This is a genomic window from Streptomyces sp. NPDC104371, assembly GCF_055583785.1.
Genome location: NZ_JBVJNF010000017.1, coordinates 1 through 53,191, shown reverse-complemented (window position 1 = coordinate 53,191; position 53,191 = coordinate 1). Strand labels below are relative to the sequence as shown.

General features: G+C 68.7%; 52 protein-coding genes and 8 pseudogenes. 33 read left to right on the top strand and 27 right to left on the bottom strand.

The window, feature by feature from the left end; translation table 11 throughout:
* The first annotated feature begins 713 nt into the window (after window positions 1–713).
* The 3 genes from ACZ60T_RS32750 to ACZ60T_RS32740 all read left to right on the top strand — a co-directional run bounded on the left by ACZ60T_RS32750 (window position 714) and on the right by ACZ60T_RS32740 (window position 1,890).
* Window positions 714–1,016, top strand: coding sequence for a hypothetical protein (locus ACZ60T_RS32750; protein WP_469669257.1), 303 nt, complete (start codon window positions 714–716; stop codon window positions 1,014–1,016).
* A gap of 91 nt (window positions 1,017–1,107) precedes the next feature.
* Window positions 1,108–1,524: an SsgA family sporulation/cell division regulator gene (locus tag ACZ60T_RS32745; RefSeq protein WP_469669256.1), complete on the top strand. Its 417-nt coding sequence runs from the start codon at window positions 1,108–1,110 to the stop codon at window positions 1,522–1,524.
* 222 nt (window positions 1,525–1,746) lie between these two features.
* Window positions 1,747–1,890, top strand: coding sequence for a hypothetical protein (locus tag ACZ60T_RS32740; RefSeq protein ID WP_469669255.1), 144 nt, complete (start codon window positions 1,747–1,749; stop codon window positions 1,888–1,890).
* 288 nt (window positions 1,891–2,178) lie between these two features.
* Here the strand turns inward: ACZ60T_RS32740 and ACZ60T_RS32735 are convergent, their stop codons facing one another.
* A complete protein-coding gene (locus tag ACZ60T_RS32735) occupies window positions 2,179–2,766 on the bottom strand; it encodes a TetR/AcrR family transcriptional regulator (RefSeq protein WP_469669254.1) in 588 nt (195 codons plus the stop codon).
* A gap of 188 nt (window positions 2,767–2,954) precedes the next feature.
* Here ACZ60T_RS32735 and ACZ60T_RS32730 point away from each other — a divergent pair, with 188 nt between their 5' ends.
* The 6 genes from ACZ60T_RS32730 to ACZ60T_RS32705 all read left to right on the top strand — a co-directional run bounded on the left by ACZ60T_RS32730 (window position 2,955) and on the right by ACZ60T_RS32705 (window position 9,480).
* Window positions 2,955–3,842, top strand: a complete 888-nt coding sequence (locus tag ACZ60T_RS32730) for an NAD(P)-dependent oxidoreductase (protein WP_469669253.1) — start codon at window positions 2,955–2,957, stop codon at window positions 3,840–3,842.
* 205 nt (window positions 3,843–4,047) lie between these two features.
* Window positions 4,048–4,488 carry a pilus assembly protein TadG-related protein gene (locus tag ACZ60T_RS32725; RefSeq protein WP_469669265.1) on the top strand — a complete coding sequence of 147 codons (441 nt, stop codon included), beginning with the start codon at window positions 4,048–4,050 and terminating at the stop codon, window positions 4,486–4,488.
* Complete coding sequence (locus ACZ60T_RS32720; RefSeq protein WP_469669252.1) at window positions 4,488–6,035, top strand: LysM peptidoglycan-binding domain-containing protein; 1,548 nt, start codon at window positions 4,488–4,490, stop codon at window positions 6,033–6,035. Before ACZ60T_RS32725 ends, ACZ60T_RS32720 begins: the two co-directional genes overlap by 1 nt.
* 68 nt (window positions 6,036–6,103) lie before the next feature.
* Window positions 6,104–7,888, top strand: a complete 1,785-nt coding sequence (locus ACZ60T_RS32715; protein ID WP_469669251.1) for a hypothetical protein — start codon at window positions 6,104–6,106, stop codon at window positions 7,886–7,888.
* A gap of 13 nt (window positions 7,889–7,901) precedes the next feature.
* Window positions 7,902–8,414: an MMPL family transporter gene (locus ACZ60T_RS32710; protein WP_469669264.1), complete on the top strand. Its 513-nt coding sequence runs from the start codon at window positions 7,902–7,904 to the stop codon at window positions 8,412–8,414.
* 115 nt (window positions 8,415–8,529) lie between these two features.
* Complete coding sequence (locus tag ACZ60T_RS32705) at window positions 8,530–9,480, top strand: SDR family NAD(P)-dependent oxidoreductase (protein ID WP_469669250.1); 951 nt, start codon at window positions 8,530–8,532, stop codon at window positions 9,478–9,480.
* 23 nt (window positions 9,481–9,503) lie between these two features.
* Here ACZ60T_RS32705 and ACZ60T_RS32700 read toward each other — a convergent pair whose 3' ends face one another.
* Window positions 9,504–9,947, bottom strand: a complete 444-nt coding sequence (locus ACZ60T_RS32700) for a TIGR03618 family F420-dependent PPOX class oxidoreductase (protein ID WP_469669249.1) — start codon at window positions 9,945–9,947, stop codon at window positions 9,504–9,506.
* Window positions 9,948–10,020: 73 nt separating this feature from the next.
* Window positions 10,021–10,157, bottom strand: a pseudogene (locus ACZ60T_RS32695) (endonuclease/exonuclease/phosphatase family protein); the annotation flags it as partial.
* An 8-nt stretch (window positions 10,158–10,165) separates the two neighbouring features.
* Between ACZ60T_RS32695 and ACZ60T_RS32690 the strand changes: the two are divergent.
* A pseudogene (locus ACZ60T_RS32690) lies at window positions 10,166–10,510 on the top strand (dienelactone hydrolase family protein); the annotation flags it as partial.
* A gap of 183 nt (window positions 10,511–10,693) precedes the next feature.
* On the opposite strand, the gene ACZ60T_RS32685 reads toward ACZ60T_RS32690, so the two are convergent.
* Window positions 10,694–11,287 carry a TetR/AcrR family transcriptional regulator gene (locus ACZ60T_RS32685; RefSeq protein WP_365633928.1) on the bottom strand — a complete coding sequence of 198 codons (594 nt, stop codon included), beginning with the start codon at window positions 11,285–11,287 and terminating at the stop codon, window positions 10,694–10,696.
* 78 nt (window positions 11,288–11,365) lie between these two features.
* Between ACZ60T_RS32685 and ACZ60T_RS32680 the strand changes: the two genes are divergently transcribed.
* From ACZ60T_RS32680 to ACZ60T_RS32660, 5 genes are all read left to right on the top strand, one after another.
* Window positions 11,366–12,367 carry a hypothetical protein gene (locus ACZ60T_RS32680; protein WP_469669248.1) on the top strand — a complete coding sequence of 334 codons (1,002 nt, stop codon included), beginning with the start codon at window positions 11,366–11,368 and terminating at the stop codon, window positions 12,365–12,367.
* A 390-nt stretch (window positions 12,368–12,757) separates the two neighbouring features.
* Window positions 12,758–13,513, top strand: a complete 756-nt coding sequence (locus tag ACZ60T_RS32675; RefSeq protein ID WP_469669263.1) for a (5-formylfuran-3-yl)methyl phosphate synthase — start codon at window positions 12,758–12,760, stop codon at window positions 13,511–13,513.
* A gap of 8 nt (window positions 13,514–13,521) precedes the next feature.
* Window positions 13,522–14,934, top strand: a complete 1,413-nt coding sequence (locus ACZ60T_RS32670; protein ID WP_469669247.1) for an aldehyde dehydrogenase family protein — start codon at window positions 13,522–13,524, stop codon at window positions 14,932–14,934.
* Window positions 14,935–14,936: 2 nt separating this feature from the next.
* Window positions 14,937–16,043: an NAD(P)-dependent alcohol dehydrogenase gene (locus tag ACZ60T_RS32665; RefSeq protein WP_469669262.1), complete on the top strand. Its 1,107-nt coding sequence runs from the start codon at window positions 14,937–14,939 to the stop codon at window positions 16,041–16,043.
* A gap of 112 nt (window positions 16,044–16,155) precedes the next feature.
* Entirely contained in the window at window positions 16,156–17,100 is a 945-nt protein-coding gene (locus tag ACZ60T_RS32660) for a class I SAM-dependent methyltransferase (protein ID WP_469669246.1), read from the top strand.
* A 75-nt stretch (window positions 17,101–17,175) separates the two neighbouring features.
* Here the strand turns inward: ACZ60T_RS32660 and ACZ60T_RS32655 are convergent, their stop codons facing one another.
* The 3 genes and pseudogenes from ACZ60T_RS32655 to ACZ60T_RS32645 form a co-directional block, all read right to left on the bottom strand.
* Complete coding sequence (locus ACZ60T_RS32655) at window positions 17,176–17,712, bottom strand: EF-hand domain-containing protein (protein ID WP_469669245.1); 537 nt, start codon at window positions 17,710–17,712, stop codon at window positions 17,176–17,178.
* A gap of 698 nt (window positions 17,713–18,410) precedes the next feature.
* A pseudogene (locus ACZ60T_RS32650) lies at window positions 18,411–18,680 on the bottom strand (VOC family protein); the annotation flags it as partial.
* A 130-nt stretch (window positions 18,681–18,810) separates the two neighbouring features.
* Window positions 18,811–19,689 carry a helix-turn-helix transcriptional regulator gene (locus tag ACZ60T_RS32645; RefSeq protein ID WP_469669244.1) on the bottom strand — a complete coding sequence of 293 codons (879 nt, stop codon included), beginning with the start codon at window positions 19,687–19,689 and terminating at the stop codon, window positions 18,811–18,813.
* A 105-nt stretch (window positions 19,690–19,794) separates the two neighbouring features.
* Here ACZ60T_RS32645 and ACZ60T_RS32640 point away from each other — a divergent pair, with 105 nt between their 5' ends.
* Together ACZ60T_RS32640 and ACZ60T_RS32635 are read left to right on the top strand one after the other, a co-directional pair.
* A complete protein-coding gene (locus tag ACZ60T_RS32640; protein ID WP_469669243.1) occupies window positions 19,795–20,493 on the top strand; it encodes an SDR family NAD(P)-dependent oxidoreductase in 699 nt (232 codons plus the stop codon).
* A 490-nt stretch (window positions 20,494–20,983) separates the two neighbouring features.
* A complete protein-coding gene (locus tag ACZ60T_RS32635; protein ID WP_469669242.1) occupies window positions 20,984–21,871 on the top strand; it encodes a helix-turn-helix domain-containing protein in 888 nt (295 codons plus the stop codon).
* Between the two features lie 175 nt (window positions 21,872–22,046).
* Here the strand turns inward: ACZ60T_RS32635 and ACZ60T_RS32630 are convergent, their stop codons facing one another.
* From ACZ60T_RS32630 to ACZ60T_RS32615, 4 genes and pseudogenes are all read right to left on the bottom strand, one after another.
* Complete coding sequence (locus tag ACZ60T_RS32630) at window positions 22,047–22,952, bottom strand: hypothetical protein (RefSeq protein WP_469669241.1); 906 nt, start codon at window positions 22,950–22,952, stop codon at window positions 22,047–22,049.
* Between the two features lie 305 nt (window positions 22,953–23,257).
* Window positions 23,258–23,617: a beta/gamma crystallin domain-containing protein gene (locus tag ACZ60T_RS32625; protein WP_469669240.1), complete on the bottom strand. Its 360-nt coding sequence runs from the start codon at window positions 23,615–23,617 to the stop codon at window positions 23,258–23,260.
* Between the two features lie 326 nt (window positions 23,618–23,943).
* The gene (locus ACZ60T_RS32620; RefSeq protein WP_469669239.1) at window positions 23,944–24,258 is read right to left on the bottom strand and encodes a hypothetical protein; all 315 of its coding nucleotides are present in this window, start codon (window positions 24,256–24,258) and stop codon (window positions 23,944–23,946) included.
* A 629-nt stretch (window positions 24,259–24,887) separates the two neighbouring features.
* Window positions 24,888–25,304 (bottom strand): annotated as a pseudogene (locus tag ACZ60T_RS32615) (DUF4158 domain-containing protein); the annotation flags it as partial.
* Window positions 25,305–25,637: 333 nt separating this feature from the next.
* On the opposite strand from ACZ60T_RS32615, the gene ACZ60T_RS32610 reads away from it, so the two are divergent.
* From ACZ60T_RS32610 to ACZ60T_RS32590, 5 genes are all read left to right on the top strand, one after another.
* Window positions 25,638–25,889 carry a hypothetical protein gene (locus tag ACZ60T_RS32610; protein WP_469669238.1) on the top strand — a complete coding sequence of 84 codons (252 nt, stop codon included), beginning with the start codon at window positions 25,638–25,640 and terminating at the stop codon, window positions 25,887–25,889.
* On the top strand, window positions 25,877–26,746 hold the full coding sequence (locus tag ACZ60T_RS32605) for a tyrosine-type recombinase/integrase (protein WP_469669237.1): 870 nt from the start codon (window positions 25,877–25,879) through the stop codon (window positions 26,744–26,746). Before ACZ60T_RS32610 ends, ACZ60T_RS32605 begins: the two co-directional genes overlap by 13 nt.
* Window positions 26,743–27,078, top strand: coding sequence for a helix-turn-helix domain-containing protein (locus ACZ60T_RS32600; RefSeq protein WP_362301629.1), 336 nt, complete (start codon window positions 26,743–26,745; stop codon window positions 27,076–27,078). Before ACZ60T_RS32605 ends, ACZ60T_RS32600 begins: the two co-directional genes overlap by 4 nt.
* A gap of 230 nt (window positions 27,079–27,308) precedes the next feature.
* Window positions 27,309–27,695, top strand: a complete 387-nt coding sequence (locus ACZ60T_RS32595) for a hypothetical protein (RefSeq protein WP_469669236.1) — start codon at window positions 27,309–27,311, stop codon at window positions 27,693–27,695.
* Window positions 27,696–27,767: 72 nt separating this feature from the next.
* Window positions 27,768–28,604 (top strand): hypothetical protein, encoded by an 837-nt coding sequence (locus tag ACZ60T_RS32590; RefSeq protein WP_469669235.1) that lies wholly within the window; start codon window positions 27,768–27,770, stop codon window positions 28,602–28,604.
* Window positions 28,605–28,629: 25 nt separating this feature from the next.
* Here the strand turns inward: ACZ60T_RS32590 and ACZ60T_RS32585 are convergent, their stop codons facing one another.
* Window positions 28,630–28,986 carry a hypothetical protein gene (locus ACZ60T_RS32585; protein ID WP_469669234.1) on the bottom strand — a complete coding sequence of 119 codons (357 nt, stop codon included), beginning with the start codon at window positions 28,984–28,986 and terminating at the stop codon, window positions 28,630–28,632.
* 188 nt (window positions 28,987–29,174) lie between these two features.
* Window positions 29,175–29,693, bottom strand: a complete 519-nt coding sequence (locus ACZ60T_RS32580; protein ID WP_365633960.1) for a CGNR zinc finger domain-containing protein — start codon at window positions 29,691–29,693, stop codon at window positions 29,175–29,177.
* Between the two features lie 37 nt (window positions 29,694–29,730).
* Between ACZ60T_RS32580 and ACZ60T_RS32575 the strand changes: the two genes are divergently transcribed.
* Both ACZ60T_RS32575 and ACZ60T_RS32570 read left to right on the top strand, forming a co-directional pair.
* Entirely contained in the window at window positions 29,731–30,411 is a 681-nt protein-coding gene (locus tag ACZ60T_RS32575; RefSeq protein WP_469669233.1) for a hypothetical protein, read from the top strand.
* Between the two features lie 202 nt (window positions 30,412–30,613).
* Window positions 30,614–31,270: a GNAT family N-acetyltransferase gene (locus ACZ60T_RS32570; RefSeq protein ID WP_469669232.1), complete on the top strand. Its 657-nt coding sequence runs from the start codon at window positions 30,614–30,616 to the stop codon at window positions 31,268–31,270.
* A 67-nt stretch (window positions 31,271–31,337) separates the two neighbouring features.
* On the opposite strand, the pseudogene ACZ60T_RS32565 reads toward ACZ60T_RS32570, so the two are convergent.
* Window positions 31,338–31,886 (bottom strand): annotated as a pseudogene (locus ACZ60T_RS32565) (IS5 family transposase); the annotation flags it as partial.
* Window positions 31,887–31,931: 45 nt separating this feature from the next.
* On the opposite strand from ACZ60T_RS32565, the gene ACZ60T_RS32560 reads away from it, so the two are divergent.
* A complete protein-coding gene (locus tag ACZ60T_RS32560) occupies window positions 31,932–32,828 on the top strand; it encodes an amidohydrolase family protein (protein WP_469669231.1) in 897 nt (298 codons plus the stop codon).
* Here the strand turns inward: ACZ60T_RS32560 and ACZ60T_RS32555 are convergent.
* Window positions 32,797–33,153: a GmrSD restriction endonuclease domain-containing protein gene (locus tag ACZ60T_RS32555; RefSeq protein ID WP_469669230.1), complete on the bottom strand. Its 357-nt coding sequence runs from the start codon at window positions 33,151–33,153 to the stop codon at window positions 32,797–32,799. The genes ACZ60T_RS32560 and ACZ60T_RS32555 overlap by 32 nt on opposite strands.
* Before the next feature lie 227 nt (window positions 33,154–33,380).
* On the opposite strand from ACZ60T_RS32555, the gene ACZ60T_RS32550 reads away from it, so the two are divergent.
* The 4 genes and pseudogenes from ACZ60T_RS32550 to ACZ60T_RS32535 form a co-directional block, all read left to right on the top strand.
* On the top strand, window positions 33,381–33,965 hold the full coding sequence (locus ACZ60T_RS32550; protein WP_469669229.1) for a hypothetical protein: 585 nt from the start codon (window positions 33,381–33,383) through the stop codon (window positions 33,963–33,965).
* A 73-nt stretch (window positions 33,966–34,038) separates the two neighbouring features.
* Window positions 34,039–34,605: pseudogene (locus ACZ60T_RS32545) on the top strand (transposase).
* A gap of 65 nt (window positions 34,606–34,670) precedes the next feature.
* Window positions 34,671–35,405 (top strand): phytanoyl-CoA dioxygenase family protein, encoded by a 735-nt coding sequence (locus ACZ60T_RS32540; protein WP_469669261.1) that lies wholly within the window; start codon window positions 34,671–34,673, stop codon window positions 35,403–35,405.
* A 153-nt stretch (window positions 35,406–35,558) separates the two neighbouring features.
* Window positions 35,559–35,828: pseudogene (locus tag ACZ60T_RS32535) on the top strand (transposase family protein); the annotation flags it as partial.
* 62 nt (window positions 35,829–35,890) lie between these two features.
* Here ACZ60T_RS32535 and ACZ60T_RS32530 read toward each other — a convergent pair.
* Window positions 35,891–37,084, bottom strand: coding sequence for a serpin family protein (locus tag ACZ60T_RS32530; RefSeq protein ID WP_469669228.1), 1,194 nt, complete (start codon window positions 37,082–37,084; stop codon window positions 35,891–35,893).
* 153 nt (window positions 37,085–37,237) lie between these two features.
* Here ACZ60T_RS32530 and ACZ60T_RS32525 point away from each other — a divergent pair, with 153 nt between their 5' ends.
* Entirely contained in the window at window positions 37,238–37,717 is a 480-nt protein-coding gene (locus tag ACZ60T_RS32525) for an HIT family protein (protein ID WP_469669227.1), read from the top strand.
* Between the two features lie 124 nt (window positions 37,718–37,841).
* Here the strand turns inward: ACZ60T_RS32525 and ACZ60T_RS32520 are convergent, their stop codons facing one another.
* Window positions 37,842–38,234, bottom strand: a complete 393-nt coding sequence (locus tag ACZ60T_RS32520) for a winged helix-turn-helix transcriptional regulator (protein WP_469669226.1) — start codon at window positions 38,232–38,234, stop codon at window positions 37,842–37,844.
* A gap of 153 nt (window positions 38,235–38,387) precedes the next feature.
* Here ACZ60T_RS32520 and ACZ60T_RS32515 point away from each other — a divergent pair, with 153 nt between their 5' ends.
* On the top strand, window positions 38,388–39,782 hold the full coding sequence (locus ACZ60T_RS32515) for an MFS transporter (RefSeq protein ID WP_469669260.1): 1,395 nt from the start codon (window positions 38,388–38,390) through the stop codon (window positions 39,780–39,782).
* A 512-nt stretch (window positions 39,783–40,294) separates the two neighbouring features.
* Here the strand turns inward: ACZ60T_RS32515 and ACZ60T_RS32510 are convergent.
* The 10 genes from ACZ60T_RS32510 to ACZ60T_RS32465 form a co-directional block, all read right to left on the bottom strand.
* Entirely contained in the window at window positions 40,295–40,453 is a 159-nt protein-coding gene (locus tag ACZ60T_RS32510) for a hypothetical protein (protein ID WP_469669225.1), read from the bottom strand.
* Between the two features lie 20 nt (window positions 40,454–40,473).
* On the bottom strand, window positions 40,474–42,057 hold the full coding sequence (locus tag ACZ60T_RS32505) for a beta-N-acetylhexosaminidase (RefSeq protein ID WP_469669224.1): 1,584 nt from the start codon (window positions 42,055–42,057) through the stop codon (window positions 40,474–40,476).
* Between the two features lie 14 nt (window positions 42,058–42,071).
* Window positions 42,072–43,715, bottom strand: a complete 1,644-nt coding sequence (locus tag ACZ60T_RS32500; RefSeq protein WP_469669223.1) for a DUF4127 family protein — start codon at window positions 43,713–43,715, stop codon at window positions 42,072–42,074.
* Window positions 43,715–44,413, bottom strand: a complete 699-nt coding sequence (locus ACZ60T_RS32495) for an N-acetylmannosamine-6-phosphate 2-epimerase (protein ID WP_469669222.1) — start codon at window positions 44,411–44,413, stop codon at window positions 43,715–43,717. Before ACZ60T_RS32495 ends, ACZ60T_RS32500 begins: the two co-directional genes overlap by 1 nt.
* Window positions 44,410–45,387, bottom strand: coding sequence for an ROK family protein (locus ACZ60T_RS32490; RefSeq protein WP_469669221.1), 978 nt, complete (start codon window positions 45,385–45,387; stop codon window positions 44,410–44,412). Before ACZ60T_RS32490 ends, ACZ60T_RS32495 begins: the two co-directional genes overlap by 4 nt.
* Window positions 45,384–46,223, bottom strand: a complete 840-nt coding sequence (locus ACZ60T_RS32485; protein WP_469669220.1) for a carbohydrate ABC transporter permease — start codon at window positions 46,221–46,223, stop codon at window positions 45,384–45,386. The genes ACZ60T_RS32490 and ACZ60T_RS32485 overlap by 4 nt, the downstream gene beginning before the upstream one ends.
* On the bottom strand, window positions 46,213–47,175 hold the full coding sequence (locus tag ACZ60T_RS32480) for a carbohydrate ABC transporter permease (RefSeq protein ID WP_365634324.1): 963 nt from the start codon (window positions 47,173–47,175) through the stop codon (window positions 46,213–46,215). The genes ACZ60T_RS32485 and ACZ60T_RS32480 overlap by 11 nt, the downstream gene beginning before the upstream one ends.
* A 2-nt stretch (window positions 47,176–47,177) precedes the next feature.
* Complete coding sequence (locus ACZ60T_RS32475) at window positions 47,178–48,461, bottom strand: ABC transporter substrate-binding protein (RefSeq protein WP_469669219.1); 1,284 nt, start codon at window positions 48,459–48,461, stop codon at window positions 47,178–47,180.
* Window positions 48,462–48,782: 321 nt separating this feature from the next.
* Complete coding sequence (locus tag ACZ60T_RS32470) at window positions 48,783–50,378, bottom strand: FAD-dependent oxidoreductase (RefSeq protein WP_469669259.1); 1,596 nt, start codon at window positions 50,376–50,378, stop codon at window positions 48,783–48,785.
* Between the two features lie 5 nt (window positions 50,379–50,383).
* A complete protein-coding gene (locus ACZ60T_RS32465; protein ID WP_469669218.1) occupies window positions 50,384–51,406 on the bottom strand; it encodes a LacI family DNA-binding transcriptional regulator in 1,023 nt (340 codons plus the stop codon).
* A gap of 270 nt (window positions 51,407–51,676) precedes the next feature.
* Between ACZ60T_RS32465 and ACZ60T_RS32460 the strand changes: the two are divergent.
* A pseudogene (locus ACZ60T_RS32460) lies at window positions 51,677–52,321 on the top strand (hypothetical protein); the annotation flags it as partial.
* Between the two features lie 338 nt (window positions 52,322–52,659).
* Window positions 52,660–53,100 carry a transposase gene (locus tag ACZ60T_RS32455; RefSeq protein WP_469669258.1) on the top strand — a complete coding sequence of 147 codons (441 nt, stop codon included), beginning with the start codon at window positions 52,660–52,662 and terminating at the stop codon, window positions 53,098–53,100.
* Window positions 53,101–53,191: the final 91 nt, after the last annotated feature.

The window sequence follows — 53,191 nt, the reverse complement described above, 5'->3', positions numbered from 1 at the left end:
TCCGTGACTGGTGGTGGCAGGACGCAGGGCAGCCCAGTCACCCGTGCACGGCGGCGACAGCGGATTCTTCTGACCCGCGGCACCCGGAATCCCCGCACGGAGGATTCCGGCGTCGGTGACCGCTTCGTACGAGCCGCGCCCGGCTCGCACGATACGGGCCGGGATCAGGCCGGCATCGCGATGGGGCGCGACCGTAGCCCGTGACACCGGCTGCCGCGTCGCCCGACTCCCGGCCTGACGACGCGGCAGATCGCCGACCTCTACCCGGGCGAGGCCACCGTAAGCCCGGGCGGCCCGGGTCGTCGGTGGGTCCGGCCGGCCTCGGACGGCACGAAGAGCAAGCTCGGCGAGTTCCGGTCTGCGGCCTGGGCGGTGGAGACGGCGCAAGCCCAGGCTTCTTCGTAACCCGAGCTCCAAGCGTCGACCGGCAACCCAAAGCAGGCAAAGCGCAATGCAATACATCACACCCATGATGTTCAACATTCAACTTAATGAGGAGTACTGTCGCCTCCGTCCCACAAACTCGGGACATCACCGAGCCATGAAGACCCACATGGCTCCGGCAGAGATCAAGGAGAAAGATCATGAGTCTCACCTCCGGACGTCGAGTCGCCACCGCGGCTGTCACGTTCGCCGCTGCCGCCGGCGCCTTGCTGGCAGCCGGTGGTGCCGCCTCGGCGGCTCCGAACCATGCATCCGAGCACCCTGCAGTTGTGGTGTCTCATCACTCCGGCACCGCCACGCACGGCGACCGAGGAGACCGCCGGGACAGCCGGGACGGCAGCCGCCACCACGGAAGCGACCACCGCCGGGACAGCCGGGACGGCAGCCGCCACCACGGAAGCGACCACCGCTGGGACGGCCGCCGCAGCTGGGAGCGGGATGGCCGGTTCTGGTACTGCGACGACCACGGTGTCCGCTATCGCTACGACGGCCACCGCTTCTACCGGTGGGACCGCGGTGAGTGGCGCGTGACCGACGACATGCATCGTGCCGGCAACGGCCTGTTCCGCTGACCGCACGGGCCGCAAAGGTGTCGGCCCCCGGCAGCGCTGTGCCGTGCTGTCCGGGGCCGACACCGCACCACCCCCACAGACGCATCGAGCCATGACCAGTTGCGTAGACGACCTGCTCCACACGGAGCTCGTGTCGCCCACAGGCGAGCGGGTAGTGGTGCCAACCCACCTGCTCTACAGGGCACAGGACCCGCTCTCGGTGGAATTCCTCTTCGATGACATCGTGCGTGGGCCCGTTCCGTGGATCTTCGCACGCGAACTGCTTGCCACAGGGATGCTGACACCCAGCGGCGACGGTGACGTGCGTGTCTGGCCGACAGGGACGGGCCCGCCGGCCCTCTTGCATCTTGTCCTGTCCTCTCCGCACGGGTCCGCGTACCTGACCGCCGCACTCACAGCGGTCGAGCGCCGGCTGCTTCGCACGTACCGGTTGGTGCCGGCCGACCGGGAGACCGAGGCACTGGACCTGGAAACCAGCATCACCCAGTTCCTGGACGAAGCCTCCTGAACCTGACCAGCAGCCAGACAGGCGGGCAAGGCCAACGCCGGCAGCGGGCCCTGCCGCTCGCCTGCGGCCCGGCAGGGGCCGGTGCCGGCCTTGTTTCGGCAGGTGCCGCCGGAATCCCCGTGTGAAGGCATACCGACGCCGCACGATGGTCATGCCGGGCACGACCGAAGGCGCTGCGTCCGAAATCCCGGTCGTGCGTGCCGCATTGGAGGAGGGGAACGCATGCCTTCAGGAGTGGCTGCCGTCTGCGACACCGATGACTGCCTCGCCGTCTGCCTGGCGCTCGAGACAGGCAACGATGGCGATGACCGCCCCGCTGACGAAGTCTCCCGACTGGCGCGCAAGGCCGCCGAAGGTGATGGATGATCAGCTTCGGCTTCGGCCAGCCGGTGATGACGTACCCAGGATGCGGGGACGGCCGCGGCCCGCTACGGGAACGCGGCACCGACGGCAGCATGGGCCGCGTCGGCTCGGCGTCCAGGCGCGTGTATCGCCTGCACCCGGTAGAGCTCTTACGACCTGGGGAGCCAGGGAGCGGGTGAAGGAGCGGCTGCGCCGGACGCCGCTTCCTTGCTCCCCAGGTCGTAATGGCACGGCAGGCAACGTTTACCTGTCATGGAACGGCGTCCGGTGCGTCCTGTGGCGCGCGTCGGTTCAAACCACGGCTCCATCCAGCAGCGGGGCGAGTTCTTGCGCCACCGCCGTCAGGGCGCGGGCGTCACGCTCGGCCCTGGCGATCAGGACGGCGCCTTCCAGAGCACTGACCATCAAGGTCGCCAGCGCCTCGGCCCGCGGCTTCGGCACGCCCATCTCGGTCAGCGCCTGTGCCACCGGCCACCTCCAGCACGCGAACGCCTCGGCTGCGGCGACCCTGGTGGACTCGACGCCGCCGGCACAGTCCACCGTGGCTGCGGCGACCGGGCAGCCCGCCAGGGAACCAGTGGCCTCCAGCTCGTCGGCCCACTGGCGCACCATCGCGGTGAACAGTGCGCTCGGTGACGGTTCGTCCATCGCGGCGACGAAGCGGGCGACGCGTTTCGCGGCGTAGCGACCGGCCCAGGCCACGGCCTCGTTCACCAACTGCTCCTTGCCGCCGGGAAAGTAGTGCTGAAGCGATCCGCGCGGCGCCTGGGCCTGAGCGGCCACCTCGCGCATACCGGTCGCCGCGACACCGTCGCGCCGCAGAAGCTGGGCAGCGCTGAAGACCATCCGCTCGCGCGGCCCCCGGTCGCCGCCAGCCATCGCCGCTCTCCCGCCTGTCAACGCGTCAGCGCAGGAACATCTCCGTCCCGGCCGGCCCGAGCCGACTCCCTCGAACCCTGCGGCCCCACTATGACAGCGGTCATAGCCATCGGGCTACTATGACCGCTGTCATAATCGGTGACGGAGCGGCAGCCGTCACGGCGGGCTGCCTGACAGGACGGTGCAGGATGGACGAGGGCCTCGTCGGATTCATCGGCCTCGGCATCATGGGACAGCCCATGGCGCTCAACCTGGTACGAAGCGGCACACCGCTCCTCGTCTGGAACCGCACCGCCGCCAGGGCAGAGGCACCGCGCGCAGCGGGAGCCATGGTGGCGTCCGGGCCCACCGAGATCTTCCAGCGGGCCCGGATCGTCATCCTCATGCTGGCCGACGACGCCGCGATCGACGCCGTTCTGGCCCGCGGTACCCCAGACTTCGCCGCGAACACCGCCGGGCGGACGATTGTCCACATGGGCACCACCTCGCCCGGCTACTCGCGAGGCCTCGAAGCCGATATCCGCGCGGCGGGCGGCAGCTACGTCGAAGCTCCCGTCTCCGGCTCCCGCGACCCTGCACGAGAAGGGCGGCTGGTCGCCATGCTGGCCGGAGAGGAGCGGGCCGTCGCCGATGTGCGCCCCCTGCTTCGCCCGCTCTGCCACCAGTCCTTCACCTGCGGCGAGGTTCCCAACGCACTGCTGATGAAACTCTCGGTGAACCTCTTCCTGATCACCCAGGTCACAGGCCTCACCGAGGCGTTCCACTTCGCCGACCGGCACGGGCTCGACCACCAGCGGTTCCTCGACGTGCTTGAAGGAGGACCGCTGGCCAGCAGCGTCTCCCGAACGAAGGCCGCCAAGCTCCTGGCCCGCGATTTCACCGCCCAGGCCGCGATCCTGGATGTGCTCAAGAACAACCGCCTGATCGCCGAGGAGGCCAGGGCGTCCGGCCTGGCCTCACCCCTGCTCGACATCTGCCACACCCTGTACGGCGAGACGGCGGAACTCGGGCACGGCGACTCGGACATGGCAGCCGTACTGCGCGCTATCGAAGCCCGCACCGACAAGGCCCTGTAGCGACGGGCCTCGTACTCACCCACGCCGCACTCGTTCTTGGGTGACCTGGAAGCACTCCTGCACAGCCCGCCTTGAGCCTGTGATCTGTGCGGGTGCGGGTGCGAGTGCGGGCGAGTCGGCGGCGGCAGCCAAGCAGACGGTCCGTCGTGGTCCGTCGTGGTCCGTCGCGAGTCTGTTCGTGCGGCACGGGCGCCGTTCCTGGAAAGTGGGCGGCCTGGCGAATCTCGGTGCAGACGATCGGGGAGGCGTCACGGTGTTTGTTGCCGTGAGCGTTGTCGCGCTGATCGGGATCATCGGCATCGCCGTCGACGGCGACAGCAAGATGCGCGCCACCGAGCGTGCCGACTACATCGCCGGTGAAGCTGCTCGGGCGGGCGGGCAGGCCATCGACCCTGCTCTAGCCGTCGCCGGGAAGGCGATCGTCGTCGACCCACGCACCGCGCAGGTAGCCGCCCAGGCATACCTGCACTCAATCGGCGCTACCGGAAAGGTCGGCGTCTTTGGCGACAGCAAGACGCTCACGGTCACCGTCACCAGCGCGTACGACACGAAGTTCCTGTCCGTGGTCGGGATCGGCTCGTTGTCAGTGGCCGGTCACGGCAAGGCGACACTCCTGCACGGCGTCACCGCACCAGAAGGAAATTGATGCGTCCCCACTCCCTTGTTGCAGGCTCCGCTCCAACCCGGGTCCTGCAGGCCGCAGGCAGTCTGCTGGTCCTGGCCACCACAATCGTCGGGCTTCCGTTGCTGCTGGCATGGGTCACCCCGGTCGTCTGGGCCTCCAGCCACGACGACCTCGCACACCTGCTGGTCAGACAGGACACCGGGTCGGTGTTCTTGCTGCTGCTCGTCGCGGTGGGCTGGACCGCATGGGCGCACTTCACGTTCTGCGTCGTATGCGAGCTAATCGCGCAGGCGCGCGGCCTCGCGTGGCACGCGCCTCGAGGCTTTGGAACATCGCAGCGCGCAGCGGCCACGCTGATCGGCGGCATTCTGGTTCTGCTGCCTGCCAATTCGGCGCTGGCGTCCCCGGCCCTGGCAGCTCCGTCCGCGAGCGCAGCCCTGGTGCCCGGACAGACTTTGGCGCAGCAGACTGTTGGTGCGGATCGGGGGGCGGCTGCTGTGAGGGGGACGGAGTCCCGGACTTACACAGTGCGGGACGTAAGACCGGCAGAGAGCCTGTGGAGCATTGCTGAGAGAGAGCTGGGCGACGGCGAGCGGTGGCGGGAGATCGCTGCCCTCAACGAGGGCCGCATCATGGCTGACGGCCAGGTCTTCAGGGCCAGCAGCTTCCTGCAGCCCGGCTGGGAACTCGCCATGCCCGAGGCGTCGTTGGGTCACGCGGTGGCCGAGGCCACCATCGGTGGGGTTCGTACGCTGCTGGGTGAGAGGGAGGAGGCCGCTGACAGTCTGGGTGAGCATGTGGTCAGCGTGCGCTCGGGTGAGTGCCTGTCGAAGATCGCCGAGGCCGAACTCGGTGACGGCAATGCCTGGCCGACTCTGTTCGAGGCCAGCCGGGGCAGGCCCCAACCTGACGGTCTGCCCGAAGTCACCGACCCGGATGTGATCTATGCAGGACAGCAGATCACGGTCCCCGATGCCGCATCCGGCCAGCACAACCGCCTCGTGCAAAACGGCCAGGCCGACGGCTCGAACAGGCGGCCCCACACGCCGTCAGCCACGGGCAACCCGCGCCAAGACCAGGGCCGGGAGGACATCGCGTCGGCTCCCTCCCCGAACGCATCATCCACACCCGCACCACCGACGCCCACACCCACGCCGACGTCATCCGCGCCCAGCAAACCCGTCAGCCACCCCACCCCGACTGCCAGCACCACCCAGGACCGGCACGACGATGCTCCACCCGCAACACCAGGCCCCAGCACCAACACACCTGCATCGCCCGCAGTCGGCGGCCCCTCCCCCACGGCAACCATCTCCATGGCGCCGGCGCCAACGACGGCGCACAGCCCGCTGCAGCTGCGTACCGCTGCGGGTGCTGGTGCCTTGCTGGCGGCTGCGATTACCGGGGCGCTCGCTGTGCGCCGGCTCCTGCAGCGCCGCCGCCGCAAGCCAGGCCAGACGATCGCCATCGCACCGGACACCTCACCCGCCGAGGCGAAACTCGCGGCAATCGCCGAACCAGCCGGCGCTGCACGCCTGGCGTCGCGCTGCGGACTCTGGCTCATCTAGCCGGTCAGGCCGGTCGGGAGGACGTGCCCCCGCTACGGGCTGCTCGGATCGGGACAAGGTCACTTGAAGTGCTGCCGGAAGACCTCTCCCAGAAACCCCGGGAGCCCTTCACGGCCGGGCAGGACGGCTGGTGGACGCTGCCTGCCGACGCCGAACTCCTGGACGCCGAAGCGGCCCGCAACGTGCCCGCACCCTACCCAGGGCTGGTCACCGTGGGCAGCACCGAATCCGGTGACCTCGTCCTGGCCAACCTCGCCCAACTACCCGCCCTCCTGCTGGACGGCAACCCCGTCCACATCACAGAGGTATGCACCTCACTGGCCCTGGAACTGGGCATGAGCCCGTGGGCAGGTGACGTCGAAGTCGTCACGATCGGGTTCGGCCAGGACCTGCCACAGCTACTGCCGACCTGCCGCATCGCCCACATGCGACAACCCGCACACGCACTCAGGGACCTGGCCGAACGGCTACTGGAAGCACACCAGATGCCCGACACCGCCAACCAGCCCTACGTGTTGCTGTGTGCGGCCACCATGAACCCCGACACCGCCTGGCAGTTCGCCGACACCCTCGACAAAGCAGGGCGCCTCCCCGTCACCCTCATCGCCCCCGCCTCCACCACCGCGGCACACTTCCCCGACGCGGAGATCCTCAACGCCTCACTCAACACACCCCAGCAATTCGACTACGCCGGCACCGAGATCACCATGCAGCGCCTCGAACACACCGCCTACCAGCAGATCACCGAAGCCCTCACCCACTCCGGACAACCCCCACAGAAGGCCAAAGGCCCCTGGCAGAACGTCCCCGACGAACTCGATACCGAGGCACCACCCCAGCCGGAACCCGCAGCAGAAACCACCTCCCCAGGAACCGACGACGCAAGCGACACGTCTACACCAGTGTCTGCCGAAACCGACATGGGAGACGGCGATGTGTTCCCGGCCCTGCTGGCAGCCGCTGCAACCCCAGTCTCGCTGACAGTCCCGGCCCGCAGCGAGACCACCAACGGCAACCGTGCCGAAACACCTGGCCTGGCAACCGGACAACCGCCGAAGAAGGCCCCAGGAGGTACACGGTCAGCGACCGCTGAAGACGACCCGAACGCGCCAAAGATCCGGGTCCTGGGACCAGTAGAAGTGGACCGGGTCGGCGCGACCGGTCACGGCCCGCGCATCGCCCAGCTCGCCGCGCTCATGTACTTCCGCCCCGGCCGCACCGCCGACACACTCTGCGCCGACATGGACCCCGTCAACCCCTGGTCACCAGCCACCCTCAACGCCCGCCTGCAAGGACTACGCCGCGCCCTGGGCAACGACCCGGAAGGCAACCCCTACGTCCCACGCCGCAGTTCAGGCGACGACCCCTACCTCCTGTCCCCCGCCGTACGCTGCGACTGGACCCTGTTCACTGCACTCGCTGAGCGGGCCCTCCCCCTCGGCGCGGCCGGCCTCCCGGACCTGGAGAAAGCACTGTCCCTCGTACGCGGCCGCCCGTTCGGTACCCGGCCACTGCCATGGGCCGAACCCCTCCAACAAAACATGATCACCCGGATCACCGACATCGCCCACACCATCGCCGTCCACCGCACCCCACCCGGCCCACACCACCACCCCGGCGCCGCACGACAAGCCATCACAACCGGACTCGAAGCAGACGACACCGCCGAACTGCTCTACCGGGACTGGATGACCATCGAATCAACAGCCCGCAACCGAACCGGACTCCACACCGCCATCACACGCATCCAACACATCAACCACACCCTCGACCACGACCTCGAGTTGGAGACCCAACAACACATCAACAACCTACTCAACAGGACGACCCCAGAACGCCCCAAAACGCTTTAACACAAACACAGCGCTGACACCCGCGCGGGCCAACAACAGACACCCCCGCTACCGACTTCATAGCTCCGCAGCGGTCAGCGCCAACACCACCGGCAACACCTTCTCCATCCCCGGCACCGAGGCGCAGAAGGCGTTCGACCTGCTGGACGAACGCTTCCCGGACATGCACGCGGACGGCGCTCAGGCGAACATCGTCTTCCGTGCCCCGGCGGGCGAGAAGATCACCGCCTCGGACAACAAGAAGACGGTCGAGGCGGCCGTGGCCGAACTCGGCCGCGACAACCGACAAGTCGCCGCCGCCCTCGACCCGTTCACGGCACATGCCGTCAGCCAGGACGGCACCACCGCCTATGTCGTGGTCTCCTACAACGTGCAGTTCAGCGAGATGTCCCACACCTCGCTGGACACGCTGGACCAGGTCCTCGACGAAGGACGCCACGCGGGGTTGACCGGCGAGGGCCTCGTCAAACATCCCGAGGCCGGATCCCGGGCCCACGACGAGGAAGCCGAGACGGTTCGGATCTAGATCTGAGTCACCTCCCACACAGGCCCCGGGGAGGCCGATCGAAGGGGCGGACCGACGTCCCTGGAAGCCGCGCCGGACCGTGGGGACCGGGACCGGCGCGACACGAAGCCCGGCAGTGGTCGAACCGAACGGCCGACCACTGCCGGGCCGCCTCGTCTTCACGAACCTCTGGGCGGCTCGGCTCGTTGCCGCAACGGCTTCCCGGAGCCGGGCGGTCGTCTTGTCGAAGCACACACCACCGGGCAGTATCACGGCGGTAGGACGGCGCGTACGCTTCGGAAGCGATGTGACCTGTATGGATGGCCAGTTACTGGCGGAAGAGGTTGCTCTGATCACCGGTGCGGCATCCGGGATCGGCGCTTCCACCGCGAAGCTGATGGCACGTCACGGAGCGCGGGTGGCCCTCGTGGACATCGATCTGACCGGTGTCGAAGAGAACGCCGCCGCGATAGCGGAAGACGGCGGGCAGGCGCTCGCCGTCGAAGCCGATGTGCGGTCCGCCCCGTGCGTCGCCGAGATGGCCAAGAGGACTGTCGAGCGGTTCGGCCGCCTCGATTGCTGCGTCAACAACGCTGGCATCGACGGACCGGCCCGCCCTCTCCATGAGTACACCGAAGACGACTGGCATGACGTTCTGGACGTCAACCTCACAGGGGTATGGCTGTGCCTCAAGCATGAGATCTCCCACATGCTCGACCAGGGTGTGACGGGCTCCATTGTGAACACCGCGTCCGCCGCCGGACTCGTCGGTCTCCCCATCGGTGTTTCGGGCTATGTCGCGTCGAAGCACGGAGTCGTCGGTCTCACCCGCGCCGCCGCACTGGAGTATGTCCGCAAGGGAATTCGCGTCAACGCCATCTGTCCGGGCGCTGTCCGCACGCCGATGCTGGACGACGCCATCGGAACGGGAATGACCACCGAGGAAGAACTCTCCTCCAGGCAGCCGATCGGCCGACTCGCCGCCCCTCAGGAGATTGCCGAAGCAGCGGTGCGGCTGTGCTCCGACGCCTCCTCCTTCGTCACCGGCCAGGCCCTGGCCGTCGACGGGGGCTGGACGGTCCACTGAACGTTTGGCCCATCCACAGGAAGTCAGGTTCGCGAGGGGATGACGCCCGGCCGGAACGGTTCGACACCGACGATGTGGCGCACTCGCTCCGGCTCGACCAGGACGTGCACCCGCTGCTCGCCTTCGATCAGCCAGGGGTACTCGTCAAGACCCAGGTACTTACGGGTCAGCCGCCCCATGCCGCGCTCGGCCTCCTCGCCCTCCACGAACCGCACCACGCGGCCGGAGATCTGGACCCGGTCGTAGGGGTTGTCGGCGTCAGCGTGCGAGAGGTGGACCCGGGCATTGTGACGAAGGTTCTCCTCCTTGATGCGTCCGACCGAGGTGTTGAAGACGATCAGCCCGTCCTCCAGCCCCACCCACATCGGCGTGACATGCGGCGCCCCGTCCGGGGTCACCGTGGCCACGTACCAGAAGTTCGGTGCCTCGAGCCGTTCCCGTACCCGCCCGTTCAACTCCGTCGCCATCGCCCGCTCTTCTCCTTGATGGTCTGCTGTCGGAACCACTGTGTGCCACAGCGGCGTGTTGACGCTGCGTCAGGTGCAGGACGTCGTCGATCCGGTCCTGTGGTTCGCCGCGCCGCTGCTTTCCTCGTGCACGGGGTGGATTTGCGGCCAGGTGTGGCCGGGGTGCTGAACCGGATCCGGGTGGGCCTCGCGGTAGGAGTCACGCGGGCCGTCTCCTCTGCGGCCCGCGCCTTCTGGCGATGCGCACCGCCGCGGCCCACCCTGGCCTGGTGGCGGCCGTCGCTGGATACCACGGCCCCGTGGGCGCCGACGGGCCTGACCTCCTCGCCAAGCTCACCGCCGAGGTCCATCTCGGCCACGCCGAAACCGACATGACACCCGAGGCCCTCGGCGAACTCAACCAGGCCCTGGACGCCCCAGGTGTCAGTCGCACCTCCGAGATCTACCCCGGCACCGTCCACGGTTTCGCCATGTCCGACACCGACGCGTTCAGCGCCTCCGGGCTGAAGCGCCACTGGGATCGCCCGCTCCCTCTCCTGGACCGCACCCTGGCCAACGGCTGAGCCCCGGCAGTCGAGTCTCGGCGGGTGCGCCTTCCTTGTCTGCCATGCCCGCACATCCGGGCCGCCCAAGGCCCCAGGACTGAACTCCGGCCAGCCTGTCACATCACGGACTTGCGTGATCTCTCCCAGACCCTCGTGATCAGACCGCGACCTCCAGGGGCCCTTCGGACCGACAACAGCCAGTCAGGTTCGGCTTCGTGGCGGTAGAGGGTTGGCGCCTTCGGGGCGCAGCGCTTCGAAGGTGAGTGCGATGTAGCGCTCCTGGGCGGCGAGGCCGCCGGCGGGGAAGGCGAGGCCGACGAGTGTGGCGCCGAGGAGGGGAGTGATGTCACCGGCGTCGATGTCGTCGCGGATCTCGCCTGCCTTCTGGGCACGACTCAGCAGTCCTTCGATGTCCGTGCCGTAGCGGGTCGTGACTTCGGTGACGATGGCGGCGAGGGCGCTGGTCTCGTGCCGGGTGGTCTGCGCCTCCCGGATGGCCAGCCGAACGAGGTGGAGGGAGAGCCGGTGCAGGCCGTCACGTGGACTCGGGTCGGCCAGTGCATCGGTGACGTGGGGGGCGAGTGCGTCGCTGACCTCGCGGGCTGCGACCGCCTGTAGCAGCCGCTCCCGGGTGCCGAAATGGCGGTACACGGTCGCGACGCCCACGCCGGCCGACTGCGCGACCTCCTCGATCGAAGGTGACCGCGATGCCAGCTTTCGGGCGGCAGTGATGATTCGGCTGATGCTCGAGGCGGCGTCTCTGCGTCGCGCGGTCGGGGTCTTCGGTGCACTCATGTGTGTATTCTCTACGATGCTAAGTGATAGAAACTATCATCTTGGTGACCGATTAGTCGCGAAATGGGAGATTCATTCATGTCGCAAGCCGAGGTTCACCTCGATCCCGAACGGGGTCTGAGCCGCAGAGCCAAGATCCTCGCTGTCACGCTGAGTGCCCTCGGCGTCGCCGCAGCGCTGCTGATCACGTACCTGCGCTCGCGCCCGGAGGTCGGCAGTGCCGACTTCACCTTCGATCCGCTCTCCAAGGTCCCGCAGATACCGGTGGACACGCCGTATTCCAGCTCCGGGAACATCATTGCCTCGATCTGCCTGCTCGCCGTCGGGCTGACCGGTGTCGGCCTCAGCATTCGCAACTACGTCGAGACGAAGAACGCCCTGCCGATCTGGCTGTCGCTGAGCGGGACCATGATTGCGTTCCCCGAGGTGTTCTTCGACCTCATGGGCGATGTCTACTACCCGTGGTCGGAGCACAGCCTCGCCTACACGATCCTCGGCCGTGAGATGCCGTGGTGGGTCCTGACCGGCTGGTTCGGCTACGGCGCGTTCATGTTCTTCGAATACAAGCTGCTCGAGTCCCGGCCGAAGACGAAGCAGCTGTGGATGTTCTGGGGCATGGCCGCCATCGGAGATCTCGTCTTCGAAGAGCTGCTCCTGCAGCTGGGCGTCTACCACTACTACGGCAACCAGCCCCTGCTCCTGTCGATCAACATGCCCTGGTGGTGGATGCCGTGCAACTCCGCCGGTGTCTTCCTCGCCTCCTCCCTTGCCTACCGGTACCGCGACCGCCTGAAAGGATGGCGCGGCGCGGCCATGATCTTGCTGACCCCGATGTCGGTCGGCGCCATCTACGGCTTCATCGCCATGCCCGGCTGGGTCGTCGTGAACGCGAACTACGGCTGGTTCATCACTCAACTCGGCGGCCTGGCCGTGATCGCGCTCGGTGTGACCGCGTTCTGCCTCATCCTGAACGTCGTACTCCGCCGCCGCCCGTTCCACCCCGACTCGCGAGGGCCCGAAGACCTCGACACGGCCGACTCGCCGATGCCGCTCAAGGAAACGGCGCCGTCCGCCGCCTGACCGACCTGCTGCCCGTCCCGTGAGCGCTCACGGGACGGGATGGCGGCGACGAGGGCTGCTCGCGCACCGGCACCGGGCAGCCGCCCTCGCTCACCGAGCGTGCAGGGCGCAGGCGCCCGGCCGGAGAGCGGGCAGCCGCGGACTGAGTCGCCCCGTTCGAGAACCACCATCCGGCAGGGGGCGCGAGTCGGCTGGCATCACGACGGTTCGCGCCGGTTCACGCCGGTGTGCGTGTCGCGCTGTACGTGGGCGCGAGCGCCCCATGGGGACTCCGCACGCTCTACCGGTGCCCGCGGGTGACGGAAAAGATGATGAGCGCACCGCACATGAATCAGGCGATCCGCACCTCTGTGCCTCGGCCAGGGGGACATGCGGCGGAAGGAGCCCATGGTGTTGCTTCTCATCTCCCCGGACAGCGTCGAGGAAGCCCTCGACTGTGCGAAGGCGGCGGAGCACCTCGACATCGTCGACGTCAAGAAGCCCGACGAGGGCTCGCTGGGCGCCAACTTCCCCTGGGTCATCAGAGAGATCCGCGACGCGGTCCCCGCGGACAAGCCGGTGTCCGCCACCGTGGGAGACGTCCCGTACAAGCCCGGCACGGTGGCCCAGGCCGCGCTCGGCGCGGTCGTCTCCGGAGCCACGTACATCAAGGTCGGCCTCTACGGATGCACGACGCCCGATCAGGGCATCGAGGTCATGCGGGCGGTCGTCCGCGCGGTGAAGGACCACCGTCCCGAGGCGCTCGTCGTCGCCTCCGGCTACGCCGACGCCCACCGCATCGGCTGCGTCAACCCGCTCGCCGTGCCCGACATCGCCGCCCGCTCGGGCGCCGACGCGGCCATGCTCGACACCGCCATCAAGGACGGGACACGGCTGTTCGACCACGTTCCGCCGGACGTCTGTGCCGAGTTCGTCCGGCTGGCCCACGCGTCCCGTCTGCTCGCGGCCCTCGCGGGCAGTGTCAAACAGACCGATCTCGGTACGCTGACCCGCATCGGTACGGACATCGTGGGTGTGCGTGGAGCGGTCTGCGAGGGCGGCGACCGCAATGCCGGAAGGATTCAGCCTCAGTTGGTGGCCGCCTTCCGGGCGGAGATGGACCGGCAGGCCCGGGAGCACGCGGCCGACGTCCCCGCGGCGAACTGACCACCGGCATGCCGATATACGAGCCGGACGAGCCAGGCCGCGTCCCCCGACGCCGAGACGCGGGTTTCGCCGTCGCCGACCCGGCCACCGGGCAGACCTTCGGCGAGGCCCCCGACCAGCAGCCGCACGAGCTGGACGCCGTAGTCGACCGGGCCCACCGGGCCTGGCACGGCTGGCGCGCCGACCCCGCGGCCCGCACCACCGCGTTGCGCGCGGCGGCCGACGCCGTGGAGACGGCCGACGACGACCTCGCCCGGTCGCTCACCCGGGAACAGGGCAAGCCCCTGGCCGAGTCGTACGCGGAGATCGCCCGTACGGCGGCCCGCTTACGCTACTTCGCCGACCTGGCCCCGAGAACCCGGCGGATCACCGACGGCAGGCCCGTGCGCAGCGAGATCCGCTGGCGCCCCCTCGGACCCGTCGCCGCGATCGTCCCGTGGAACTTCCCCCTCCAACTCGCGGCGGCGAAGTTCGCGCCCGCGCTCGCGGCGGGCAACACCGTGGTCCTCAAACCGTCCCCGTTCACCCCTCTCGCCACCCGGCTGCTCGGCTCCGTCCTTGCCACCACGCTGCCCGAGGACGTACTGACCGTCGTCACCGGCCGCGAACCCCTCGGTGCCCGCCTTGCCTCCCACCCGGGCATCCGCCATGTCACCTTCACGGGCTCGGTGCCCACCGGGCGGGCCGTCGCCGAAGCGGCGGCGGCCTCGCTCGCCCGGGTCACCCTGGAACTGGGCGGCAACGACGCCGCCGTCCTGCTGGACGACGTCGAGGTGGAGCGGATCGCGGACCGGCTGTTCTGGGCCGCGTTCCGCAACTGCGGGCAGGTCTGCATGGCGGTCAAACGTGTCTACGTCCCGGCCCGGCTCCACAGCGAGGTGGTCGAAGCCCTCGCCCAGCGCGCGAGGACCGTCGCCATCGGGCCCGGACTCGCCCCGGACACCCGACTGGGCCCGGTCAACAACGCCCCTCAGTTGGCCCGGGTCGAGCAGGTCACGAAGCGGGCCTTGGCGGACGGCGCCAGGGCCGCGGCCGGCGGCCGGCGGCTGGACAGGCCGGGCTACTTCTTCGCTCCCACGATCCTCACCGATGTCCCGTTCGGCAGTCCGGTGGTGACCGAGGAACAGTTCGGACCGGTCCTGCCGGTGCTGCCGTACCGGAGCCTCGACGAAGCCGTCGACGCGGCCAACGGCACCGGCTTCGGACTGGGCGGCTCCGTATGGGGCACCGATCTCGACCGCGCCGAGGCGGTGGCCGACCGGCTCGAATGCGGCACGGCCTGGATCAACCACCATGCCGAACTGTCCCTCGCCCAGCCCTTCGCGGGCATCAAGAGCAGCGGTGTCGGCGTCGCGGGCGGACCGTGGGGGCTCTACGGCAACCTCCGGCCGTTCGTCGTCCACCGCCCGCAGGAGGCATGACGATGAGATTCCAGGCCGCCGTACTGCGCTCGTACGAGGACCCGTTCACGGTCGAAGAGGTGACCCTGCGCACGGAACCCGCCGACGGCGAGATCCTGGTCGAGATCGCGGGCTGCGGGATGTGCCGGACCGATCTGACGGTCCGGCGATCGGCCGGCCGCAGCCCGCTGCCCGCGGTGCTCGGCCACGAAGGAGCCGGGGTCGTGGTGCGGACGGGTGGCGGCCCGGACACCGCGATCGACGCCGGTGACCACGTCGTGCTCAGCTTCGACTCCTGCGGACACTGTCGGAACTGCCGCGGCGCGGCCCCCGCCTACTGCGACTCCTTCGCCTCCCTCAACCTCTTCGGCGGACGCGAGGAGGACGAGCCACCGCTCACCGACGCGACCGGGAGAGCGCTGGCTCCCCGGTGGTTCGGCCAGTCCTCGTTCGCCGAGTACGCGCTCGTCCCGGCCCGCAACGCCGTACGGGTCAACCCCGCACTGCCCGTCGAACTGCTGGGGCCGCTCGGCTGCGGCTTCCTCACCGGCGCCGGAGCCGTGCTGAACACCTTCGGCGCCGGGCCCGGCGACACCCTCGTGGTCCTCGGCGCGGGAGCGGTGGGCCTGGCCGCGGTGATGGCGGCCACCGCCGCCGGCGCGCTAACCGTGGCCGTCGACCGGCAACCCGGCCGGCTGGCCCTGGCCGAACGTTTCGGCGCGATCCCGCTGCCCGCCGAAACGGTCGGACTGCCGGAGCGGATCCGGCGGCTGACCGACGGCGGCGCGCAGTACGCACTCGACACCACGGCATCGTCCCCGCTCATCAACGACGCGCTCCGGGCACTGCGCCCCACCGGCAGCCTCGGCCTGGTGGCACGGCTCCACACCGCGCTGCCGCTCGAACCGGGCACGCTGGACCGGGGCCGCAGCATCCGCCACATCTGCGAAGGGGACGCCGTACCCGGACTGTTGATACCGCGGCTGACCGGGCTGTGGCAGGCCGGACGCTTCCCCTTCGACCAGTTGATCCGCACCTACCCGCTGGCCGACATCAACGAGGCCGAACGCGACTGCGACGCGGGCCGCGTGGTCAAACCCGTCCTGCTTCCGGAGAGGAGAAGCCGCTGAGCGAGACATGCGGCACCGGCAGCCGATGAGCGAGACATCGGCACCAGCGCCGCGGACTCACCGCACCCGACAAGCAGGCACCTCGCAGTCCCCACTCCCCAACGGAGGAAACATGATCGACACGGCGCCGCAGCACGCGGACGCGGAAGGCGTGGACGCAGGCGTGGGTCTGACCGCCCTCCTGGTCGCCACGGCACGGGCGATCGAGACCCACCGCCCCGACAGCCTGGCCCAGGACGTCTACGCGGAACACTTCGTGCGCGCCGCCCCGGTGTGCGCGGACTGGCCGGTGCGCATCCAGCAGGTTCCGGACGGGGACAGCAACCCGCTGTGGGGGCGCTTCTCCCGCTACTTCGGTCTGCGGACCAGGGTCCTCGACGACTTCCTCCTCCGGTCGGTCCGTACGAGCGCCCGCCAAGTAGTGCTGCTGGGCGCCGGGTTGGACACCCGCGCCTTCCGGCTGGACTGGCCGGCCGACTGTGTGGTCTTCGAGATGGACAGGGCGGGCGTGCTGGCGTTCAAGCACCAGGTGCTCACGGACCTGTCGGCCACCCCGAAGGCGAAGCGCGTACCCGTACCGGTCGACCTGCGCGCCGACTGGGTCACCGCGCTGACCACCGCAGGCTTCGACCCGGCAGCCCCGAGCGTCTGGCTGGCCGAGGGGCTGCTCTTCTATCTGCCGAGCCCCGTCGAGACACACCTCATCGACACGGTGGACGGGCTGGCCACCGAAGGCAGCGCGCTGGCCTTCGAGGTCAAGTTGGAGAAGGACCTGCTCAAGTACCGCACCAGCGCGATCTATACGACGACGCGAGAACAGATCGGCATCGACCTGCTCCACCTCTTCGACAAGGGACCACGCCCCGACTCCGCAGGCGCCCTGACGGCCAAGGGCTGGTCCGCCTCGGTACACACCCCCTTCGACTTCACCCACCGACACGGACGCGGCCCCCTCCCCGAGCCGAACGACGCGCTGGAGGGGAACCGGTGGGTGTTCGCACACAAGCCCCGACACGCCCTGGTGGAGGGACTGCCCGACGAGGCCGAGTGCGAGTAACGGGACGCCGACCTCCTGCGCCGCTTCACCCACCGACTCCGCCAAGAGGTCACCGGATCGGGACGGCGTGCGAGTTCATCGCTTCCAGCCCGCGGTGAGATGGTCGCCGGGGATACCGGCCTTCGACGGGTGGTAGTAGTCCCGGATGCCGTCCGCCCAGGTGCGTACGGGGATACGGTCGCCGTCGACCGGCTCGAAGGCGTCGAACAGCGCGTCGATGTTGGGGCGTTGGAAGCCGATGGCCAGCATCAAGGCGATGAAGTGGGGACGCTCGACGAACCCGTCGCGGTTCGGGTCGCCCATGGCGGCCAGGGCATCCGCGAACTTGTCGACCGCGGCGTCGAACCGCCGAGGATCGAGCACGATCGCGGTGAACTCCTCAGGGCTGATCTGCCCGTCGCCGTTGGCGTCCAGCTCGCGCACGAGCGTCTCCCCGTAGTGCCGGAAGGCGTCGAGCATCCTGCCCTGTGTGCCGTCACCGGCCTCGGGCACGGCCGCGACGACTCGCTTGCCCATCAGGTCGAAGTCGTCCGCTTCCAGAACGCCGTTGCCGTTGGCGTCGAACAGGGAGAAGACGAGCTGGACGCGGTCGTTCGCCTCGGTGGTGGGCATGGTGTCACCTCTGATGTAAGTGATGTTCGGCGGTACGCTGCCGGACCCCGGGCCCGGCGGCTCGATCACTATCGGCTCGCCGACGGGGCCCTGGGGGAGAAGGCCGGTCACGTGCACACGAAAGAAGGAGATCCGCTGGTCCGTGCCATGAAGCGCAACGATGCCGGGTAGCGCCGTCGTTCAGGAGTGGCGAGGGGCCACTACCCGCCCCGTGACGGAGGCAACGTGATCTCCAACCCAACTATGAGGCAACGTTCCCGCAGCTACGGTGCGGTGGTGACCAACGCCTCTCCCCCGGCCGAGTGTCCGTCTCGTTCCCTGTCCGTCGATCACGCGGAGGCGCTGTTTCCGTCCGCCTCGGATCCTGAGGTATGGCAATGGATGCCCTGGCCCCGCCCCGGCTCGCTGACAGAGACGCGGGCGATGACCGGCCACATGCCGGCGGATCGAGCCCGGCGGTGCCTTGCGGTTCGCGCCTGAGCGACGAGGTGGTGATCGATACCGCCGCCCGGCCCGCCCGGCACCGCCTTGGCGATCGGCATCCTGGCGCTGCTGGCCGCGGCGCTCCTCCTGGGTCCGGTCATGGCACGAAGAGGCGGCGCGGCATCGGAGTCCGACCAGCCGAACTCGCCCTGATCGGCGACCTGTTCCATGACGCAGGCCATGTCCGCGCCCAGGGCCGTACGGTGCAGTACGCAGTCGAGACAGAACTCGTTGCCCTCGACGTCCTGCATGGTGATGCACGACTCGTTCTCGTCATCGGCGGGCAGCAGCCGCACGCGTACGGCGCCGAGTGCAGTGGCGGCAGCCAGCGAGCCAGGCCGTTGGTGCGTTCGATCGTCCACCGGTGTCGTCCGAGTCGCTGCGAGGTCTCGATGCCCTTGCGGGCGATGCGGTGTCGGATGCCTCGCGGCACAGAGTGTAGGTGCTCCCTGGTGTGCTGGGAGTGCAGTGGGTCGCTGACGCACTGTGCAGCGGCACGGGGATCACTGTGCGTTTCCGTCCCCTCCGTGGAGTTGGCCGCTTGAAATGTTCACCACGAGGCGAAGCGATTGACAGGGGACCGTAAGGCGTCGGTCGGCCGATGGGCGGGGCGGATCAGTTGCGCGTGCTGGCCGGTGGGCCGACGACGGTGGTGAGCTGGAGTTTGGTCTCGTCCTCACTGCCCGGCGCGGCGGTCATGATGACGATCTTGAGCTCGGTGTCGCCGTCGGTCAGGACATCGCAGTCCACCGTGACCGGGCCCACCGACGGGTGGTCGACCGTCTTGCGGACCTCGCGGTTCGCGGTCACCTCTCCCGTCGCCCACAACTCGGCGAACCTCTCGTTGCCTGCGTTCAGATCGCGGACCAGCGCGGCCAGGCGACTGTCCCGGGGGAAGCGGCCGGTGGCGCGGCGCAGGTCGGAGACGAGGGCGGCGTCGGTGGTGTCGGGGTCCGTATCGGTGACCGGCCACAGCACGAGGGGGGTGTGATCGGCGCCCACCGGGAACCTGTCGCGGGCGAAGTTGCGCATCCGCGGCGGCGAGGCCAAGGGGTCGCCCAGCAGGGCGGCCCACTCGTGGTTCCACCACACCAGTTGCCAGTCCGCCGCGAACACGGCAACCGGTACGTCTCCGAGGCGGACGAGCACTCGTTGCATACCGGACGGGAGATGGTCGTGGATCGTGCCGTCCGCCGGCGGCACGATCTGGGCCAGCCGGTAGAGGTGGTCCCGCTCGGCGGTGGACAGCTGGAGGGCGCGTGCCAGGGACGCCACCACCGACGCCGAGGGTGTCGTGGCCCGCCCCTGCTCCAGACGCACGACGTAGTCGACCGACACTCCGGCCAGGTCAGCCAGTTCCTCGCGCCGCAGCCCGACAGCCCGGCGCTTGCGGACGACCGGCAGCCCGGCGGCCGACGGAGGAAGCCGGTTCCGCCACGTGCGGATCATCGCGCCCAGTCCGGCCCCGGGGGGTGTCGTCGTCATGCTCTTCATCCTCCTGCATCCCCGATCACATGCGGGGGCGCGAGGGTGGTACTGGTCTTCCCACCGTCGAAGCGTCCCTGGTCCGGCTCCCTCGCCCAGGCAACCATCGAAGGCATGACGATCACTTTCATCACCGGAGCCAACAAGGGCATCGGCCGCGAGACCGCCCGCCGCCTCATCGCGTGCGGTCACACCGTTCTCCTGGGAGCCCGCGACCGTGAGCGGGGTGAGGAGGCAGCCGCCGCGCTGGGCGCACGCTTCGTCCCCGTCGACGTGACCGACGACGCGTCCGTGGCCGCCGCCGCCGCGGACGTCGCCGAGCACGAGGGCAGGGTCGACGTCCTGATCAACAACGCGGGGGTACAGGGTCCCTTCGGTGATCCCGGCGACCTCACCGCCGCCGACGCCCGCGCCGTCCTCGACGTCAACGTCATCGGTGTCGTCCGCACCACCACCGCGTTCCTGCCGCTGCTGCGCCGCTCGGACGACCCCGTGATCATCAACGTCAGCAGCGGCATGGGCTCTCTCGCCTTCACCCACGACCCCGGCCGGTCCGAGTCGCTCGTCGCCGTGCCGCTGTATGCCGCCTCGAAGGCGGCGCTGACGATGTTGACCACGCAGTACGCCAAGGGGCTCAAGGGCATGCGCGTCAACGCCGCCGACCCCGGCTACACGGCGACCGACATAAACGGTCACAGCGGCTCCCAGACCGTCACCGAGGGCACGGACGCGATCGTTGCCCTCGCCACCGAGGGGCCCGGTGCCGGCACCGGACGCTTCGTCGACCGTCATGGCGAGATCGCCTGGTCCTGACACCGGCGGTCCGGAGACTGCCGCCTCCGACCAGCGTGAGAACGTGGGACGACCGTCACGCCAGCCCTTTGACCTGCGTCTTCAAGTTGGCGGAGGCTCATTCCACCCCCACCGTCGCCCCTACCTCCACCGTCCCGCGTCCAGTGCCCTCCGCCGTCGCGTCCGGGCCCTAAGGGCGCAGAACGGCCGTACCGACCTTGCTGCGCCGACGCACTCAGTCCGTACCGGCGACAGCCCGTCCGCCACTCGCGAGGTGCCGGACGGGCCGCGCGTGTCGACCCCGTCCTGCTGCCGCGATCACCAAGGCCGGCCGTGAGGCGCCATCGGCCCGGGCCGGCCTGCTCCGAAAGACAGGCCCCAGGTGAACGACAGTTCTGATCGTGTCCCCGGGGCAGATCACGATGCTCCTTCGGGACCGCCGACTGTTCTACGGCGACACCGCGCTGTCGACGTCAGCGAGCGTCCTCCGCCGACATCAAGAGGATTTCACGTGTTCGCGTCCCTCGCGTTCGATCTGGCACCGTATGCCGACATCGATGAAGATCAGTTCGTACAACGTGGTTACTGCAGTTGGAGTGACGCGGGTTGGCGATCGCTGCTGGTGCAGAGTTTTGTGCATGTCCGCCAAGTCGAGGACTTCCTGCTGCCTGGAACGTCCGACCTGCATCTCGTGCTGTGCACTGAGGGAGAAGCGATGATGCGGGTCAGCTCCAAAGGGACATCGACCAGGCGTCGTTGGAGTCCCGGTCGACTCGAGCTCAGGGTGCCCGGCCAGTCGACAGTGTGGAGCTACAAAGCGACGTCGATCATGTCCACCATCCAGGTGCATGTACGACGGACTGATATCGAGCAGGCCGCGCACGGGCTGAAGAAGCCCGCTGCCGACTTCGAGGAGTTGTCCGCCGAACTGAGCGTGGGCGACCCGGTCGTCGAACACATCGTCCGGTCCTTGCCGGCCAACCGGGACGCGGGGGACCTGTACGCCGAGTCAGCCGCGGCGTTCCTCGCAGCACATCTCATGTCCAGGGGCCGGATTCCTCGCATGCCTGGACATGAGCACGCCGCAGTGCGCAACGCCATTAGCATCATGCAGGATCGCCTGGCAGAACCGCTCACCCTCGCCGAGATCGCGGCCGAAGTGCATCTCAGCGTGTACCACTTCGTCCGTGTCTTCCGGGATGCCGCTGGCGTAACACCATATCGATATCTCACCCGGCTTCGTATTGAGTCAACCCAGCGACTTCTGGCGGAGACCAACCTCACCCTTGAGCAGATCGCCCAGCGGTGCGGCTTCGCCGGGTCCAGCGCCTTGTCATCGGCATTCCTGCGCCAGGTCGGTGTCCGGCCCTCCGCCTACCGCAAGGCGACTGCCAAGTAGCTCTCCGAAGGGCGTTCTCGGGCGGTCTTCGCCAGGAGACGCCCGAGAGCGGTCAACCGCCCTGATGTCGTACGGCGGCCGGCAGTTCTGCATCTCTTCGCCGTGCACGACGGTCCAGTGACGTCGGAACGGCTCGCGCAGGGACTCTCCGTGCCTGACATCATGAACCACCGCATCAACTCCCGGAAGAGCCCGCGAGGAGGCGCGCTGCCCGGCTGGTGCTTTCGGCGACCTGCTTCTGGTAGGCGGTCAGGGCGGTGGAGTTGGCGGAAATCAGTTGCCGCTGGTACCCGGTGAGTACGGCGAAGTAAACCGCGGCCAGACGCGAGGAGCCGGTGCAGGATTCGGCGGCCGTGGCCGCGGCGATCTCATTGGCAGTCGGCCGGTCTGTGTTCCAGGGCCCTGCGGCCAGTTCTTCGGGATCCTGGGCGGGATGTCCCGCTGCGGTCATGCATGCGGACCAGCGCTTGCGGGCGGTGACCACTCGCTGGTCCGTACCCGTCTGCTGGAATGACCGATCGAAAAGGGTCCGGACGAGCTTCCAGCCGTCGGTGTTTGCCAGACCCGGTAGTTGCTTGTCCGCCTCGGCGGAGCAAGCATTGAAGTCCTTCTGCGAATACCCGGATCCACCTCCCGCGCCGCTTGGAAGTGCAACCGCCGTGTGAAAGCCCCTGCTCTTGGCTGTTGCGCGGCCGATGTAACCCCAGGCGCCGACCGGGCGGACCGCCTCGCTCTCCTCACTGCTCTTCGCGGCGACGCGGATCATGTTCTGGCCCGAGTAGGTCTTATCCCCTCTGCTCTTCATACAGCGGACCACCAAGGCCTTTCGCGTCCTGAACAGCAGGTCGTCGTCTTGCTCGGAAGTGCCGTAGGCAGATAGCGGGAGCCGTGTCAGCCCGTCGTACCCACTGGCAGGCGCTGTCGGCGAGGCCGTGATGACCGGCGGCGCGCCTGCCGCACTGCCTTCGAGGTTCGAGGAACAGGCGGTGGCGAGCAGGCCGGAGACAACAATCGTCGCCGCCACACCGGCAAAGCGTCTTGCTCCTCGCCGTGCGGCGAGCGGGACCCTGGTGAATGCCATGCGGGAAGTACCTCTTCGGGAAGGGCAACAACGTGACCGGGCTCGCATCTGCTCACAGACGGCCACGACGCCCAGCTCGCGGCCCGTGTTGACGGCGGGTAAACCTCTACGGCGCTTCGGGGCCGGCTTTCCGGGCCCTGGTGCGGAAACAGACCTCGGCTGGCTGCGGCCCCGCCAGGGGGCTCACAGCCAGCGAAGTCTCCAGCAAACGCCAGGCGAGAGAGCCGCCGTGGTCGCTTGGCTTTACGCACCGGCGGCCAGGTCAACCGCGTGCAGCCGGGGCTGCCGCCCTAGTGGATCTTATTTCAGTAAATGCCCACGCCGTGAATGTGAGGTGGACGGTTCGGGAATACGGTCCAGGTCCACTTCGCAAAATCGGTATAGGTGCCATTGACGTCATCAATCCAGGCGACGTTGTTGCCCGTGTAGATTTCGTCGAGCCACCCCTCCACCCTTCCGTACGTGTTCGGGCCCGCAAAACAGCGTGTGCCATACCACGAATCAGACGCGACACTGCGAGCTTTGATCTTCAGGTAGTCGGTGTGGTCGCCGCAGGGAAGTTCGCCCGCGGAAGCATTTGTCACCGGCCCCAGCAGGGCCATGACGGCGGCCCCCGCAAACGCGATAACTCCGCCTACTTTCAATCTCTTCTTGGTCGAGTTCACATTCTCTCCTGAAGCTCGTCCAAGCCCGCGCCTGGCGGGCATTGGGATGTGATCTCCAAATTAGGTGGACGCGGTTGCGCATGGCCATGCTTCAGCTTGCTGTCGCAGCAGCATGATCTTGCGGTACGCCGGCAACCGGTCACTGGCGCCCCGCCCTCCAGCGCGGCGAGCGTGAAACGGGCACGATCGAAACGCACACCGGCCTTGGCACACCGGACACACATCCGAGACCAACCGCGAAGCACAGGCCCCTACACGTCCTGCCGAGCTACTCCTCCTCCCCGATCCGCGGATACGCCCGGGCCAAAACGAATGAGGATGGAGTGTCATGAATCAATCCTGATAGACCCGCGTTGACCAGGTAGACCCTGCGGCATCCGTCGGCTTTGTGTCGATGCTGGCGTGATGATGATGGACGCCACGAACGCGCTGGCTGCGATCAGGGCTCTGGAGACGCAGAGGTCTGTGCCGCTGGTGTCGTCAAGGGCGGTGACGTTGATGCCGGTCTCCGGGATGTCGCTGTCGATCGCCGCGACGCGGCTGCCACCGGTCGGACAGAAGCCGCACTTCGCCTCGCCTTCGAAGGTCTCGCACCAGGTCGGCTTGCTCTCGCCGGTCCAGGTGACCGTCGCGAAGCCCACCCACCACGTCACCGGGATGCCGCCGAGCTTCCGGCAATGCTCGCAGGCACAGGTGTGGATCGTCCGGGATGCCGGATGCCTCGCACATGTGGGCGCCACACTGGCAGCGCCCAGCCCACAGGTCGGGGACGACGATTCGCTCGGCCACGGGGACGGCTCCTGGGTGCGGGAGAGCTGATTCCGGCGACAGTGTGCCGCGCCACAGCGAGATCGCGCTGGCGTTCGACATCAGCCGACCCCAACAGGATGGAGATTCCACCCTTGAAGGCGAATATCCGTACGAACCCACACGGTTCGACGTCGCAGTACGCACAGGCCACGCGTGGGCAGCGGGTGGCGCCTCGCCTCCGCTCGCATCGGACAAGCACTCATGACAAAGCCCCCGGAATTGAATGAGTTGCGATGCCGGGGACCCTGCCCGTTGCGTGCGGGCCGGAGGTCAGGCGGCTGGGGTGAGGGCCAGGGTGTAGTGGCGGCCGGTGGTCGGGTGGACGGTGAGGGTGTCGCCGTCGGCGGTGGCGGCCTGGTAGGCAGGGTGGGGCAGTGTAAGACGAGGGCTATTCGCCCGGGTCGAAGTCCATGTCTGAATCCTCGGCCTCGTAGGTCTTTGGAGGAGATATCCGCGAAGCGGCCCGGAACGCGGCGCGGGCCACCGCCTCGTACAAGCGCCGCTCGGCAACCGTCCGGGCCTCCGACACCTGCCGGGCCAACACCGAAACGCCGGGCAGCAGCACCCGGTTCTTCCGCAGCCACGTCACCGCGTGGTTGAACAGCGCCACAGGCCCCTCGGCATGCGTCCACGCCCGCCCGTACAGGAAGCCGCGGAACTCCCGACCCCACTTCCGATCGGTGAAGTCCCGGTACTTGAACCGCTTCTGGATCTCCGCCGCGTGCTCGTACACCGTCGATCGGCGCTCCGGGTACCGCTTCATGCACGAGGCGTCGGCGATGCCGAGCTGCCCGGCCAGGTACTCCACGGCCTCCCGCGGCACCGCGAGTGGGTCCTCACCCAGGAACCGGCCGATGTAGCGGACCGTGCAGATCTGAGGATCCTCCTCCGAACCCCCGCACCAGGCCGATCACGTGTGCTAGACGACCATGATCGTTCTCACCGGGATTTCCTGTACCTCAACTACAAGCGCCGCCAATTGCATCGGGTGCGAACTGGCGACAGTTGATGTGTCGGCACCAGCAAGGGCGGACGACACCTCGCTGAACAGGGAGGTCAGGCTCCGGTATGTCGTGCGACGGTAACGGCTGGCGAGCCACGATGGCCAGCCGCTGTCACTCGTCCGGATGGACGGCCTGCGGTTTCGCCCCCGACTCGCATCCGATGCGGTTTTCTCGCATTGGATGCGAGCTACGGAGAGTGGTGGACAGTGAGGTTCAACGGGACGGTCCCGGGGGCGGCGAGACTGCACCTGACGGACGGCGTCGCACTGCTGCGGCCGGAGGAACAGGTCTTCTCCGCGATACTGGGCGGATTCGCCAATCAGCAACTCGCACGGAACCTGGCCCGCTCGACTGTCGAGGGGCGGGAGAACACGGTGAAGGCGTTCACGGCCTACGTGAACGCATTTCCCTGGCAGTGGATGAATGGCTCGGTGACCTGCGCTCGTTGCGTGATCTGAAGCGTTCGACGATCCGCTCGTACTCCGAGGCCATCCGCTCCTTCTGCCACTTCGCCACCGACCCCCTCTACGAATGGGCCACCACTTGTGAAGAGCGGTTCGGCTCCCATCCGGTCCAGATCGTGCACGAGTGGAACACCGCGGTGCACGTCCAGGACAACGAGTCCGATGCGAAGAAGCGCGCCTTCACCAAGGCCGAGCTGCACGCCTTCTTCGCTCACTGCGACGACGAGGTGGCCCGCATCCGGGCCTTCGGCCGCAAGGGCTGGCTGCCTGCGTTCCGCGACGCGACGTTGTTCAAGACCGCGTACGCCTTCGGCACGCGACGCAACGAAACACGGATGCTGGACGCGGCTGACTTCGGCCGCAACCCTCACGGAGCCGAGTACGGCGAGTTCGGTCTGTGTCGCGTCCGGTTCGGCAAAGCCAAGAAGGGCTCACCGCCCAAGCGACGCACAGTGCTGACCGTCTGGGACTGGGCCCCCGACATTCTGGATGAGTGGTTCACCGAGGTCCGGCCGCTGTTCGGAGGCGAAGGGAACCCGGCCGCCTGGCCCTCCGAGCGCGGGCTGCGGATCGGCTGCCAGCGGCTCAACTCCCGGTTCATCACCTACCGTCAGGCCCTTGGCCTGGACGAGGGACTGGATTTCCATTCCTTCCGCAGGTCCTACGTCACCCATCTGATCGAGGCCGGCTGGGACCCGCGCTTCGTCCAGGAGCAGGTCGGTCACGACCACGCAAGCACCACCGCGATCTACACCTGTGTGAGCTCCGACTTCCGCACCCGCACACTCCGCCGACATCTGGACGGCACCATTGCCGCCGCCCTGAAGAGCCAGGCCGGGAGGCAGAGGTGAAACGCAAGGTCGGCTACACGTGGAAGCTGCGCGAACTCATGGGTACTCACGGCATGTTCACCACCACCGAGCTGGTGCCGCTACTACGCGACCGCGGCATCGAACTGTCAGCTTCCCAGGTCCACCGACTGGTCTCCGGCACCCCCGAGCGGTTGTCGCTCCAGGTCCTGGCCGCGTTCTGCGACATTTTCTCCTGCACGCCGGCAGACCTGGTCACCACGACCGCCGAGAACGCCGGAGTCCGCAAGACCGCGACCGGTGATCTCCCTGCCTTGCCGACGGCGGTCGCGAAGCTGCGGCCCCGACCGGCCCGAATCCTTCCTGACGAGTGAGCCCCGCCTACACCCCCGAGGAGTGCGAACGCTGGCACAAGAGGACGTGCGCCCGCTGTCAGCGCCACGGCTGGTTCGCCGCCCGCTGGCCCGACGGCTATGTCTGCCGCACCTGCCACGACAAAGCTCTCTGCGTTCGTGGAACCTGTCCCGAATGCCGAGTCGAACGTGCTCTTCCCGGTCTACGGCCCGGCGACCGCACGCCGATCTGCTCCGACTGCGCGGGCTTCATGATGTCCTATCGATGCTCCCGCTGCGGAGAGGAAGGCAAGCTGCACAGAGGTCGGCTCTGCACCCGCTGCACCGTTGCCGACCGGCTTTCCCAGCTACTGGACGACGGCACCGGCCACATCCGCCCCGAACTCGTTCCGCTGGCCGACTCGCTCCGCACCATGGACAGCCCGTTGTCCGGCCTCGCCTGGCTCGACCGGAACAAGGAACGCCCCGACTCCACCGCCGACTGGCTACGCCGACTCGCCACCGGCGACATCGAGCTGACCCACGAAGCCTTCCACAGCCTCGAACCCTGGCGGGCCGCCGCCCATCTGCGGGAACTCCTCATGTCCTGCGGTGTCCTACCCGCCGTCGACAAGCGGATCTGCTCGCTCGAACGATGACTCATCGGCCACCTCGCCGACATTCCTGACCCCGACCACGCTCAGGTCATCCGCCGGTTCGCCACCTGGGAAGTGCTCCCACGCCTGAGGACCAGCAGCCAAAAGAAGGCGATCACACCGGCAGCCCGTCGACATGCCGCTGACCAGGTTAAGCAGGCCACAGCCTTCCTCACCTGGCTCACCGCCCGTGATCACACCCTTGGCACCTGCGGCCAGACCGGCATCGATGCCTGGCACACCGAGCAGAACGAGTACACCCGCAACACCATGCGAGCCTTTCTGCTGTGGTGCTCGGCCAGCAAGCTCACCCGGGCATTCCGGCTGCCCCCGGTCCACATCCGCCGGGCCACCCCGATGCCGCAGCCCGAACGACTGGAACTGATCGGGCACCTACTCACCGACCCGGACCTACCGCTTCGCACTCGGGTCGCGGGCGTGATCGTCCTGCTCTATGCCCAACCACTCAGCCGAGTCGTGCGCCTCACCCTGGACGACATCGGCCACAGCAACGACCAGACGCTTCTCCGCCTCGGCGAACCGCCGTCCCCAGTGCCAGAACCGCTCGCGGAACTGCTACATCGCTGGATCAGCAGTCGGGACAACATGAACACCGCGACCAACCACGCCTCCCGGTGGCTGTTCCCCGGCCGCCGGGCCGGGGAACCGATGCACCCCGACGCTCTTGCCTCGCTCATCAACGACATCGGCATCCCGACCACGGCTGGCCGCACAGCCGCGATCCGGCAACACGTTCTGGAAATGCCCGCGCCGGTCGTTGCTGAGGCTCTCGGCTATCACCGGGTCACCACAGCCAAGCTCGCGTCCGAGGCCGGAGGCACCTGGAGCCGATACGCCACCGGAGACCACTGGCGGTCACCACCCGGCTGGACCCCACAGAGCAACGCCTGAATCTGCGGTCGGCCGAATGAACCTTCTACTCCGCAGGAAGAGGACTCAACGGGATCTGGGACAACGCCCAGCGCGTGAACATGAGCAGATCCTCGCCGGCGATGTCCTCAAGCCGGTCGAAATCCTCCGGCAGCACGTCGAGCAGGAAGTGCTCGACTTCCCGGTCGGCCCGCTTGATCAGAACGAGGCAGCGATAACAGGGCTTGGGAGGACGCTCAAGAAGGATCGCTCGCAGAGACCCCGTCGCATCGTTGGCCAGGTACTGATCCAGCCATCCAGGCTCGCGTCCCCTGCCGAGGTTGAGGCGCTCGCTCTTCGAGCTCAGCTCTACGAGGACCTGCTTGTTCACGCGCTTGATCTCTTTGGGGACGTTCAGCGGCATGGAGGCAGGTTATCCACCAACGGCCAGGACGCGAGGGGCTGCCAGCAAAGACCATGACCTGCGGCACCCCAACACACAGTGACTACACCGACGCTTTGCCAGCAATACTCGCGACAGTTGAATACGCGAGCCCACCAGTATCACACCCGGACAACTACCAGCTCAGGACACGAACCGCTGCTGGATTACTAGGAGTTCTTCGCCGCGCGGGCCCGATAGGCCGCGACTGTCGTCCGGCTCGCGCACGCGTTGGAGCAGAACCGCCGCGTGCGGTTGCGTGACTGGTCCACGAAGTAGTTCCCGCACCCGACCGCGGCGCACCGTCCCAGAGTCACCGTCGGATCCCCGGCGGTGACCAGGGCGAACTTAGCGGCGATCTGCTGGCCGACCCAGCGCTTGGCCGGGGCGCCGTTGCGGCTGAAGTGGATGTGCCAGCCGCCGAGGCCGTCATGGTCGGACAGGTGCATCTCCGGCGGATAGTCGCGCAGCAGTCGGTGTACGGCGTCGGGGTCGGTGCCGTCGACCAACTGCGCCAGGGCCGTGCGTACGAGCTCGGGAAGGTCGCCGTAGTCACCCTCCGGTGGCGGGACGATTTCGTGTTCAGCGAAGAACGCGGCGACCAGTTCGCCGTGTTGGTCGAGGGTTCCGGTATTGGCCAGCTCGACGGCCAGCCGCGCCACGTTCCCGATGTAGTCACCGTATTGCACTTGACCCCCTACATGGTCCCTTCATACTGTAGGCGCCATGATATCCAACGATGCCTACATGGCCAGTCGTCTGCATCTGCTCGGGGAGTGGGACGCCGCGCTCGCCGTCCTGGGCCCGGACGCCGCGCCGGAACTGCGCGCGGAGATCGCCGTCGACCGGTGGTTCTTCCAGAGGCAAAATCACGAGGAGGCCGAGAAGGCGGTAGCGGCACTTGATCCCGCGTCACCGATCGCACAACTGCTCACCGGACGGCTTGCCTACAGCCGCCTGCTGTTCCGGCGCGACACCTGCGCCGACGACCGCGCCGCGGCTGAGGCCGCCTACCGCGCGGCGGCCGAGGACGGCGACGAGATGCTGAGCGCCTGGGCCGAGTACCACTGGGCCGTCCTGCTGGACAACATCGACGAAGATGCGGCCGGCGCTCTCCCGCGGTACGAGACGGCGCTCGAGGTCGCGACGAAGTCCGGCGACGGGCTCTTCGAGTCCTACATCATCCGCCACCTCGCGCCGCACAAGGAGCCCGCGGAGCGGCTGGCGATGCTGCGCCGCTCGCTCCATCTGCGCGCCGCGCTCGGCGCCCGCCCGCAGACGATCGCCGCGCAGGCACTGCTGGCCGAGTACCTCCCCGAAGGCGACCCCGAGCGCGCCGAGCTCCTGCGGATCTTCCGCCCGGGCGCGGAAGAACTGCATATCGCCTGGCTCCTGTTCGAGGACTGAGGCGCCGAGCGCCGGGCCCCGGACGGAGCGCGCCGGGGCCGGCCCGAGGGCCCGGCCGCATCCCCGCATCCCGCACCGACTCAGGGCAATGGCAATACGGGCCTCGCGGCCATCCTCGGCCGCTGCTCGGCCCGCGCAGCGGCGCTTCGTACTGGTCGTACGGGCAGCCCTTGATGTCTCACAGCGAAGGGAGCAGTTCAGGTTGAGCAAGAGCAACTTCGGCAGGAGGAACGCGGCGGCCCCGGAGCCGTCAGTGTCCTCGCACTTCACGGGTTCGCCTCCGGCGCCACCGCGGTTTCGGCCGGCCGGTTCCGGCGACGCCGATGCCATCGCACGGCTGCAGGTGGCCAACTGGCGCCGCCACTACCGCGGCGCGTTCTCCGACACGTTCCTGGACGGCGATCTGGTGGCCGAGTGGCGCGCTGCCTGGTCCTCGCGTCTGTCCAGCCCGGGCGGTACCTCGACGGTCCTGGCCGAGGACGATGCCGGGCTCGTGGGACTCGTGCATGTCGTCTTCGACGAGGACGGACGCTGGGGCAGCCTCATCGACGGTCTGCACGTCAGCCCGCGCCGCCGTCGCACCGGACTCGGCACCGAACTGCTGTCCCGCGCCGCCGAGGCCGTCGCCGAACGCGCGCGTGGCGGTGCGCTGTACCTGTGGGTGCTCGAGCAGAACACCGCGGCTCAGGAGTTCTACCTGGCCCTGGGAGGCACCTGCACGGAACGGGCCGCGGTGGCGGCCCCCGGCGGAGTCTCGTCCCGGCTCATCGGTTCCCCCGCCAAGCTCCGCTTCACCTGGCCCGACGCCACGGTGCTCGCCCGGCCGGAGGCACGGCGGGGTCAACCGAACCCGGCCTGACGGAACGACCCGCCGCCCGCCCGCCACCGACACGCGACGCGGCACCACGGACTGTTCCAGGTTCAGATCATGTGACGGGTCGGAGGCTGCGGAGCCAGATCATGGCGCCGCGTAAGCGGAGTCCGGCGAGGTAGCTGGTGGGGGTCTTGTCGTAGCGGGTGGCCAGACCCCGCCACTCCTTGAACTTGTTGACGCAGCGTTCGACAGTGTTGCGGTCTTTGTACAAGTCGGGATCGTGTCCGACCGGGTGGCCCCCACACGTGCCCTTCTTCTTACGGTTGGCTGCCTGGTCGGACTTCTCCGGGATGACGCTGCGGATGCGGCGTCGCCGCAGGCAGGAGCGGTTCGCGCGGGAGGAATACGCCTTGTCGGCGGCGACCGCGCCGGGCCGTGTGCGCGGACGGCCGATGGGTCCGCGGACTCTGAAGCCCTCCAGAACCGGGGCGAATCGGGGGCTGTCGGCGGCCTGCCCCGCAGTGACGACGAACGACAGCGGTCGGCACCAGCGGTCAGCTGCAAGGTGAGTCTTGGTGGTCAAACCGCCGCGTGAGCGGCCGAGTTCGGCCGCGCGGAGCCGGGCTCTGCGACGTCGACGCGTGCGGCGGCGTTCCTCACGCGCCGCCTGATCGTCACCTTCGCCAGGCGGGTCTATCGGGGCGCTTTGCCCCTTTGGAGGAGCCCCTTCTCCTCCGCGACGGCCATCGATGTCGCGGTGCTGTCCCTGTCGTCCCCGGGCGTGCAGGACCTGCCGGAGGCCGAAGCCGTCGCGGTGGCCCGCGACGCCAACGACCAGCTCGCCGAGATCGTCGCCTCCCGGCCCGACCGCTTCCAGGCGTTCGCCGCGATACCCACCCAGTCACCGGCCACGGCCGCGGCCGAACTGGAGCGCGCGGTGTGCGAGCTGGGCTTCCCCGGGGCGATGCTGTACGGACGGACCGGGGACAAGCCGGCCGACCACCCGGACAACGACGAGCTGTACGCCACCGCCGAGCGACTGGCCGTGCCGCTGCACTTCCACCCGCAGACACCGCCCCGGCCCGTCGTCGACGCCTACTACTCCGACCTCCCGGGCCCCATGGGGCCCCTGCTTGCCGGAGCCGGACTCGGCTGGTACTACGACCTCGGCGTCCAGTACCTGCGCATGATCTTCTCGGGAGTCTTCGACCGGTTCCCCGATCTGCAGGTGATCGCCGGGCACTGGGGCGAAGTCGTGCTGTTCTACCTCGACCACACGGGCTTCTTCGGTAAGGCGGGAGGTCTGCGGCAGCCCCTGGCGGACTACTTCACGGGGAACTTCTGGGTCGCTGGCAGCGGAACCAACAGCCCCCGCTACCTGCGCTGGACCGCCGAGGTGATGGGCACCGACCGGATGCTGTACTCCACCGACTACCCCTTCACCTACGGCTTCCGCCCCGGCGGCTTCCCCTACGTCGATACCAGCAACGGTGCGGCCCGCTCCTTCCTGGAGAACTCGCCCTTCACCGACGAGCAGAAGGCCGACATCGGCCACCGCAACTGGGAACGCCTCACCGCCCGCGCCAAGCACCCGTCCCCCTGAACCGCCAACGGGCGGCGGGCCAGGCCCGGGCGCCCGGTGCGCGCCGACCCCGCAGGTGCGACGCCGGGCGCCGGTTCGATGAGGCGGAGACAGCCAGCAGTTGCGGGTCGGTGAGGTCGTTGGCGAACTTCCGGCGCAGCGTGGCGTCCCATTGATCTGCCCCGGAGCGCCAGGCATTGGCCAAAGGTACGACGTGGTCGATGTCGGCCTGGCTGGCGGCGGTGAGGACCTTGCCGTCGTAGGACCGCCGACCATGCGTCTCGTCGGCCGCACCTCGTGTGACGACGAATACCCGTTCGCCTCCGACAAGGATGGTGGAACCCACCTGCCCGCCTCCCCACCAGCCAGGGAGAGATCATCTGGGTCAAGGTCCAGGAGGACAGAACCCGGTACGCACGGATCACCGCGTGGCGTGGCCAGATGTACGTCATGGACGGCGAACCCTTCTGCGTAGTCGCCTGAGCGCGGCTACACTCCCCGCCCCAACAGGAGTGCCCCTTCCCAACTTTCGTTCGGGAAGGGGCACCCTGCCCGTTCAAGGAGGCCCCCTTCGTGCTGGTCCGTGAGTCCTCTTTCACCGTCGCCCTCGGCGAAAACGGCTACCTCATCGGCTTCACCGACGACTACGACTACCCCGACGAGTTCCCCTTCGGCCGACGCTGCGGCCCAGCCACCGACGAAAGCGCCGTCGTCCTCACCACCACCGACACGGGCCCCCTCCACCTGACCATCCAGCTCCACGACACCCCACCCGCCCCCGAAACCAGTAGTGACTGGGAACCCGCGGAAGAGATGAGCCTGCACGCCGACACCCCCACCCTCTGCCTCGCGACCCTCGAGCAAGGCGACATCCTGCACGCCTGGCCGGACGAGGAACCCATCCTCGAGATCCCGCCCTCCCCCGACGGCGAGGACTGGGTGCGCATGCGCCTGCGCTGCCACGCCGACAACCCCGAACCCGGCATCGGCGACCGCGGAGAACGCCACCTCATCCAGCTCTGGCGCGCACCCCAAGAACCCCCGGTACACCCCGACATCACCGACGCAGACCGCCAGGCACAAGCCGACTACGCCACAGACAGGGCCATATCTGTAAAGGACTACACCACCACCTACCCGAACACACAGCCCGACTAGGGCGCATATCGAGTCGTGATCAATCGGAGGGATGCGCCTTGGTGGCGTGGTCCGGTCCGGTAGACCCTCTTACGTGACGCGAGTGCAACTGACTGACCCGGAGTGGGCGTTCATCGAGCCGTACCTGCCGATCGGCGAGTACGGCCCGTACCCCGAGCGGCTGCGGCAGCAGTTCGAGGGCGTGACCTGGCGGTTCAAGACGGGCGGGCAGTGGCGGGAGATGCCGTCGGAGTTCGGCGCTTGGTCGACCGTCCACAACCGCTTCCGGCAGTGGCGCGACGCCGGGGTGTCGGCCGTCCCCGTACCCGGCCGGACGCGGTCGCCAGGGACAAGGCTTACGCGTCTCGCGGCAACCGCGTCTACCTGCGCAAACGCCGTATCAAGGCGGTCATCCCAGAGAGGAAGGACCAGGCGGCCAACCGGAAAGAAGTGCAGCGGGGGCGGCAGGCCCGTCAGCCATGACGCCGGGCTCTACACCAAACGCAACACCGTGGAACGGCTGATCAACAAACTCAAGGACTGGCGGGGCATCGCCACCCGCTACGACGGAACTCCCGCCGGCTACCTCGCCGGCCTCCACCTACGGGCCTCGATGATCTGGATCAAGGACCTCACCAGGCACCCGTCGATCACGACTTGATACACGTCCAAGGAGCGAAATCCGTTGGCCCCTCGGGCTGGTGATCATCTACCGTCGCCCGGGTGATGAGCGAGACGCGGCTGGATGAGTTCACTGAGCGCGGCTTCGTCGTGATCCCACAGGCAGTGCCGGGCGAGCTTCTGGATCGGGCGAACCGCCGGGTCGACGGACTGGTGGCCGGGCAGCCGCCGGAAGCCGGCAAGGTGGGGCCGCATTTCTACTTCCTGGAGACCAAGGAGGAAGAGGATCTGCTGGCGCCGTTGACCGGCGGCCCGGCGTTCGGGTACACCGAGGAGCTGGCCGGTCCTGGCACCCTGGGGGTCCCCTGGCAGGTTCAGGTCGCACTGAACATCCCGCCGTTCTCGCACCGCCCGGGCATCCCGCACATCGACGCAGCCAACGCCGAGCCGGTCGACGATCCCGAGTTCGGGACCTTCACCATGCTGGCCGGTGTCTTGCTGACCGACCAGCTCACCGAGGATTCCGGCAACCTGTGGGTCTGGCCGGGCACGCACCGCACCCACGCCGCCTACTTCCGCGAACACGGCACGGGCAAGTACTGCGCCTACCCCCCGATCCCCCTCCCCGAGCCCGAACAGATCACCGGCCGGGCCGGCGACCTGCTCCTGGCCCACTACCTACTCGGCCACAACATCGGCGGCAACTTCGCCTCCGACCAGACCCGACGCATGCTCTACTACCGCATCAGCAACCGCGCGCATGCGACCCGCCAGAAGGACTTCCTGCAGGACGTCTGGCTGGAGTACGGGCCGGTCAGATCCCGCCTCACCGAAACCTGAAGCAGGCTTCCGCGTCTCACGGAACAGATCTTGCTCGATCAACCCATGTAGCATCCGTCAACTGCGGCCCCGCCGCGCGACGCAAGATGATCTACCAGATCAGCTCCCACGAGGCCGTACCTCACCGATCGATCACAACCCGATACGCGCCCTGGGGCATGCACCCTGGCAGACAAGGGCTACCTCGGTGCGGGCATCGGCATCCGCATCCCGGTCCGCCGCCCGAAGGGCAAATCCGAACGGGCACTTCACGCCGATACCCGCACCAAGAACATGCTGATCAGAGACCTGCGTGCACTTGGCGAGCGGACCGCCGCCGAACTGAAGGAACGTTGGCGTGCGCTCAAGCACGTCACACTCAGCCCGAGCCGGATCGGCGACATCGCCCGCGCCGCCCTCGTCCTCGACGGCCATTGGAAATGATCTTTACTGCACATTCTCAGTGCCTGGCCGAGCTCCCTGCGGCCCTGCCTCTGATGGGGCGCTCACCAGTCCCAGGAGGCTTCCTCGAAGGTGTCGGGGTCGGTGACCCAGCCCGCGTTGAGGACGAGTCGGGAGGTGCGGTGCAGGGCGAGAAACCCGAACGGTCGGTCGAAGCAGGCGCCGATCTCGCGGGCCCGGAAGGGGTAGCGCGGGACGCCACCGGCCACCGCACCAAAGGCGGTGACGGCCGCGGAGCGGAAGCCGCGCGCGCCGAACGTCGCCGTCATCGCCTGTGCGGCGGCCTGGACGGCAAGTGGCTTGGCGCTGATGCCGGGAAAGTGGCCTCTTGAGGCGTCCGTCGCCGTGCGCAGGCCGAACAGGTCGGGGGGGTCGAGCAGGTCGTGCCGGGCTGTGATGGTGAACGGCACGGTGGACACGTGGAGCGTGGGTTCGCCGTCGACACTGGGGACGCGAGTCACGCACAGCCCGGGGCCCGGGGTGCCGTAGGGGAGGTGATCGCCGGGGACCATGGCCCGGCGGTTGTGGAGTGTGCCCACGGCGGCAGTCAGTACCTGGCCTGCCGTTGCCTCAGGTGTTCCGAGGTACAGGTGGACGTCGATGCCGTGGGTGCCGATGACTTGGAGTTCGGTGAGGGGGCCGGTTGCCGTGTCCGCGATGCCGACTCGGTTCAGGAGACCGGTGGTTCGGTGCAGGCCGGCCAGGTCCCTGTCCCGCCAGGGCCCTGCCGCGGCTTCCATACCGCCTGAGGTGAAGGGCCGGATCCAGTCGGTGCGGAGGGTCAGGGCGCTGGCCAGCACCAGCAGAGTCCCATCGTTCACCGTGACCGGCATCGCGTCGATCTGCCCGTCCGTGCACTTGGCCGCCCAGGCGTCGAGGTGCAACTGGTCGTTGTCGGGGGCGCCGGTGAGCTGCCCGTGCACGTCGGCGGGCAGTTGGTCCAGCCAGGCCGGTTCGACGGGCAGGGCGCCACGGGTCCACAGTCCCAGGGCCGTGCTCAGGCCACGCGTCGCTCCGAGCGTGGAGAGCAGGTCTCGGGCTGCCGTTGCGGCGCCGTGCGCCGGAATGCCGAGTGCATCCGAGAGTTCCTGCCGGGCGGGACCTGCGGCTCCGTCGGCGAGGAAACCGAGCAACGGCCACACCCCGGCTGCGGCGAGAACCGTGCCCTTCTGGGGCAGAGTCGCGGCCCAACGTGCGGTCAGTCCGTTGATGGCTTCGACTGTGCCGTGACTGGCCATACTTGCCCTTTCGCTGCTCCCGGATCCTCGCGAGAGTAGAGCCGGACGTGCCGACTGGCGAGCGAATTGAACGTCGCGGTCACTGAGAAATCCTCGGTGGGGAGGGTGGGGAGCGAAGATCAGGTCTTGATCGCCTGCGGGTAGGCTCAAGCGATGACCGGTGACTGGCGGATGGACCGGATCGGAGCCGCCCTGCGGGGCGAGAACCCGACCGTGCTGCGGCGGCTTGAGTCGGGCTTCGCGGTGATCGGCGACGTTCAGTTTCTGCCCGGGTACTCAGTCCTCCTCACGGACGACCCGGATGTTCAACGGCTGTCTGACCTGCCCAGGACCAAGCGGCTGTCATTTCTGTCCGACATGGACCAACTCGGAGAAGCGGTTGAACGGGCCTGCCGACGGCTGGACTCCGACTTCCGCCGCGTCAACCTGGAGATCCTCGGCAACACGGACCCCTTCTTGCACGCCCACGTCTGGCCGCGGTTCGAGTGGGAGCCGGCCGAGCTGGTGGGCAAACCGGTATGGCTGTATCCGCGCGAGCGGTGGAATGACGAGAGATTCAAGCTCGGCCCCCAACACGACGAGCTGCGGGACGCGATCGGCAGCGAACTGGACCGGCTGCGCTCGACGGCCTGATGGCGTAGGCCCGCGTCGGCGTACCGCCTGAAGTACAGAGTTACGCGCCGTCAGAAGCGCACGGGGCAGTTAGAGCGTCCGCCAGTAGGCGATCGTTCAGACGCCTCCAGATCTTGCGTAAGCGTCAGGTAGCGGCTGCTGCGGTGGCGGCGTCATAGACGGCGCGGGCAGTGGTGATGTCGGCTCGATGGCGTTCTGCCCAGCCGACGAGCCCGCTGAGGGTTGCGTGGAGTTCGCGGGCCATGGGTGTGAGGCTGTATTCCACCTTGGGCGGCACCGTGGGGTAGACGGTCCGAACGAGCAAGCCGTCGCGTTCCAGCTTGCGCAGGTTCAGGGTGAGCATGCGTCGGCTGATGCCTGTGATGGTGCGTTCCAACTCGGTGAACCGGACTGGTCCGTGTGCTGCGGCGACGAGGATTCCGATGCTCCACTTGCCCGCGACGTGGTCGAGGACCTCGGTGATCGGGCATGCCTCGTTGCTGACCTGGTCGGACACATCGGTGTGACTGCGGGACATGAAAGTGCCTCCTTCCGCTGCGCGTCATGGTTACAGAGTATGGCCGCTGTAACAAGTCGTGCACCATTGGAAGGGGTTCCCGTGCGGAGAACCAACTCATCAGCAGATACATCACGTTGGTCGGCACTGGCCGTGCTCTGTGCCGGGCAGTTGATGGTCATCCTCGACGGGACCATCGTGAGTGTGGCACTGCCGTCCATCCAGCACAGCCTCGGGTTCTCCTCGTCCAGCCTGGCCTGGGTGGTCAACGCCTACCTGGTTCCCTTCGGCGGCCTGCTGCTGCTTGCCGGACGGCTCGGCGACCTCATCGGGCGCAAGCGCGTCTTCATCGCGGGCCTGGGCATCTTCACTGCTGCCTCGCTGCTGTGCGGTGTGTCCCAGGGCCCGGCGATGCTGCTCGCCTCCCGGTTCGTCCAGGGCGTCGGCGGCGCGGTGACCTCAGCGGTCACGCTCGGCATGGTCGTGACCCTGTTCCCGCAGCCGAAAGAGCGGGCCAAGGCCATCGGCGTCTACAGTTTCGTCCAGTCCGCCGGGGGCTCGATGGGCCTCCTCGCCGGCGGCGCCTTGACACAGACCATCAGCTGGCACTGGATCTTCTTCGTCAACGTCCCGATCGGCATCGTGGCCGTGTTGACGACTTGTCGCGTGCTCGCGTCCGAGCAGGGTGTCGGCCTCGGCAAGGGGACCGACGTGCTGGGCGCACTACTGGTCACCTCCGCGCTGATGCTCGGCGCCTACACGATCGTCGAGACCACCGACTACGGCTGGGCCTCGGCACACACGCTGAGCTTCGGCGCCGTGGCACTGGCTCTGCTTGTGGCGTTCGTCGCCCGCCAGGCGAAGGCGACCTATCCGCTGCTGCCGCTGCGTGTGTTCCGCTCACGCGACGTCTCGGGAGCGATGGGCATCCAGGCCCTCATGGTCGCCGGGATGTTCAGCTTCCAGTTCCTGTGCGTCCTCTACCTGCAGAAGGTGCTCGGCTTCGACGAGATACACACCGGCCTCGGCATCTTCCCGGTCTCGGTCGCGATCGGTGCGCTGTCCCTCGGTCACTCGCCCAAGATCATCGCGCGCTTTGGTTCCCGCGCCGTACTCCTTCCAGGACTCACGCTGATTGCGGCAGGTCTCGCCGCGCTCGGCCGCATACCGGCCGACGGAAGCTATGCCGTGGATGTCCTGCCCGCGCTGCTGCCGCTCGGCATCGGTTTTGGCCTCGCGATGCCGGCTCTGGCCACACTCGCGATGTCGGCGGCCACACCCGAGGACTCGGGGACCGCCTCCGGCATGTTCAACACCATGCAGCAGATCGGCGCCGCCTTCGGCCTCGCGGTCCTCAGCACGCTCGCCAACGCGCACACCGATGCGCTGCTGGGTGACGGGGTCAGCACCGCCTCGGCACTCACAGGCGGTTACCAGCTCGCCTTCCGCATCGGCGCGTGCCTCGTCGCCGTCTCTCTCCTCCTCGCCGCAGCCCTGCTGCGATCCCCCGCCCCAGCGCGACGTCCAGCGGTCGACGAGATGCCAGTCACCGAGAACGCCGCTCACTGACCAGACTGCGACGCCGCCCCGGGCCGGGAAGATTTCCGTGCTTGCAGGAGGACAGGTGGCTGTCGTGCCCTCGTTGATCACCGCCCCTATCCGTGAGGGGTGTCGCCGAGCAGGTCGTGTCCGCGACTCGCTCGTACCCCATCCGGACTCCAGGGCGACCGGCTCCCGCAGTGGATCAAAGCGGTCCGCGCCGACGGCCTGCCCGGTCTCCACGCCTTCGCCAACGGTCTCGAAGTCAACGGTCTCGAACGAGATCTCGCCGCCGTCACCACATCACGGCCGTCGCGCTTGCAGCGCCCGGCGGCCTGAAGCAGAGACTCAGACAGGGCGCGGGCCCGGTACAGGCGGGGAAGATCGAGATCGACGCCGGCCTAGATGAGCGAGGTCGACACAGCCGTGGCAGGAGCGTCCCGGGCCAGGCCGTCACCGGGCCACATGGCCCCGCGATCCGTTCCGCCTCGGCTCACACCACGCCCGACGCCCCGACTGCCCACCCTCCCCGCAGCGTTGGGTCAGTTGTCTTGCGCGTAGGAGGTGCGCGCGGGGACGTCCGAGAGGGGCTGCGAGACCATGCGGGTGGCGAAGCGCGGGGCGTCGGTGAGGCGGTTGATGTGTTCGGTGAGAAGGAAGGCAGTGGCCGCGGCGACGTCCAGTAGCGATCCCTGGGTCACCTGGTCACCTGGTCACCTGGTCACCCCCACGGCACCTCCACCGATCGGTGGTATCGCCACCCGAGCCGGGACCACCGCGGCGCGTGCGTGGCAAGCCGTACCCGGTATTCCTCCCAGTCCCGCCCGCCGACCGGCGACCATCCGATCTCCGCGAGGCCGGGCAGCCGCGGCAGCGTCATGTACTGCACCTCCTCGAACGTTGCCACCCGCTCCGTCCACAGCGCGGACTCGGCGCCGTGCACCTGGCTCTCGGCGACGCCGGGGATGTAGGTGGCCGGGTCCCAGGTGTAGCCGTCCTGGACGTCGGTGTAGCCGGCCCAGTCGTGCCCGTAGGGCGTGTCGGCGTCGTACTTCATGTCGAAGTACGCCTTCTTGCTGGGCGAGAGGACGAGCTTGGCGCCCTGTGCCAGCGCGCCCTGTGCCTTCGCGGCGTCGGCCCAGAACTGGACGACGGTGCTGGGAGCGATGTCGGCGAGGCCGACCTCCTCCCAGCCGACCATCCGCTTGCCGAGGCCGTGCACGGTCTGCTGGGCGCGGCCGATGAAGAAACGGTAGTCCTCGGGCTTGGTCACCAGCGCCTCGTCGCCGCCGATGTGCAGGTAGGGGCCGGGGGTGAGGTCGGCGAGTTCGCCGAGGACGTCGCCGATGAACCGGTAGGTGAGGTCCTTGTCGATGCACAGCGAGTTGGGGATGCCTGTCTCGCCTGTGTAGAGCGGCGGTGCTACGCCGTCGCAGGTGAGTTCGGCATAGCTGGCCTGGGCCGCGTTGACGTGGGCGGGCATGTCGATCTCGGGGATCACCATGATGTGGCGCTCCGCGGCGTGGCGGACGATGTCGGCGTACTCCCGTTGGGTGAAGTAGCCGCCGGGGCCGCCGCCGACCTCGGTGGAGCCGCCGTAGGTGGCCAGGCGGGGCCAGCTCTTGATCTCCAGGCGCCAGCCCTGGCTGTCACTGAGGTGCAGGTGAAGGCGGTTGATCTTGTACAGAGCGAGGATGTCGATGTAGCGCTTCACCTCGTCGGCGGTGAAGAAGTGCCGGGCCACGTCGAGCATGGCCCCGCGCCAGGGGAACCTCGGGGCGTCGTCGATGTGCAGCGGGGAGATGGTCCACGGACCGGCGTGCGGGGTGGCGGATTCCGCCGCGGCGGGAAGCAACTGGCGCAGGGTCTGCGTCGCGTGGAAGAGGCCGGCCGGCTCGGCGGCACGCAGGTGGACGCCGCCGTGGGTGACGTCGAGGCGGTATCCCTCGGCAGAGGGGGTCTCGTCGTCGTCGGCCAGGGTGATGGCCTGCGGGGCGGCACCGGAGGTGACCACCGGGACGGCATGACCGGTGGCCCGGCGCAGCCAGGCGGCCAGGTACTCGGCAGTGCGGCGGGCCTCGCGGGCCCGGTGGCGCACCACGACGGCGGTGTCGGCGGTGATCTCGAACGGCCGGCCGCCGGTCATCCGCAGCGAGCGGGGCTTGGGGATGAGCGCGGGCGCGGGCGGCGTGACGGGGGCGGTGCGGGCGGGGGCCGCGGCGGCGGTGGAGGTGAGGTGGGCGGCACCGGCGAGGCCGACGGCACCGGCGAGAAGGATGCTGCGGCGACGGGGGCTGTGCTGCATCGTTCATTCTCCTCTCAGGCCAGGGTGAGGTGGGGCTCGAGGGTCACCTCGAAGAGGCGGTCCCAGGGCAGTTCGATGCGGATGCCGGTGACGTCGGCGAGCTTGGCGGTGCGGGTGGTCGCGCCGCGGCGGCCGAGGAGGAGGTGGTGGCCGGCGAAGTGGTCGGTGAAGTACTGGCGGGTCACCGGGGCGAGGCGGTCCTGGACCCAGCCGTCGAAGAACGCTTTCTGCTCAGCCGTCAGGTTCATGGGGTTCCACCCCTTGGACGTGGCCTCCGCGTAGGCGGCCTTCTGGATGACGTTCTTCCAGGGGTCGTCCTTGACGAACCGGTAGAGCAGGTACTCCGCGTGCGCCCGGCCCGGCCCGGTCAGCGCCGGTATCCCCAGTCCGCTGGTCGAGCGGTGCAGGAACGCCCAGCGGGCGGTGGCATGGGCCAGTGCCAGACCAAGGGCGTTGCCACCGGTGTTCCAGCCGGAGTACGACAGCAGCGCGGCCAGGTCGACCCGCTGTTCCAACTCGGCCACCAGGTCGTGGTCGGCGCGGTTGACGAAGACCGGGTCCACCACGACGACCGACTCCCCGGCCGCCGTCAGTGCGGCAGCCCGGCGTGCGAAAGCGGCGAGGTCGGCCGCCCGCTGACTCCCGCTCGCCGAAGGGGTGTTGACCATGAGCACCAGGTCGGCACGGCCGTTGACGACGGTGCCGCCGACGGACTTCACGTGTCGGCGGATGTTCTCCGCGAACGGGATGCCCTCCAGGTCCGCCGTCCACTGCTCGCCGGAGATCCCGGCGTACTCCACCCGGTAGGCGGGCGCGGTCCCTGCGGCGATCAGCCGGGCGACCAGCAGCGCGTCCACCTCGTCCGCGCCGGGGAAGATCTCGACCCGCCGACCGACCCCCAACTGCTCGACCAACTGCTCGAGCTCGACGCGTTCGGCTCGGGCCAGGCCCACCGGGGCAGTGTCGTCCTCGGAGAGCACCAGATGGCTGATGGTGCCGTCGGCGACCCACTCGACCATCTGACGGTTGACCTGATGGTTGCGGGCCCGCGCCGTCAGGTAGTCGTCGACCACCGCGTCCGGGATGGTGGCCCGGACAGCCTCGAGCCGGGGCCGCAGCTCTTCCTGGCCGAGGTTCTCCACCTGGTCGTACAGCTTGGCCCACTCGACCAGCGGAGCCACGTACTGTTCGAGGTCGGGATCGCCGGGAGTCAGCGCGAGGCGCTGGATGGTGTCGTGGACCACGATCTGCGCGTCGGGCCGGGCGGCCCGCAGCGCCTGGATCGCCGCGACGTTGGCCCGCGCCGACTCGAGGGTGGGCGTGCCGGTGCGTGAGGCGATCAGGCCGCCGTAGGCGAGCATGCTCACCGAGATCACGTACGCGTCGGCACCGACCGAGCCCAGCCAGCGGGCGACGGCCGCGCCGTCCCCGGGCTGGAAGAACCGGCCGAGCGCCTTGCGCGGCGGCAGTACGAGGTCGACACCGGCGACGGCGGCGGTCATGGTCGGGCAGTAGACGTTGACAGGCCGGTCGTCGAGAGGAACGAGGGCGATCCGGCGGCTCGGACGTGGGGCCGCGGTGGCGGCCTGCGGGGTGAGGCCCAGCAACGGGGCGGCCAGGACGGCCGCTCCGGCGGTGAGGACTGCGCGTCTTCTCATCAGGGGTGCTCTCCGTTCGCGTCGGCGTGCGCGTGAACTGTCCGGACCAGCTCCCTGGTCAGGTACAGGGGTGAGGTGATGGCGTTGCCCACCACCACGGCGTGTGCCCCGGCGGCATAGGCGCGTCGCAGGTCGTCCGGGGTGCGGTAGCGGCCCTCGGCGAAGACCGGCACGGCCAGCCGCGTGGCCAGGCGTTCCAGCAGGCCGAGGTCGGGCCCCGGGGTCTTCGGGGAGTGCGGGGTGTAGCCGGAGAGCGTGGTGGCGACGGCGTCGGCGCCTGCGTCGACGGCGGCGTGTCCCTCCGCCTCGGTGGACACGTCCGCCAGGACGAGGGCGCCGACGGCGTGCACGGCGGCGACGACGGCCTGGAACGGCGTGGGCCGCGGCCGGTCGGTGGCGTCGATGGCGACCAGGTGCGCCCCCGCCTGCGCAACGGCTCGGGCGTGCCTGCTGGTCGGTGTGATCGTCACCGGGCCGGGGCCGTCCTTCCACAGACCGATGACCGGCACGTCCACCGCCGCCCGCACGGCGGCGATGTGGTCGGGGGCGTTGGCGCGGATGCCGGCCGCGCCGCCGAGGACCGCGGCGGCGGCGACCCTCGCCTGCACGGATGCGTCGCGCATCGGGTCGGCGGGTTCGTCCGGCAGCGGCTGGCAGGAGACCACCAGGCCGCCGCGGAGGGTGTCGAGAACGTTCACTGGGGCTCCGTCTCGGTGGTGTACGGGAAGGTGACCGACCGGGGCCGGCCGCTGGGATCGACCGGCTCGGGATCGGCCGACGGGCGCGTGGACCGCCGGGTCATCGCCGCCCTGGCCGCGCCGACGGCGACCGCTGCGGCACCGAGCGCGGCCGGAACCAGCGTCACGTCGGCGTGGAGGGGCAGCCGTTCGGCGGCGTAGGCACGGCGGGTGTGCGGCAGCAGGGCTCTGCCCGCACCGCCGGCCAGCACCACCGTCTGCGGGTCGAGCAGCGCCACCAGGCCGGCCAGCGTCCGGCCGAGGGCGTGTCCGGCGGTGGCGAGAACCTCCGCGGCGGCTGCGTCACCGGCGGAGCAGCGGGCGGCGACCTCACGGCCGGTGACGTCCGCCCCGGTGCGCAGCCGGTAGGCGCGGGCGAGCCCGGTGCCGGAGGCCACGCCCTCCAGGTGCCCGGTGCGCCCGCAGCCGCAGGTCAGCTCGTCGGCGTCCGGCGCCGGAAGATGAGCCATCTCTCCGGCGCCGCCGCGCGCCCCGTGGTCGACGGCGCCGCCGCGGACCAGGCCGCCGCCGAGGCCGGTGCCGACCGCGACCAGCAGCACATGCGCGTGACCGCGGGCGGCCCCGGCCCAACTCTCGCCGAGGGCGGCGGCGTTGACGTCGTTGTCCACCACGACGGGCCGGCCGATGCGCTGGGCCAGCGCCTCCGCCACCGGTGTGCCGGCCCAGCCGGGCAGGGAGTCGGTGGCATACCGGACGACGCCGGTGGCCGGGTCGATGACGCCCGCGGCGCCGACGCCGACCGGACCGGTGCCGCCGAGGCGCCGGGCCAGGTCGGCGGCGGTCCGCAGCACCGCGTCCGGGCCCTGCGCGGCCGGGGTGTCGGCTCGCGCCTGGTCGAGCACGGCGCCGTCGGGTCCGACGAGGGCGGCCAGCGTTTTGGTGCCGCCGATGTCGATGCCGAGTGTGGCGTTCACTTCAGCCCCGTATGGGCGAGGCCCTCGATGAACTGCTTCTGGGCGACGACGAACACGACCAGCACGGGGATCGCGGTCAGCGACGCCGCGGCGAGCTGGACGTTCCACATGGGCCCGCCGTAGGCGTCCATGTACTGGGTGAGTGCCTGCGGCAGGGTGAACTTCTCCGGCGAGGAGAGGTAGACCACCGGTTCCAGGTAGAGGTTCCAACTCTGCAGGAAGGTGAAGATCCCGACGGCGCCGAGCGCCGGTCTGGCCAGCGGCAGGGCGATCCGCCAGAACGTGCCGAAGTAGCCGATGCCGTCGATCCGGGCGGCCTCCTCCAGTTCATGGGGCAGGCTGATGAAGAACTGCCGCATGATGAACGTGGCCAGGACGCTCGGCGCGCCGAAGATCGGTACCAGGATCAGCGGCCAGTGGGTGTTGATCAGGCCGAGGTCGTTGAACATCTGGAAGAGCGGGACGATGGTGACCTCGCTCGGGATGAGCAGGCCCACCAGCACCACCAGGAACAGCACGTTCTGGCCGCGGAACCTGATACGGGCGAAGGCGTACCCGGCGAGCGAGGACACGATCATCGTCCCCACCGTCACCAGCGCGGCGATGTAGACGCTGTTGACGTACTGCCGGACGAACGGGCGCCCCTCGAAGACCTCCCGGTAGGCCGAGACCGTCGGGTTGGTCGGCAGGAGCTGCGGCGGGTAGGCGAAGATGTCGCCGACGGGTTTGAACGACGACGTCACCATCCACCAGGTCGGGAAGACGAAGGGGATCGCGAGCACGCAGAGCAGGCCGTACAGGGCGACTCGGGCGCGCAGCGGGACTTTACGATTCATAGAAGACCCACCTCTTGCGCAACTGCCACTGGAGCACGGTGAGCGCCAGCACGATCAGCAGCAGCAGGATGGACAAGGTCGCGCCGTAGCCGAAGTGATGGAACTGGAAGGCCTGCTGGTAGAGGTAGTAGACGAGCACGGTGGTGGACAGCTTCGGGCCGCCCTGCGTGAGCACCGCGATCTGCGCGAACACCTGGAGCGAGCCCACGATGGTGATCACCGACGTCAGCAGGATCGTCGGGCTGATCAGCGGCAGGGTGATGGACCGGAACCGGGTCCACGCGCCCGCACCGTCGACCCGTGCCGCCTCGTACAGCTCCCTGGGCACGCCCTGGAGCGCGGCCAGGAACAGCACCATGTTCAGACCGACGTTCTTGAACACCTGCACGACGACGACCGAGAACATGGCGGAGCCCTCGCCGCGCAGCCAGTTGGGTCCGTCGACGCCGACGGTGCGCAGCAGTCCGTTGATGCCGCCGTCGGCCTGGAGCAGGAAGCCCCACACGATGGTCCAGGCGACCAGCGACACCACGACGGGAGAGAAGAACAGCGTGCGGAACACCGTCATCCCGCGCAGCTTCTGGTTGAGCAGGACGGCGAGCAGGAGGGCCAGGCTGAGGTTGAGCACGACCAGGCCGGCCGAGAACAGGGCCGTGGATTTCAGCACCTGGGGCAGGTTGGCGTCGTCCAGCAGCTTGGTGTAGTTGTCGCCGCCGGTGTAGTGGAACTCGCCGGCCAGCACGTTCCACTCGTGCAGGCTGAACCGGACGACCAGGGCGATGGGCAGCAGCACGAACACGACGCTGCCGAGGAGTTGGGGGGAGACGAACGCGAGACCGGCGAGCTGGTCGCGTCGGCGCCGGGTCCAGAACGGACGTCGCGTCGGCTGCCCCGCGGGGACGGACCCGTCCTTGGGAGGGTCCGCCACCGCTGTTCGCGGGGAGACGGACATGGTCAGTTCTCCAGCAGCTGGGAGATGTTGCCGCACAGGTCGCCGAGAACGCCCTTGACGTCGGCGTTCGGCTGCCACAGCGGGTCCAGTCCGGCGCGGACCCGCTGGGCGAGTTCGGCCTGGCCGGTGTGGCCCGGCTTGACCACGCCGTTCTTGACGCCGTCGACGACCACGCTGTCGAGCTGGTCGTTCTTCAGCAGCGGGCTGGTCTTGGCCAGGTTCTCAGCGGTGAGCTGGGACGCCCGGGGCGGCGGGAAGTAGGCGGCGAGCTTGGCGGAGTTCTGCGGGTTGGTGAAGTAGGCGAGGAAGTCCTTGGCCTCCTTGGTGTGGCCGCCCTGCTTGACCACGCCGATGCCTGCCTGGCCGATCACCGAGTAGTCGCCGCTCGGCCCGGCCGGCAGCGGCACCAGGTCCCATGCGAACTTGGCGTTCTCCAGCAGCGACGCCCGGCTGATCTGGGTGATGGTCATCGCGGCGTCGCCGGTGAAGAAGTCGGAACTCTCGCCGGGGCCCGGCATCGCCTTGTCCTCGAAGATCCCCTTGTGCAGGGTGGTCATCGCGTCGACCATCGGCTTGCTGTCGAAGGTGCAGGTCTTGCCGTCGGCGCTCCAGGGCTCGGCCTTCCAGCCGCCCCAGAAGGCGGCCAGGTTGCTCCAGTCCTTGTATTCGAAGTCACGGATCACCATGCCGGCCTTGCCGGTGGAGCGGTGCACCGCGGAGCCCTCGGCGAGCACGGTCGGCCAGTCCCACTTGCCCGCCTTGACGAGCTCGTTCGGCGTCTTCTGGTGAGCCTTCTTCAGCAGGTCGCGGTTGACGAAGACGCCGAACGGCGAGGTGGAGAACGGGTACGCGTACAGCTTGTCGTCGCTCTTCCAGAGCTTGGTGGTGCTCGGGAGCAGGTCGTCGTACTGGTAACCGCTGGTCTGCTTCAGGGTGTCGTCGAGCGGCACCAGGGCCCCGGAGCCGACGAAGTCGGCCGCGTCCGTCTCGAAGACCCACGCGAGGTCGGGGGCGTTGCCGCCGGTCATCTGGGTGGTGAGTGCCGTGCTGTAGGTGTCGAACGGCAGCGGGTCGAACTTGATGTCCTTGATCTCGGGGTGGTTCTTCTTGTATGCGGCGGCGATCTCGTTGAAGAGCTCCAGGTGCGGCTTGTTGGACGTCCAGACCGTCATCCGCAGGGTCACCGGACCGCTGTCGTCCCCCGAGCCGCCTCCACCGCACGCGGCCAGTACAAGCGTTGCGGACATCGCAGCGGCGGCCGTGGCCAACCCTCTTCGTATCAACATGGTGTTCTCCCTCGGTGGTGCATGGAGGTCTGGTGCCGTGACCGGCAAGGTCTGCCCGGAAGGAGCGGCGCCTGGCGCATGCGATCGCAAGGCGCCGGAGCGTCCTCGGGCGGGGTCTCCCCTGCTCGAACGGAGTCGAGAGCGCGGGAAGGGCTACGTGGGCTTTCGGCCGACGCCGCGAGCAACGCGGTCTCCCCTGCTCGAGCGGAGCCGAGAGCCCGGGGAAGTACGGGCGGCGCGACGGGGCAGACGTTGCCGGGAGTGGCTAGGGGATGTCTGACACATGAGTGCGGGACGCCGCAGGCATGTGTCAGACACCTCCTAGTAGCCCGTGATGTCGGGCCAGCGCAGCTCGACGCCGGCCGCGGTGAGCTGGTCCTGGAAGGCCGAGAGCAGCTCGGGGGTCTCCCGGACCGCGCGGGGGCGGGTGCCGTGAGTGAGGCAGAAGGCGGCGAGCGCGCCGGCGGCCTCCCCGATGTTCCACTCGACCGGGTGGACCCGGTACGCGCCGTTGGTGATGTGGGTGGTGCCGATGTTCTTGCCGGCAGGCAGGAGGTTCTCGACCCTCTGCGGGAGAAGCGCGCCCAGCGGGATCTCGAACGGGCTGCAGCCGACGTCGATGTAGGTGTCGCCACCCGTCGAGGGGTGCAGGTCGATCCGGTACATGCCGAGGCCGACCGAGTCGTCATACCGCACGGCGCCTCGCTCCCCGCGGACGGCGAGCGAGAGGTCCTGCTCGACGACGGTGTAGTCGGCCCTGATCCGGCGCGCCTCGCGGATGTACGGGGCCTGGGCCAGGCCGTCGGTGCCGCCGGTGATGTCGCCACGCAGCCGCAGTCCCGGGAATCCGGTGCCGCCGTCCGGGCGGGGCGCCTCGGTCTGCATCCAGTACAGGAAGGCGAAGCTCAGCTCCCTGGCCCGGCGCAGGTGGTCGGCGGCGTCGGGGACGTCGAGGACCGGGCCCTCGAGGTAGTCGATCATCGGCCAGTTGACCAGGGTGATGTCACTGGCGTAGGCGCCGTCGGTGAAGGTGCCTCGGGCGGCGATCCGGCGGAACGTCCACAGGTTGGCGTTGCCGGGATTGACCCGCTGGTCGGCGTTGACCGCCAGCGGGTCGTCGCCGGGGTTGGGGCTGAAGTCGTGCTTGACGAGCTCCAGCGTCCTGGGGTGCGGGTACTGCCAGGACAACAGGGGTCCGCCCCAGACGTCGGGCTGGTAGGACCGCCAGAAGTCGTAGTCCGCGGGCTTGTCGATGGTGTGGTCGCCGTCGACGTGGTCCATGGCGAAACACACCGATACGGCCTGCATGTTCAGCGGCTGGGCGACCTGTGGGGCGCTCGGCTCGCCGGTGTCGGCGGCGGACTCGAAGCCGGTGACGTACTCGGTGCCGGTGAGCGGCAGCAGTTCGCCGGTCTCGGTGGCGTCCAGCACGTAGGGGGCGGTGGCGTGGATCTTCTCGCCGGTGTCGCGGTGTGTCAGGGTCACCGCGGTCACCCGGTCGCCGTCGGTGTCGGCGGCGGTCGGCCGGTACGGTTGGAGGACGGTGAGCCGCCCGCTGGCGCGGTGGGGTGCGAGCATCGCCGAGATGACCGCCAGCGCGACCTGCGGTTCGTGGCAGAGCTTGCTCACCCAGCCCCCGCCGGGGTTCAGGTCGAGGCGGGCCCTGGCCCGTTCGGTGAGCGGGTAGTGCCTGCGGTAGTAGTCGCGAATGCCGTCGCGCAGGGCTCGGTAGCTGGCCGTGATGCCGAACTGCTCCACCCAGGAGTGCTCGTCCGGCGGCACTGCCTGGCTGGTGAGCTGCCCGCCGAGCCAGTCGAACTCCTCGGTCAGCACCACGGTCCGGCCGGCGCGGGCCGCGGCGAGCGCGGCGGCGACGCCGCCCAGCCCTCCGCCGACCACCAGCACATCGCTGTGTATCTCGGTCAAGAACGGTCCCTTCTCGGTTCGCCGAGGGTCTTCCCCTCGACGAAGTGGCACGGCAGAAGCCGCTGGAGCGTGGTGGTCGACTCGTCCTTCAGCAGGGCGGCGAGGAGTTCCACCGACTGCCAGCCCATCTCCCGACGCGGAATACGGAAGCCGGTGCACGCGATGTCGGTGTCCGCCGACTCGGCCGGTACGCCGGTCACCATGACCGACAGGTCACCGGGCACGTCGACGCCGCGTTCCCGGGCCGCCCGGATCAGCGCGACCCCGTCGTCGTGGCCCTCGACCACGGCGGAGGTCACCCCGGCAGCGAGCAGCGCGTCCAGGGTCTCCCCCGCGGACCGCCCGGCTGTCCGCTCGTGCCGGCCGGTCCCTCGGGTACCGGCGCGGAACCCGTTCATCCGGTCGTCGGCGGACTCCGCTCCCTCCCCCGCCCCGACGTAGGCGAACTCCCGGTGCCCGAGCTGCCGGGCCCGGTCGACCAACTCCCGGGTGGCGGCGACGTAGTCCGCACCCACGCAGGGCACCGGGCCACCTGCGTCGTCGCGTCGGCCGACTGCTACGAACGGGTAGTTCTCGCGGTTCAGCCGGGCCAGCTCGTCGTGCGGTATGTCCCGGCCGAGCAGGAGGCAGCCGTCGGCGATCCGCAGCCGGTTGTTCTCGTGGAACACCTTGCGGCGCCCGTCGGTGACCGGGGCGCTGGTGAACAGCAACAGGTCGCACCTGAGCTGCTCGGCGCACTCCTCGATGCCACGCAGGAACGGGTAGTAGAAGTCGGCGCTGGTGCTCGGGAACACCGACTCGTAGGTGAATACGCCGAGGATCTGGTTGTGCTGACGCACCATCCGGCGGGCCACCGGGTCGGCCGCGTACCCGGTCTCCCGGATCACGTCGAGGACGCGCTGCCGGGTCTCGGGGGCGATGCGGGTCGTTGCATCGGTCCTGTTGTTCAGCACGAGCGAGACCACCGCCTGGCTCACGCCGGCGAGGCGGGCGATGTCACGCTGCGTGATCCTTGACACGGGGGGATCCTCCGGAGGCTACTGAAGCCATCTTGATAATACGTATTATCAGAGCTGTTGATCAGTGACGCTACTCGCGCTGTTTCAGAGTGTCAACGGTCCCGAGGGGCCTTGTCGGGGATCTTGAAGCCGGTACATCGACGGGGCGCGCGGCAGCACGCCCGCGGAAACGAGCCGATGCATGACCTGTTCTCCACCGTTTCGGTGTCTCATGAAACAGACTGCAGGCAGGGACTCCCGAGTGTCAGAGGCGTGCGATTGGATGTGCGCGTGACCGTTCATGACATTGCTCGACAGCTCCCCGAGATAGCTGTCCTCCGAGATCACTGTCGCTCCATGGCCATGGTGGAGGCAGTCCTCAGTCCTGACTGGGCCGATCGCTACTACTCCTTCGATGTCCGTTGGTCTGAGACAGAGTCGATGGCCTCGATGCGCAACGGGTCGGGTGACGAGTACTCGATCGTCTTCTCAGCAGCTGGCGCCTATGTCCGCGGATTCGCTCACGAATCGCCTATGAGTCCCTATGCGGCAGACGGGCCATGGCCCGGTGTACTCGATGAAGTTCCCAGCGTCTTCCAGTCGTGTGTCGAGGAACCTGCCTTCTCTGACGAGGACGGGATGCCGGTCGTCACGACGTGCATGTGGAGACGGCCGGAGGACGATGCATGGAAGACCGGGGTGATCGACTTTCCCGCGGACATGGTGGGAGACCCGGACGGCGCCGGGTACTTGTTCCAGTTGCTGGTGGACCGCTCGGCGGAGGCGTTTCAGCGGTGGGCCGAGGACTACCACGAGGCTCCGGTCGACTTGGAGGCCGTTCGTCATGTCTTTGACTCGCGTCCGCTGACCGACACAATCGTCAGCGCGTTGAACTCTGAGATCGCCCTGGCCGACCTTGAAAAGGACATATCCGAGGCGACGCTCTCTGCCGCACTGTTTGCACCTCACCGAGACCTGCGAGCCGGACCGCCCGAACTTGATCACGCACGTCGCCACCACCGACTCCACCGTCCAGGACGTGCGGCTGGTCGCCCCGATCCACGCTCATCTCGCTGAGCGCGCCCTGCTGCCAGACCGGCACCTGGTCGACGCGGGCTACGCGACGGCCCGCGAAGTGGTCACCGCCCGCCGGGACCACGGTGTTGGCCTGGTGGGGCCGATCCTTGCGTCGACCAGCTGGCAGACCAAGGACGGCGGCGGCTTCTCGCAGGCCGACTTCACCATCGACTGGGACAGCCAGCAGGTGACCTGCCATCACCACCAGCAACTGGCGGGAAGACCGCTCCCAGTACGGGGCGGCAGGGGTCCGGGCACGGTTCCCGACGGCTGCCTGCCGGCCCTGCAAGGCGCGAGAGCAGTGCACCCGTTCCAACAACAAGTCGGACATGGGCCGCCGGATCACCCTCCGCCCGCAGGCGGAGCAGGAGGTGATCCAGCAGGCACGGGCCCAGAAAGACACCCCGGAGTGGAAGGAGCAGTACGCACACCGGGCCGATGTCGAAGGCACGATCTCCCAGGGAGTACGAGCCTTCGGCCTGCGGCGATGCCGGTATCACGGCCTGCCCAAGGCCCGGCTGCAACACCAACTCACCGCGACCGCGATGAACTTCCACCGCCTCAATGCATGGTGGACCGACACCCCAAAAGCCCGGGCCCGCACATCCCATCTTGCAGCTCTCCGGCCTGCCCATTAGAGGTCCTAACAAAGGCGTCGGACGTGGCGGTAGGTGATCAGGCAGGTCGCGAGGCCGAGGAAGGCTTCGTGGATGTCGTCGCGTCGCTCCC

Coding starts and splice junctions, on each gene's coding strand:
- ACZ60T_RS32680 (WP_469669248.1), top strand. CDS start 11,366: ATGTCGCAAGCCGAGGTTCACCTCGATCCCGAACGGGGTCTGAGCCGC.
- ACZ60T_RS32655 (WP_469669245.1), bottom strand. CDS start 17,712: ATGCCCACCACCGAGGCGAACGACCGCGTCCAGCTCGTCTTCTCCCTG.
- ACZ60T_RS32700 (WP_469669249.1), bottom strand. CDS start 9,947: ATGGCGACGGAGTTGAACGGGCGGGTACGGGAACGGCTCGAGGCACCG.
- ACZ60T_RS32530 (WP_469669228.1), bottom strand. CDS start 37,084: ATGGCCAGTCACGGCACAGTCGAAGCCATCAACGGACTGACCGCACGT.
- ACZ60T_RS32515 (WP_469669260.1), top strand. CDS start 38,388: ATGGTCATCCTCGACGGGACCATCGTGAGTGTGGCACTGCCGTCCATC.
- ACZ60T_RS32660 (WP_469669246.1), top strand. CDS start 16,156: ATGATCGACACGGCGCCGCAGCACGCGGACGCGGAAGGCGTGGACGCA.
- ACZ60T_RS32475 (WP_469669219.1), bottom strand. CDS start 48,461: ATGTTGATACGAAGAGGGTTGGCCACGGCCGCCGCTGCGATGTCCGCA.
- ACZ60T_RS32740 (WP_469669255.1), top strand. CDS start 1,747: ATGCCTTCAGGAGTGGCTGCCGTCTGCGACACCGATGACTGCCTCGCC.
- ACZ60T_RS32595 (WP_469669236.1), top strand. CDS start 27,309: ATGATGTCCTATCGATGCTCCCGCTGCGGAGAGGAAGGCAAGCTGCAC.
- ACZ60T_RS32665 (WP_469669262.1), top strand. CDS start 14,937: ATGAGATTCCAGGCCGCCGTACTGCGCTCGTACGAGGACCCGTTCACG.
- ACZ60T_RS32645 (WP_469669244.1), bottom strand. CDS start 19,689: ATGAAGAGCATGACGACGACACCCCCCGGGGCCGGACTGGGCGCGATG.
- ACZ60T_RS32735 (WP_469669254.1), bottom strand. CDS start 2,766: ATGGCTGGCGGCGACCGGGGGCCGCGCGAGCGGATGGTCTTCAGCGCT.
- ACZ60T_RS32640 (WP_469669243.1), top strand. CDS start 19,795: ATGACGATCACTTTCATCACCGGAGCCAACAAGGGCATCGGCCGCGAG.
- ACZ60T_RS32500 (WP_469669223.1), bottom strand. CDS start 43,715: ATGAGAAGACGCGCAGTCCTCACCGCCGGAGCGGCCGTCCTGGCCGCC.
- ACZ60T_RS32520 (WP_469669226.1), bottom strand. CDS start 38,234: ATGTCCCGCAGTCACACCGATGTGTCCGACCAGGTCAGCAACGAGGCA.
- ACZ60T_RS32485 (WP_469669220.1), bottom strand. CDS start 46,223: ATGAATCGTAAAGTCCCGCTGCGCGCCCGAGTCGCCCTGTACGGCCTG.
- ACZ60T_RS32745 (WP_469669256.1), top strand. CDS start 1,108: ATGACCAGTTGCGTAGACGACCTGCTCCACACGGAGCTCGTGTCGCCC.
- ACZ60T_RS32720 (WP_469669252.1), top strand. CDS start 4,488: ATGCGTCCCCACTCCCTTGTTGCAGGCTCCGCTCCAACCCGGGTCCTG.
- ACZ60T_RS32630 (WP_469669241.1), bottom strand. CDS start 22,952: ATGGCATTCACCAGGGTCCCGCTCGCCGCACGGCGAGGAGCAAGACGC.
- ACZ60T_RS32730 (WP_469669253.1), top strand. CDS start 2,955: ATGGACGAGGGCCTCGTCGGATTCATCGGCCTCGGCATCATGGGACAG.
- ACZ60T_RS32585 (WP_469669234.1), bottom strand. CDS start 28,986: ATGCCGCTGAACGTCCCCAAAGAGATCAAGCGCGTGAACAAGCAGGTC.
- ACZ60T_RS32505 (WP_469669224.1), bottom strand. CDS start 42,057: ATGCAGCACAGCCCCCGTCGCCGCAGCATCCTTCTCGCCGGTGCCGTC.
- ACZ60T_RS32685 (WP_365633928.1), bottom strand. CDS start 11,287: ATGAGTGCACCGAAGACCCCGACCGCGCGACGCAGAGACGCCGCCTCG.
- ACZ60T_RS32540 (WP_469669261.1), top strand. CDS start 34,671: ATGAGCGAGACGCGGCTGGATGAGTTCACTGAGCGCGGCTTCGTCGTG.
- ACZ60T_RS32670 (WP_469669247.1), top strand. CDS start 13,522: ATGCCGATATACGAGCCGGACGAGCCAGGCCGCGTCCCCCGACGCCGA.
- ACZ60T_RS32575 (WP_469669233.1), top strand. CDS start 29,731: ATGATATCCAACGATGCCTACATGGCCAGTCGTCTGCATCTGCTCGGG.
- ACZ60T_RS32525 (WP_469669227.1), top strand. CDS start 37,238: ATGACCGGTGACTGGCGGATGGACCGGATCGGAGCCGCCCTGCGGGGC.
- ACZ60T_RS32480 (WP_365634324.1), bottom strand. CDS start 47,175: ATGTCCGTCTCCCCGCGAACAGCGGTGGCGGACCCTCCCAAGGACGGG.